Annotated in this window: 32 protein-coding genes (1 of these 32 running past the window's edge); 15 read left to right on the top strand and 17 right to left on the bottom strand. The window is 67.5% G+C overall.

Annotation, left to right across the window (positions count from 1 at the left end):
- The 4 genes in view from NC7_RS03650 to NC7_RS28910 are tightly spaced (at most 56 nt apart) and all read left to right on the top strand, a layout consistent with a single transcriptional unit that may run on beyond the window.
- Positions 1-54, top strand: the 3' end of a protein-coding gene (locus tag NC7_RS03650; RefSeq protein WP_067978727.1) for a hypothetical protein. 204 nt of this gene lie to the left of the window's left edge; 54 of the gene's 258 nt are visible here — the last part of the coding sequence; the start codon falls outside the window, past its left edge; the stop codon is at positions 52-54.
- A gap of 3 nt (positions 55-57) precedes the next feature.
- On the top strand, positions 58-6,243 hold the full coding sequence (locus NC7_RS28915) for a toxin glutamine deamidase domain-containing protein (protein ID WP_157101826.1): 6,186 nt from the start codon (positions 58-60) through the stop codon (positions 6,241-6,243).
- A 9-nt stretch (positions 6,244-6,252) separates the two neighbouring features.
- Complete coding sequence (locus tag NC7_RS03605) at positions 6,253-6,660, top strand: hypothetical protein (protein ID WP_067978702.1); 408 nt, start codon at positions 6,253-6,255, stop codon at positions 6,658-6,660.
- Positions 6,661-6,716: 56 nt separating this feature from the next.
- Positions 6,717-7,343, top strand: coding sequence for an SMI1/KNR4 family protein (locus NC7_RS28910; RefSeq protein ID WP_157101825.1), 627 nt, complete (start codon positions 6,717-6,719; stop codon positions 7,341-7,343).
- Between the two features lie 1,441 nt (positions 7,344-8,784).
- On the opposite strand, the gene NC7_RS03595 is transcribed toward NC7_RS28910, so the two are convergent.
- The 6 genes from NC7_RS03595 to NC7_RS03570 form a co-directional block, all read right to left on the bottom strand.
- Positions 8,785-9,012 carry an excisionase family DNA-binding protein gene (locus tag NC7_RS03595; RefSeq protein ID WP_236573139.1) on the bottom strand — a complete coding sequence of 76 codons (228 nt, stop codon included), beginning with the start codon at positions 9,010-9,012 and terminating at the stop codon, positions 8,785-8,787.
- A gap of 32 nt (positions 9,013-9,044) precedes the next feature.
- Positions 9,045-9,803 carry an ESX secretion-associated protein EspG gene (locus tag NC7_RS03590; RefSeq protein ID WP_067978696.1) on the bottom strand — a complete coding sequence of 253 codons (759 nt, stop codon included), beginning with the start codon at positions 9,801-9,803 and terminating at the stop codon, positions 9,045-9,047.
- A 33-nt stretch (positions 9,804-9,836) separates the two neighbouring features.
- Complete coding sequence (locus tag NC7_RS03585) at positions 9,837-11,153, bottom strand: hypothetical protein (protein WP_067978693.1); 1,317 nt, start codon at positions 11,151-11,153, stop codon at positions 9,837-9,839.
- Positions 11,150-11,530, bottom strand: coding sequence for a hypothetical protein (locus NC7_RS03580; RefSeq protein WP_067978690.1), 381 nt, complete (start codon positions 11,528-11,530; stop codon positions 11,150-11,152). The genes NC7_RS03585 and NC7_RS03580 overlap by 4 nt, the downstream gene beginning before the upstream one ends.
- A gap of 13 nt (positions 11,531-11,543) precedes the next feature.
- Positions 11,544-12,068: a DUF3558 domain-containing protein gene (locus NC7_RS03575; RefSeq protein WP_157101823.1), complete on the bottom strand. Its 525-nt coding sequence runs from the start codon at positions 12,066-12,068 to the stop codon at positions 11,544-11,546.
- Positions 12,069-12,173: 105 nt separating this feature from the next.
- Positions 12,174-12,800, bottom strand: a complete 627-nt coding sequence (locus tag NC7_RS03570; protein WP_067978684.1) for a maleylpyruvate isomerase family mycothiol-dependent enzyme — start codon at positions 12,798-12,800, stop codon at positions 12,174-12,176.
- A 68-nt stretch (positions 12,801-12,868) separates the two neighbouring features.
- Between NC7_RS03570 and NC7_RS03565 the strand changes: the two genes are divergently transcribed.
- The 5 genes from NC7_RS03565 to NC7_RS03545 all read left to right on the top strand — a co-directional run bounded on the left by NC7_RS03565 (position 12,869) and on the right by NC7_RS03545 (position 16,128).
- Positions 12,869-13,306, top strand: a complete 438-nt coding sequence (locus tag NC7_RS03565; RefSeq protein WP_067978681.1) for a MarR family winged helix-turn-helix transcriptional regulator — start codon at positions 12,869-12,871, stop codon at positions 13,304-13,306.
- A 158-nt stretch (positions 13,307-13,464) separates the two neighbouring features.
- Positions 13,465-14,625 (top strand): FAD-binding oxidoreductase, encoded by a 1,161-nt coding sequence (locus NC7_RS03560; protein WP_067978679.1) that lies wholly within the window; start codon positions 13,465-13,467, stop codon positions 14,623-14,625.
- Positions 14,626-14,642: 17 nt separating this feature from the next.
- Complete coding sequence (locus NC7_RS03555; RefSeq protein ID WP_067978676.1) at positions 14,643-15,401, top strand: FAD-binding oxidoreductase; 759 nt, start codon at positions 14,643-14,645, stop codon at positions 15,399-15,401.
- 68 nt (positions 15,402-15,469) lie between these two features.
- Positions 15,470-15,736, top strand: a complete 267-nt coding sequence (locus NC7_RS03550; RefSeq protein WP_067978673.1) for a type II toxin-antitoxin system Phd/YefM family antitoxin — start codon at positions 15,470-15,472, stop codon at positions 15,734-15,736.
- Positions 15,724-16,128: a type II toxin-antitoxin system VapC family toxin gene (locus NC7_RS03545; protein ID WP_067978670.1), complete on the top strand. Its 405-nt coding sequence runs from the start codon at positions 15,724-15,726 to the stop codon at positions 16,126-16,128. The genes NC7_RS03550 and NC7_RS03545 overlap by 13 nt, the downstream gene beginning before the upstream one ends.
- 3 nt (positions 16,129-16,131) lie before the next feature.
- Here the strand turns inward: NC7_RS03545 and NC7_RS03540 are convergent, their stop codons facing one another.
- From NC7_RS03540 to dnaK, 5 genes are all read right to left on the bottom strand, one after another.
- Entirely contained in the window at positions 16,132-17,301 is a 1,170-nt protein-coding gene (locus NC7_RS03540) for a globin domain-containing protein (RefSeq protein WP_067978668.1), read from the bottom strand.
- Between the two features lie 408 nt (positions 17,302-17,709).
- On the bottom strand, positions 17,710-18,057 hold the full coding sequence (locus tag NC7_RS03535; protein ID WP_051719453.1) for a heat shock protein transcriptional repressor HspR: 348 nt from the start codon (positions 18,055-18,057) through the stop codon (positions 17,710-17,712).
- A gap of 125 nt (positions 18,058-18,182) precedes the next feature.
- Positions 18,183-19,358 carry a molecular chaperone DnaJ gene (dnaJ, locus tag NC7_RS03530; protein ID WP_067978664.1) on the bottom strand — a complete coding sequence of 392 codons (1,176 nt, stop codon included), beginning with the start codon at positions 19,356-19,358 and terminating at the stop codon, positions 18,183-18,185.
- A 21-nt stretch (positions 19,359-19,379) separates the two neighbouring features.
- Positions 19,380-19,943: a nucleotide exchange factor GrpE gene (grpE, locus tag NC7_RS03525; RefSeq protein WP_067978660.1), complete on the bottom strand. Its 564-nt coding sequence runs from the start codon at positions 19,941-19,943 to the stop codon at positions 19,380-19,382.
- Positions 19,940-21,787, bottom strand: coding sequence for a molecular chaperone DnaK (gene dnaK / locus NC7_RS03520; RefSeq protein WP_067978658.1), 1,848 nt, complete (start codon positions 21,785-21,787; stop codon positions 19,940-19,942). The genes grpE and dnaK overlap by 4 nt, the downstream gene beginning before the upstream one ends.
- 198 nt (positions 21,788-21,985) lie before the next feature.
- Here dnaK and NC7_RS03515 point away from each other — a divergent pair, with 198 nt between their 5' ends.
- Positions 21,986-22,579, top strand: a complete 594-nt coding sequence (locus NC7_RS03515; protein WP_067978654.1) for a Uma2 family endonuclease — start codon at positions 21,986-21,988, stop codon at positions 22,577-22,579.
- A 2-nt stretch (positions 22,580-22,581) separates the two neighbouring features.
- On the opposite strand, the gene NC7_RS03510 is transcribed toward NC7_RS03515, so the two are convergent.
- From NC7_RS03510 to NC7_RS03485, 6 genes are all read right to left on the bottom strand, one after another.
- On the bottom strand, positions 22,582-24,360 hold the full coding sequence (locus NC7_RS03510; RefSeq protein WP_067978652.1) for a dynamin family protein: 1,779 nt from the start codon (positions 24,358-24,360) through the stop codon (positions 22,582-22,584).
- 9 nt (positions 24,361-24,369) lie between these two features.
- Positions 24,370-26,625, bottom strand: a complete 2,256-nt coding sequence (locus NC7_RS29470) for an IniB N-terminal domain-containing protein (protein ID WP_067978649.1) — start codon at positions 26,623-26,625, stop codon at positions 24,370-24,372.
- Between the two features lie 167 nt (positions 26,626-26,792).
- Complete coding sequence (locus NC7_RS03500; RefSeq protein WP_159372835.1) at positions 26,793-27,110, bottom strand: transposase; 318 nt, start codon at positions 27,108-27,110, stop codon at positions 26,793-26,795.
- 66 nt (positions 27,111-27,176) lie between these two features.
- Complete coding sequence (locus tag NC7_RS03495; RefSeq protein ID WP_067978643.1) at positions 27,177-28,724, bottom strand: dynamin family protein; 1,548 nt, start codon at positions 28,722-28,724, stop codon at positions 27,177-27,179.
- An 86-nt stretch (positions 28,725-28,810) separates the two neighbouring features.
- Positions 28,811-30,724 (bottom strand): dynamin family protein, encoded by a 1,914-nt coding sequence (locus tag NC7_RS03490; protein WP_084457913.1) that lies wholly within the window; start codon positions 30,722-30,724, stop codon positions 28,811-28,813.
- Between the two features lie 7 nt (positions 30,725-30,731).
- The gene (locus NC7_RS03485) at positions 30,732-48,896 is read right to left on the bottom strand and encodes a hypothetical protein (protein ID WP_067978640.1); all 18,165 of its coding nucleotides are present in this window, start codon (positions 48,894-48,896) and stop codon (positions 30,732-30,734) included.
- A 236-nt stretch (positions 48,897-49,132) separates the two neighbouring features.
- Between NC7_RS03485 and NC7_RS03480 the strand changes: the two genes are divergently transcribed.
- The 5 genes from NC7_RS03480 (at position 49,133) to NC7_RS03460 (ending at position 57,453) form a co-directional block, all read left to right on the top strand.
- Positions 49,133-50,941 (top strand): Hsp70 family protein, encoded by a 1,809-nt coding sequence (locus tag NC7_RS03480; RefSeq protein WP_084457897.1) that lies wholly within the window; start codon positions 49,133-49,135, stop codon positions 50,939-50,941.
- A complete protein-coding gene (locus NC7_RS03475; protein ID WP_067978632.1) occupies positions 50,938-53,412 on the top strand; it encodes a LuxR C-terminal-related transcriptional regulator in 2,475 nt (824 codons plus the stop codon). The genes NC7_RS03480 and NC7_RS03475 overlap by 4 nt, the downstream gene beginning before the upstream one ends.
- 51 nt (positions 53,413-53,463) lie before the next feature.
- Positions 53,464-54,582, top strand: a complete 1,119-nt coding sequence (locus NC7_RS03470) for a hypothetical protein (RefSeq protein WP_067978627.1) — start codon at positions 53,464-53,466, stop codon at positions 54,580-54,582.
- 99 nt (positions 54,583-54,681) lie between these two features.
- A complete protein-coding gene (locus NC7_RS03465; protein WP_067978625.1) occupies positions 54,682-56,043 on the top strand; it encodes a S1 family peptidase in 1,362 nt (453 codons plus the stop codon).
- A 90-nt stretch (positions 56,044-56,133) separates the two neighbouring features.
- Positions 56,134-57,453, top strand: coding sequence for a S1 family peptidase (locus NC7_RS03460; RefSeq protein ID WP_236573140.1), 1,320 nt, complete (start codon positions 56,134-56,136; stop codon positions 57,451-57,453).
- Positions 57,454-57,671: the final 218 nt, after the last annotated feature.

The raw sequence follows: 57,671 nt of genomic DNA, 5'->3' as shown, positions 1-57,671 counted from the left end.
GACGCCCAGGACACCGCGAACGCGGCACAGCTGAATCAGGTGGCGGGGAGCTAGTTCGTGGGTATCGAAATCCCCGATTCGCTCCAATGGGTCGCGAAATACATCCTCGGAGCGGGTGATTGGCCCGACGGTGACGAAACGGCGATGCGCCGCCTCGCCGACGCCTGGACCGCGACCGCCGACACCCTCAACACCGTCGACGAGGACGCGGCCAAGGCGCTGAACGCCGCACTGACCGCCCTGTCGGCGGGCGAGACCCACGACGCGATCGCCGCCTACCGCGACAAACTCCTCGCCGGTGACCAGGCCGCGTTCGCCTCGATCGCCAAGTGGTGCCAGAAACAGGCCGAACTGCTCGACGACGGTGCCAACGACATCGAGCACACCAAGCTGGTGATCATCGGCACGATGATCGTCGCGGCCGTGGAAATCGGTCTGGCACTTGCCACCTCGTGGACCGGTGTCGGTGCGGTCGCCGGTGTGGCCGCGCGCGTCGCCGCGCAGGTCGCGGTGAAGATGGCGATGAAAACACTGCTGACCCGGATGATCGCCCGCGGCATCGCCAAAGCGGCATCGCGGGCGGCCCTGCGTGGGGCGGCGTTCGAGGCGCTCGAAGAGGGTGGCATCGATGCCATCGCCCGCTCGATCCAGGTGGCCAAGGGCGACCGGTCGATGGACAAGTTCGGTTGGGCCGATCTGGGTTTGGCGACGTTCGGTGGTGCGGTCGGTGGCGCCGTCGGCGGTGGACTCGGCAACAAGCTCGACGGTGTCGGGGAAGGGTTGTCCAACGGGGTGAGCAAGCTGGCGGCCAAGTCCGTCGCCGGTGCCGGTACCGAGCTGGCCGCCGATGTTTCCGCCCAGGTTGCCGCGGCCGGTGCCGCGTCGACGCTGATGGGGCAGGAGTTCCAGCTCGATATCGGGCTGGATACGTTCACCAGTGCCGGGGCTGGTGGAGTGCAGAGTGGGTTGCAGTCCGGGGCGTTGGGTGGGAATTCGTCTGCGCCGTCGGTGCCTGAGTTGGGGGATGCCGGGGGCGGGGCGCCGTCGACTTCGCCTGCTAGTACAGGGGATTCGCCTGCGGGTGTGGGGGATTCACCTGCCGGTGGGGATTCACCTTCGGCTGGCGGGAATGAGGGCGCTACCAGCCCGGCCTCAGTCGGTGATTCGCCGGGGTCGGCCGGGGATTCGCCTTCGAGTGCGGGGAACGAGGGGGCAACCAGCACGGCCTCGGTTGGTGATTCGGCGTCTGCGGGTGATTCGCCTGGTGCGGGCGGCGATTCGCCCAGCTCGGCGGGAGACTCGCCCAACGCAGGTGGCTCGCCCAGCTCGGCTGGCGACACGTCCGGTGCTGGTGGCGGCTCCCCCAGCGCGCCCGGCGATTCCGCAAGTGGTACGCCGTCGACGGAAAGTCCTGCTGCTCAAGGGAGTTCGCTCAGCGACACCGGCGCAACGCCGCCCACCGAGGTGGCGCAGTCGAACCCCTCCGAATCCCCTTCACCGGGCAACAGCTCTCCGACCAACCAGGACAATGCTGCCCCCGCACCACAGAACGCAAACCCCAGTCAGAACCCAGCGAGCCCATCGACCGACACACCGTCGACGATCACGGATTCGCCTACCTCGAATCCCCCTACGGCCTTCCCCAGTTCGGACTCCCCCGCATCGAATCCGTCGGCGGCAAGCCCGAACGATAACCCGTCCACCGGGCCCAACCCCAACACGAACCCACCGGACACCTCCTCCCTTGCGAACGCCGCCCCCTCATCCCTGGACTTGCCACCGGTGAACACCCCACCGGTTCAATCACCCGATTCACCTCCAGCACAAGCGAACCCATCTCCCCAAACCACCGACACCAACAACCCGTCGGCCGTCGCCCCCTCCACCGCCCAACCCGGCGTCCCGAACCCGAGCACCCCAGGCCCCGCCCCGTCCTCGCCCGCACAAAACACTCCCGAAACCCGCACCCCCCAACAAACCGACCCCGCCACCACCAGCGCCGCAACGATGGCGCCCACAAATCCATCCACAACCACCCCCACAACACCCTCCTCCCAGCTCGGCCCCACGCCAACAGCGAGCACCCCGGCCAACGCCGCCCCTCCGCTCAGCACCCCGATCACCTCGACGCCCCCGCCGAGCGCACCTATCACCTCGGCCCCACCGACCAATGCGCCGAACACCACGGTGCGACCGGCCCACGCACCCAACACTTCTGTACCCCCGGCCGGCACACCAAGTAACCCGGCTCCTCCGGCCAGCACGCCCAACAACTCGATGCCGCCGTCGACAGCACCCACCACCCCGACGGCACCGTCGATCGACCAGGCCACAACCGCGACCGCCCCAGCGTCCGTACAAACGCAGACGACACCACAAACCACATCGCCAACGCCGACGACGAACCAACTCCCCGATCCCGGCTACAGCCCCGACGCCCGTCCGCTACGCGAAGCTCTGCGTAACCAACCGTCGCACGACGGCCGGACCACCGCCGTCGCCACGAACCACAACCCGTCCCAGCCGCGCCCCTCCTACCGAATTCGCCGCTATCAGATCGGCCACCGCTGGGTCTCGGTAGCCACCATCCGCGCCTACATTCCCAACACGCACCTCATGACCCCGGCGCAGTTGAGCCAGGAGATCGAATTCGCCCAGCATGCCGTCGATTCCGCGTTCAACCACGTCCAGGACCTCCTCAGCGACGACCAGTTCCTGGTCGATCTGGAGCTGACCACTGACCCGAATGCCGCTGACCTGCAACTGAACTTGCAACAACACGCGTTCGACGTGTCCAACGACCTCCGCGCACACATGGGCTTGCCGCGCAGTGCACCCGATACCCCGCTCAGCCCTGACGACCTCCGCACGATCAGCAACGACATCGCGCGGGCCAACACGCCGGCCCGGTTCACCAACCCGTCCGACAGCCGAATCATGGCACCGCGTCGTCTCGAGCCCGTCGAGCAGGCGTCGTACCAGCACACGGTCGAGGACCACCTTCGTAACGGCAACCAATTCATGGTCGGCGCAGATCCCCGAACCAATCGATACGGACAATCCATCAACGATGGTGGGCCGACACGAGGCGGGCGGAGCAATAATTGCCTCGACTGTTCGTTGTCCGCGCTCTCGTCGTTTTACGGCGTTCCCCAGGTATCGGCTCCTAGGTGGCCCGACCCACTGCCAAATGGTCTCCGAGACAACCGCAGCGGCGAAGACGAGGGCCCTCGACGGGCCGCAGCTTGGCTCGGACAGGCATTCAGTCATTTCCCCGGTATGTCGATCCCAGATCAGTTCCAAGCACTGCACAACCATATTGCGAGCCTCGGTCCGGGGTCTTCGGCACTGGTCATCAACTGCTGGCATGCACGAGACAAAAACGGAAACCCCGAATATAACGCCGACGGTTCCCCGGTGATTCGCTCCTCGCACGCCACCGTCATCGTCTATCCGCCGGGCGCAGCCGGGCCCGTATGGTGGGATCCGCAGTCGGGTGCGACCTCCGACGTCCCGCCGCCAGGCATGGTCGCCCGCTCTGCCGCCCTGGACTTCATTCCTATCGATGCGCACGGAGGTATCACGAATGCCGGAACCAATTCGAACGGCGGAACAGGCCAACCAGCTGCTGACCAGGATATTCGGACAGAACCAGGAGTTCCAGACGATCGAGACCCGACACGGCTGGGTAGCCCAGGCGATTCTTTCCCCGGAGGAATTGGAGCAGGGAATGGGACTGGGGTTGGGGAACTACGTAGTGAACAAACAAACGGGAGTCGTGACAGCTCACCGGAGCCTACCGCCAGACATGATCGGGGAGGAGTTCGACCAAGCGATCGAAACGGGCCAGACGGTCCAGGGAAGCCAGGTGTACCCCCCACTCCATCGAATCCACCTGCTGAAGACTTTCGAGGACCCACAGACAGTTCAGTATCAAGTCCGAGTGACCGACCTGGGTCAACCGAACAACCCGGAAACAACCGAACTGATCACGATCAACAAGGAAACCCTCTACTTCCATCCGAGCGGGGGTCCGCTCTCGGAAGCGACGGCGTGGGCCGAGATGCTCAGCCGGACAACGGGATCATGGCCGACAGAGGAAACGATCGAACGGTAGCGGGCGATCAGGACACCACTGCGTCAGCCTCCGCCGCGCCATCGACAGTATCGTTCGACCCGACATCGGCTTCTTCGAATCCGACGCTCTCGCCACAGGAGCGCGCGAACGCCGACAATGCCCGCCACGCCCGAGAGTCACTGCGCGCCAGCACCCCCGAAAACAATCAATCGGTCCGAGTGAACCCTTACGGCGGGAGCCCGTACCAGGTCGCTCGCTATCCCGAGGCACTCGGCCAACCAGTCCAGGTACTCCGACTCACCACCCACATCACCAGCGATCCGAACCTGCCGCCGACAGCCGTGGACGCGCTTACCGACAGCGTCCATCACAGCATCGACCACAACCTCAACCAGGGGCACCAATTCGCGAACGGTGACTGGGTGATGGTCGACATCGTCCCCGTAGCCGATCCGAACGACGCCGACCTCCACCTCGACCTCACAACCACCACCACCGAACTCGCCGGCACCGTCCGCCAACACCTCGGGCTCCCACCCCAAAGCACCCCCGGCTTCACCCCCAACGACATCAGGCAACTCGCCGCCGACATCGACCAAGCGACCATGACCGGCGCGCACCAACCTTCATGGGCCGACCCGCACACCACAGCCCCAGAAACTCCCGTCGAAACCGAGCACACCGTCGACCTCGACGCCATCCACAACACCCACGCCGAACAAACCCCCGCAGGCATCTCCCACCACCGCGGCGACCCGACCATGGGCGACCTCCCCCACCGAGTCCCCGCCGACCCCACCCGCTTCACCGCCGACACCCACATCACCCCCGACGGCCACGCCGTCATCGGCAACCAAACCCTCACCCCCGAGCAATACGGCGACCTCCTCCGCCGCACCCACTGGGACGGCACCACTCCCATCCGCCTCATCGGCTGCGACGCCTCGACCAACGGCTTCGCCGACCGCCTCGCCCAACACCTCGGCGTAGAAGTCCTGGCCCCCACTCAAGCCGCCTGGACCGACACCAACGGAAACGTCTTCAGCACCAGCGCAATCACCAACCCCGACGGCACCCGCTCTCCCCGCGTCCCGCCGGATGGGCAATGGCAATCCCACCACCCAACCGGCACCACTGCGTCCCACGGGACCGATGCGACCGCGCCCGGAGCCACACCAAATGCGGTTGATGCTGAAAGTGCGGTGGACCGCTCCCGACCGGCGACGAGCGACACGCCCCCACCAGGCCACGAAACACCCTTCGGCGACCGCCGAGACGATGTCCGAGATCGAATCACCCCACCTCGCCGAGTAATTAACAGCCCGCTGCTCGACCCGAACAACCCAGACCACGTCAACGCCCGCGGAACCCTCCGTCCAGACGAGTACCCCCTACCAGTCCCACCTGGCAACCCGACGAACCAACTTCACGGCCAGACTCCGAACGGGGCCCCGTTCACGGACACCATCTACGGAGACCCACCTGCCCACACCACCGTCCGCGATTACCACCCACGCATTGCCGAGTATCCCCGACGAACCGGCGGCACATTTACCGCTCTACGCCATGAACAACAAGTAATCTTCCCGCCCGATGCCGATGGCAACGTCCAATCGTTCTCACGATCCCAGGTGGGCGATAACGTAGTCCTCACTGAGTCACTCAACGGGCGGCACGTAGCGACCACCGGCGTCGTCCGTCACGATTTCTCTACCGGAGACGCCGTCAACCGTGATCGTGACAGCGCCGAGGCAACTGCGGCGACAAACGTCGGCCATGAAGGCGTGGCGCCTCCAGGCACTAACATCACACATGATGGCGGCCATGCGTCCAGCTACCGCACTACCCTGGACAGAGGACTCGTGAACCTTTTCGCCCAAGAGAGTGAATTCAACCAACGACAGTTTCGGGTACTGGAGAACGCGATTGCAGACTGGCCCCGATCGCGGACGGGCCGCGAAACCCATATCGATTTCCGAACAGACCCTCCCGGCTCGGTAACACCAGAGACGGTGATCGGGACAGTGACGATGGTCGATTCGCGGGGTGAGGTTTATCGCGAGCTAATTTTAAGTTTCAGCAACCGAGGCGGCAACTCTTTCACCCGCAAAGAACACGAGATTCAACTAAGAGATTTCAGAAAATACGACGAACACCAGACGTAGGAGGGTTCCATGACCGACATCGACGAGGCCGAAATAGTCACCGAACTCGTGCAAGCAACGGGGGAATCGGCGACGCTCGCATATCCCGACTGGACGCATGCGGTATCGACCAACGTTCAGACGGCCCGAGGAGTCAGTACGGCCCTCGTGGTCGCATACCGTGGCGAGGAAGGCAAGATTGTGAGCTTTTTCCGCCACGGCGATCTAAGCCACCGCGTGGCGAAGTATTCGGACAGATTGTTCGTGGCGCAGGGGTCGGAGTGGGCTGGAATGAAATGCAGCGTTGCACGATCAGGACTCTTCCGTATCGAGTACTCGTACGACGGCGACGAAGCGATCAAGTGGGCTAATCAAGTCATTTCAGGACTCAGCCCTGACGAACTCGTGGAAATCCTTAGGCCATCAGGCGACCTCTAAGCAGGGTCACGACAAAAGGCTGGCACCAGAGACAGAGGCAGCAGATGGGGAGTGACGTGTCGATCTTGACACAACGCATTTGGGATGTGTTGGTCGAGCGTGGTTTCCAGCCAGTACTGCGGCGCGGGGGTGGCGACGCCAGCACCTATGAAGAGCAGACCGGAGTGGCTGCGCCAGCGGAGGCGGTCGAGTTGTGGTCAGCACTCGGTGGGCGTGAAATTCTGGGGATGAACCTGGAAGGTCCTCAGTCAGCTGGGCGCTGGTGTGCTGTTCGGGCGGATGAGGCCGAGTCCAGCGGGCCTGGCGTCCCTTACGAAGAACTGAACGGATCAGCTGATGGGGCTGTGCGGATGGTGTGGTGGGACCGTGGTTGGTGCCCACTTCACGCCTCCGCCGATTGGGCGGTCGCGGTCGATACACATCCTGGCACGAAGGGGCAAGTAGGACAGGTAATTTTCTGCGATCTGGATGTGGACTGCGTTCGAGAAGCCGTGTGGGGCTCGGTTGCCGAGTTCCTCCGTGATGTGCTCGCGGTTGTCTCCTCCGATGCGCTGATCGTGGAGAACGGCCACGGGCAGTTGGAACACGTCGACAACTGGACCCGCAGTGTTCTGATCGCGGTGTACGAGCTCGGACTGGCTCGCCGAGATGGTCGACCGAGCCCGCTTCCCGGGATCCCTTAGTACCGCAACGGTACTGGGTTGGATCAGCTTTCTTCGCGGCGGTGAATGTGGTTGCAGCGGAGTCGGATCAGCTGAACGAGCTGGTTGGTGGTTCTCTGCACATTTCATCATGTGGTACGACAACCGCCGCAACCTTCGCACGTTCGGAACAGCGGAGCCTCGGTGGGCGAACCCGCCAGCCGATGACATCTACCGCGAAGAAATTCAGCTGGCCGAGCTCAATAATGTCTCGCCGGTACCAACCTGGCTGACACAACGATAGGCTGACGGGGCGGTTTCATATCTAATCCAATTATGAGCCGAGGAATGCGAGTGATTAGTCGCAATGTGATCCCTATCCGCCAAAGGATGATAGTTCTCATTGGGCCGGGATCGCCAGTAATGTGCAACCTTACCTGCACGATGGAAGGGGTGGAGTACACCATAGAAATTGTGACTGAGCAACAAATCTGCGCAGTTACTGCTGAGAGTGCATTCGGTGCGCTAGCCGAACTTCGTACAGCTCTCCAATGCGACGGCTTGACCCCGGCTGTTCAAGGCGCTTGCATCGATGTGTACCCGAGCGGATTGCAACTCAATATGACAGGAGGGGTGCGTGCATACCGACGGTCTGGCAGTGCGCGACCTTCTGTTGTGGAAATATTTGCAGACGTGCCAGAGTGCGAGTATGACCGTTTGGTGACCGTGCGGGAACAGCGCGTGAACTTCGAAAATATGAGGGGTTTGCGGAATGGTGGATAAAGACGATGCCATGACAACAACAGGTCAGGGACAGTAGGCGGTCAGCGATGGAGCACCCAGGGGTGCCGGTGTCGTACCCCCCTTCCCCGGACTCCCGATCACCATGCCCCGATAGACCCTCTCGGCCAACACTTCTGGCCGCGCGTCGCATCGGACGCGTGGCGTGGGTTGGACCGTGGCGAAGGTGTGCACTCCCGGCCGTCACGGTGCGCACGTGCGAGGCGTACGACGGTGGTACTCGCAGACGGCTGTTTAGTGGGTTGGCTCGTTCCCCGGTCGGGCTCGTCGATAACGACCGCAGCGCGGCCCACCTGGGAGAACCCGGGAACGAAACGACTGGTCGCGTCCGAGCGTGAGGAGCATCGATCCGCTCCTGGCATCAGGACGACCGCTCGGCGCTGGAGCATGCCTGAGCGATGAAGGTAGGGTTACCTCCACGGTGCGAACAGCTGAGGTCTGTCTCGTACCCAGGCCCTCGGCGAGCGTTGGCGCGCTCCCGGGGGCCGAACTATTGTGCGCGACGTTACACCCGAAAGCTATTGATCAGCAACAACGTTGCCCGCGGTGGGGTGGGACGCTTCGATCGGCCGGTCCGATCATCTGTCGGATCGACGGTACGCATCGGCTCGTGGTCGTTCACGACATCGAACGTCGCCGCGATCTGTATCAATAGTCTGCGACTACTCAGTGACTGCCATGGTCAGATGCCGAGTTCCTGCCCGAGATCGGCGAGTTCATCGGCGGCCGCGCGGCTTCGGGCCGCAATACGTCGCCGGTAGTCCTCGAGGTCGTCGGGTTCGATGCCGCAATGGGTTCCGACCAGGCGAAAGGGGATCTCCCCGGCGTCCAGCAGACCGACGACATGCGGACGCGAAACATTGAACAGATCCGCGGCCTGCTGGGTGGTCAACTCTCTGTGGGTGGACACGCACTGACTGTATGACGTCCGAGCAAACGAATTCAGTGGGGGAGGTAGGCGCCGGTGCGGGCTCTGGTTGCGGTGGATTGGAGGATGGTGGTGAGGGTTTTGTGGATTCGGGTGGGGGTGGTGGGTTTCACGGTGAAGGTGGTTTCGCCGTAGAAGACGTAGCGGCCGTCGCCGGGGAGGTCGTGGAGTTGGAAGTCGTCGCGGCCTTCGGTGTGGCGGTTGTCGACGCTGGCGTGGGCGTAGACGCCGATGTGGGTGAGGGTGTCGGTGGGTTTGGCGAGGAAGGATTCGAGACGCTCACGGGGGGTGGGGTTCCAGCGGTCGCGGACGTGGGGGCGGGGGGCGCCGAGTTCGGCTGCGGTGACGCGGATTTCGCGGCCACGACCGGGGGCCACCTTGGGGAGGGTGGACAGGACGGCGGCGGCGAGGGCGTCGGGGCTGAGCAGGTGCAGGGTGATGTCGCCGGGGTTGTTGACATCGCCGGGGGCCTGCACGGCCAGGGAGGCGTAGGTGTCGCGGGTGCCGCCGTGAGCGCGGATGGTCCGCACGCCTCGGGACGCGCCCGCCACCTCGATACGGGCGTGCGGCGCGAGCAGGGCGGCCATGGCGCGGTCGAGGTCGGAATCGAATTCGGCCATCAGGTTCTCGGCGGCCTTGCGGCGCAGACGCAGGACCTCGGCGTGGGTCTCGACGTCGGTGTACTGGTGATGTAAGGGGTACGGGAGGACGTCACGGCCCGCGGCCTCCCACAGGGTGCGGAAGTCGAGGGCGGTCAGATGCCAGGTACGCACGGGAAATCTACTCTGTTCCATCGAGATCGGCACTCAGTCGGCGCCGATGACCGGCGGGACCATCTTGGGCAGGCTGTCCAGTCCGGTGAGTTCCTCGCCGTTCTCCTGCGTGACGAGGTAGTCGGGAACACCTTTGGTCGATTCGTCGTCCTTGCCACCGCCACGACCCGCGCCCGGACTCATCATGCCCGGCATGCCCGAGCGAGCCGCGGTGCCCGCCGAACCACCACGATTGGCGCCCGCGGCCGCCGACGCGGCGCCGCCGGGGAGGGCCGCACCCGCCCCTGGCGAACTGGAGCCGGGAGCACCGGCACCCGGCACGCCTGAGCCAGGCGCGCCGCCGCTGGGAACGCCTGTGCCACCCGGAGTTCCAGGTGTCGTGGACTGCGGGGCGGTGGCGGCGGGCGTCGTCGCGGCCGGGGTGGTCGACGATGGGTCGGTGGTCTGCGGGGTGTCGTCGTCGGAGGAGTTCTGGTCGTCGTCGGGAGAGGGTTCCTCGGCGGGAGATTCGCCGGGGTCGGTGGTCGGGGTGACCGCCGACGGCGTGCTCGGCGCGGCGGCGAGCTGACTGCCCGGCGAGCCCCCGACACCGGGGCCGGAACCGCCGCCACCGGGGATCTCGGGTACGCCGCCAGGGTTGTCCACGGTCTTGGGAACAGGGATGACCGGGACATTCGTGTCGGACTCGTAGATCACCGGCGCGTAGACGGTTTGGAGCACACGCACCGCCTCGACCCGCGCATTCTCTTCCGCCACATCGTCATTGCGCCACGAACGACCCGCGAACAGCCCGGCGAAGTTGTCGACGCCGCTGCGATGCTCGGGCTGATGCGGCACGAGACGTTTCGTCGGCTCGAGGCCGGTGCGCAACTCCACCAGCTTGTTGCTGGTGAGTGCGGCGGCGGTGCTGACCCTCTTGCCGGTGGTGTCGTAGGCGGCGACAGTCTGAGCGGCGGCGGTGGCCGCCGAACCCGCCCAGACATCGGGAGACATGCCATGCGCGATCTGCTTGCGGAACTCGTCGAGCGAGGTGGAGTTGCGGGAGGAGATCTCGGTCCACGCCCCGATCAGATCGTTGACGGCATCGAGATCGATCTTGTCGACCTTGGCGCGCAGTTCGGCGACGCTACCGGCGAACAGGTTGTTCTTGGCCACGGTCTGCGGGCGGTACTCACCGTCGAAACCCAACTGGCTCGCCTGCTGGCGGGCGACGGCGCGCTGGTCGTTGTACTGGTCCTGGATGTCGGCGATCTCGGAACTGTCGAGTTCGCCGTCGTCACCGGAGAAGGAGACCAGTTCGCGGAGGTTGCCGAGCAGGTCGAGGCCGTTGATGCTCTGCATGCCGGTCATGGGGCGACCTGCGCGTTGAGGTAGTCCATGGCGTTGGCGTTCTGGATGTCGGTGCCTGCGAGGCGTTTGAAGGAAAGGGCGAAAACTTCGCGGAGTTGCTGGACGGCTTCGATGTCCTTCATGACCACGGCATCGATCGAATTCGGATCACCTGTCGCCTGGAGGAGGAATTTCTTCTCGAGATCCTTACCGATCTGAAAATCACCGAAACCGGTCACGTTCTGCGCGCGGCGGGCGATGCCGAGAATCTCGCGGAGGGCAGCAAGGCGGTCGTCACACGCCTTGTACATATGGAAGGCAGCGGCTTCGTCGTTGAGATATACCTCGCCCGCCTTGGCCTGGCCGAGCAATACGCTGTAGGCCGTGTTCTCACTCACGTGACACTCCCGCTCAGCTCGGAAAGATCGGAACCAGTACTTCGCCCGCGCGAGCGAGGTACTCGCAGGGGTCGTCGAGACCGGACTCGAGGGGCGAGTTGAGAATCTGCAATTGGACGATGCCGCGCTGGGCAGGAAAGACCACATCGCAACCGAGGTCCTTCGACGCCCCGCTGACCTTGAATTCACGACCCGAGCGGCCCGCGATTGTGACGTCCCGGAAGTCGACATTGCCAGGCTTCTGCTCGAACTGCTCAACCGTCTTGTCGGTCGTGTACACAGTGAGCGCGAACTCACGCGCGTCCCACGCGCAGATCTCCCACCCCGATTGCGGAACTCCGCCGACCCCCTTCTCCTCCGACGCAGGATCCACCCCGACCTCCGTCAACAACGCGTCAGGAATCTCCGTGCACGGATTCCACAACACCGGCTTGGCCGTCGTAGTCGTCCCCTTCGACGTCGACTCCCCCGCCTCGCACCCGGCCGACCCGACAACCGCCAGACCAGCGAGCACCATCGCCATTCCCGCCCGTTTCATCCCCACCCCTTCTCGCCGGTCCACTGCTTTGACCTGGGAGATTAGCACGGGCCCCCGGCGTCGGGCCGGGGTCGAGCGGTGAGCAAACCGACAGCAGACGGGCGCTCAGAGGGCGGTCAGCGAGTCGACACCCGGACCCGTCAGGGCAGGCAACACGCCGGGTCTCGCGGTGAGGAGCAGGAGCAGGTCCAGCGTGGTGCCTCGGATTTCGGGGCCGGTACCAACGGTCCAGGCGGAGTCCTCGGCAACCAGGGACAGACCCGGCAGCCGACGGCGGGCCCAGAACGGCCAACCCATCGACCAGACACGCTGGGCGGCAACCGCGCACGCCTGCGGGTCGACCTCGATCGTTCGCCCCAGCGGGCGGGCGATGTCCTGGGCGTGGACGATCACGTCGAAATGGATGTTGCGGTGGTTGGTGACCACGGGCAGTTCGCGGGAATCGGCCAGCGCGGCGAGGGTGGTGGCCAGATCGGGAGTGGTGTCGGCGTAGCGGACGGCCAGGTCGTGATTGAGGCGGTGGAAGCTGCCTCGGGCGCGGGCGGCCTCGCGCAGCATGGCGAGCGGGCCTGGCGGCTGCGGTGCCAGCGCGACGTGGGCGGCGACATCGCGAACGCGCCAGCCCGCGCACAGCGACGGGGTGTCGAGTTCGGCGTCGGTGAGTTCGGCAAGGAGTGCGGCGATGGCGCGGAGCTGATCGGCGATGGTCCGCCAGTATTGATCGAGGTCCATGCTCGGCTCCTTGTAGTCAGCCTTTCTGACTAATATAGTCAGTGTTACTGACCGAATCAAGGAGTGTCATGTCCGCTGACGAGCTCAATCTGGGAGTTCTGCTCTTCATTCCGCACCGGGAGATGGAACGGCGGGTGCTCGACGCGCTGAGCGACGGCGGGTTCGACGACCTCACCCAGGCCCAGGCGCGACTGGTCGCGCGAATCGGGCCCGACGGCTCGCGATTGACCGATCTGGCCGCGCAGGCACAGGTCACCAAGCAGACCGCGAGCGTGCTCGTCGACCAACTGGTGCGCGCCGGGTACCTGCTGCGCGAGCCGGACCCCCGCGACGGCCGCGCGCGGCTGCTGCGACTGTCGGCCACCGGGGAACGCGCCGTCGGGGTCGCGAACGAGGCGGCGCGACAGGTGGAATCGGAATGGGTCGCCCACCTCGGCCCGCGCCGGTCGAGCGCGCTGCGCGGGGCACTCGAGGAACTGCGGAAGATCACCGACCCATATCGATGACGCGAAGTCGCGGACGCGCGGCGGCGCCGGGCATACGATCCGCGAGGCGTGATGAGCATCCCTGCACCGAGCTGGCGTTTTCGGGGGATACTTGAGACGGCGGCCGCCACGGGGGCGGGGCCACAGGGCAGCAATTCTAGGAAAGGGAGCTTGACGACGTGGATGCGCGTTCGCTTGCGCTGGTCCGCGCCGATTTTCGCGGAGTGATGGAGGCACCGGGCGGCCCCGAGCGGCTGACCAGGGCTTTTTACGGGCACCTGTTCGCACAGGACCCCCGATTGCGTGATCTCTTTCCGCCGACCATGGACATGCAGCCCAAACGGCTGACGACGGCGGTGCAGTTCGTCCTCGAACATCTCGACGACTTCGACCGCGCCCAGCGGTTCCTCGAGCAACTGGCGCGCGACCACCGCAAGTACGGGGTCGAGGCCGATCACTACGACATGGCGGGCCTCGCGTTGCTCGGTGCGCTGCGCACCTACCACGGCAACCGCTGGAACAGGGAACTCGACGAGGGCTGGCGCGACGTCACCATCGTGATCTCGGCGGCCATGGCGATCGGCGCCAACCAGGACAAATCGCAGCCGTACTGGGACGCGACGGTGGTCGGTCACCGCCGGGTGCTCGACGACCTGGCCATCGTGCGGTTGCAGGCCGACAGCCCGATCCCGTTCAAGGCGGGTCAGTACGTGCCGATCGCGGTGCCGCAGCGGCCGAACATGTGGCGGTACCTCTCGCCCGCCATTCCCGCCAACCCGTACGGCGAGATCGAATTCCATGTGCGCCGGGTGAGCGGCGGCTGGGTGAGCCCGGCCATCGTGAACGACACCGCGGTGGGCGACCGGTGGAAGATCGCCGGGCCGCTCGGCGGGCTGCAGGTCGATCGTGAATCCGGGCGCGATGTGCTGATGATCGGCTCCGGCACCGGGATCGCGCCGCTGCGGGCACAGCTGATCGAGATGAGTCAGCGCGGCATCAACCCGCGCGTGCACTTCTTCATCGGCGGGCGGTTCCCCGGCGACCTGTACGACGTGAACAACATGTGGCAGCTGTCGCAGTCGAACCCGTGGCTCACCATCGTGCCGGTGTGCGAGGAACCGGAGAACCCGTGGTGGTACCCGCCGACCCCGTCGGAGCCGCCGCCGGGCATGCACCGCAGGCTCACCGGCAACCTGGGCGCGGTGGTCACCAGTTTCGGCGCCTGGGCCGACCGGCAGATCCAGATCGCCGGATCGGCCAAGATGATCGACGACACCCGCCGCGCCCTCATCCGGGCGGGCACCCCGAGCGATATCATCGCGGCCGATCCCGTCGGCTGACCGTGCGAAAGTGACTGATGAGCAACGAGTTTCCCAGCCCGGCCTGGACGGCGACCGTTGTCGGTCACCATCGGCTGCGCAACGATCTGGCCGTGATTCGGCTGATCGGTGACTTCGTCCCGTTCGCCGCGGGCGGGTCGGTTGAGGTGGAGACACCGCAGCATCCGGGGGTGCGGCGGCGGTTGTCGCCCGCGCTGCCGCCCTCGCTGGACGGCAAACTCGAGTTCCACGTGCGGACGGTGCCGGGCGGGTGGTGCTCGGGGTCGATCGTGGCCGACACACAGCCGGGCGACCAGTGGCGAATCAACGCTCCGCACAGCGTGTTCGCCGTCGACCCCGACGCGGCCGAGGTGGTGATGATCGCGGGCGGCACCGGGTTGGCACCGATGCGCGCCCAGATCCTCGACCTGGCCCGCCGCGACAACCCGCCGCGCACCTACCTGTTCTTCGGCGGCCGCAGCCCTCGCGACCTCTACGCCGCCGACATGCTGTTCCTGCTGGCGGGCGAATTGCCATGGCTCACGGTGATTCCCGTGGTCGAAAGCCCCGACGACCCGCCGATCCGCGACGAATGGCACGAACAGACCCGCGTCGACATCGGCTTCGCGCCCTCGGAAATGCTGCACGGCACCCTCGCCGACGTGGCCACCGCCCACGGGCCCTTCGACCGCCACCAGGTCCTGATCTGTGGCTCCCCCGCGATGGTCGCCACCACCACCGACCGCCTCGTCGCCGGTGGCACTCCCCCAGCCAACATCACCACCGAGGGTGCTTGACCTGAGCAGTTCCACCATGGAGCGAGCGAAAACGTCATCAGATTATCCGATTCTGATAACATGATCCCATGAAGGAAATCAGCGCGACCGAGGCTGCGCGGGCATTCGCCCGGGTACTCGACGAGGCCGAGGCGGGTGAGGAGTTCCTGATCACCCGCAAGGGAGTATGCGTGGCAAGGCTCCTGCCCGCACCGCGTGCGAACGGGACCGCGCTCAATCGGCTGTCCAGGCAGTGGGCCGGGAAAATCGGGCTGGACGAGGAATTCGTCGCAGCGGTCGATTCGCTCGACGAGTACGCCCGCGGCGATCAGGACCGTGACCCGTGGCAAAGCTGATCCTTGATACCGGCGTACTGATCGCCGTCGACCGGGGAACCGTCGATCTGCCGCAGATCATTTCCGACGACGACAACGTCGCGGTGGCGTCAATTGTTATCGCGGAGTACCTGACCGGGCTTGCCGGACAGACCAACCCGGCCCGGCAAGCGAGCGCACGGGAATTCCTGACCCAGTTCCGCGCCGTTGTGCCGAGCATTCCCTACGACGACACCATCGCCGAGCAGCACGCGGAGCTGTTGACCTGTGTTCGCGCTGCAGGGACACCACGGGGCGCGCACGATCTGATCATCGCGGCCACCGCGCGGACGACAGGCCGCACCCTCGTGACGACCGATCGGCGCGCGAAGTTCGAGGAGCTACCGGGAGTGGACGTCAGGTTGATCGGATAGGGCTCAGAACAGTGGGTCGTGGCGGATGGATTTGGCTTGGGTGCCTGCGGCCATGAGGCGGAACTTGGTGGTTTGGACCATGGAGGGGGAGCCGACTATCTGGACGTCGCGGTCGGCCCAGGAGCCGAAGGCGGCGACGACCTTGCCGATCTGGCCGGTCATCCGGGGTTCCAGGCCGGGGAATTCGACCTGGGGTTCGCCGGAATCGTAGTACCACCAGGGGTTTTCTTCGTTTTCGGTGACGGGGGTGACGGTGAGCCATTTGTTGGCGAGGGCCAGTTGGCTCAGGACCTGGAGGTCGTAGAGGTCGCAGGGGTGGTGGCCGCCGACGAACAGGTGGACCTTCGGGTTCACCCGGCGTTGGGCCATCGCCATGATCTGGGCGCGCAGGGGGGCGATGCCGGTGCCGCAGCCGATCATCAGCATCTTGCGCTTGGTGTTACGCGGTACGCCGAGACCGCCGAGGGGGGCGCCGAGTAACCACTGGTCACCGACGGCGGTGTGCGACACGATCGCCGGACTCACCCAGCCGCCGAGCACACTGCGGATGTGGAATTCGATCTCGCCGTTGCTGTTCGCGGGATTCGCGGGTGACAGATAACGCCACATGCGCGGACGCGAGGGCACCTGCACACTGATGTACTGGCCCGCCGCGTACTCCATCGGGTTCTCGAGTTGCAACCGGACGATCGACAGATTGCGCAGCACCTCGCGGCACTCCACGACGGTGCCGGTCCACGCGGCGGGGCTGGTCTCCTTGTCGGCGGCGCCGATCATCGCACCGCTGATGTTGGCCAGGCCCTCGTCCCAGGCGGCGGCGACCTCGTCGGTCCACATCTCGTCGCCTACGCAACCTCGGATCGCCGACTTCAGCGAATTGGCCACCGCCACATAGTGGGCCGGTTGCACGCCGTACTTGCGATGGTCGCGACCCAACTGGGCGAGGAACGGCAACAGCTTGTCGGGTTCCTCGAGCCGGTCGAGCGCGTAGGAGATCGCGTGGACGAGGCGGTCGCGCTGGGCATCCATGGCGGCCGGGAAGAAATCGCGGACACCGGGGTAGTCCGTGAACAGGATCGAGTAGAACGACCTCGCCAGTGTCTCGGACCCACCCTCTTCCGCAGCAACCGCCTTGAACGTGGTACGGATCAAAGCGACAGTCCGCGAATCCATATGTGTCACAACCTCGTTTCGCCATCGAACGCTTGCCGCGCCGGCGAGTGACGGGCTGGGAGGACACTCGTCAGCAGCCGATGCGAGAAGTCTAGGCGAGGTTTGCCAGCTTAGGAATCGTACTCTTAAACATCACGCATGTAATTCTGACAAAACTGGATACAGACCAAGCGGCACGCCAAAGAAACAGACTTAGAGCCCGTGAATGCGGCGTGGATGTGACCGATTGGGCCCGTAATTCGGACGTCCTCGCCGCGCGCTACTGCTTCCGAACGGCAAGATCGAAAATAAAGAGGTTGCTGGAAGGTCACCAGCCGATCGCCGGGGATTGACCAGCGCACGAAAGAGCCCCCGGCCCGCAACCGCCGTGGCGGACAAGCGAACCGGGGGCTCGAGGAAACGAGTGCCTCAGCGGCGATGACGTGGCTGCCACACCACCAGCGCGGTACTGCGTTGCGGCGGAGACAGATCGGGCCGGTAACCAGCCCGCAACCGCTCCAGCTCCGCGCTCATCTCCTCGACGCGCTGCTGCAGCGCCTCCACCTGATTGGTGAGCTCGATGATGCGTTTGATGCCCGCGAGGTTGACACCTTCGTCCTGCGACAACCGCTGCACCTCACGCAACAGCTCCACATCGCGCGCCGAGTACCGACGTCCGCCACCCGAAGTGCGTTGCGGGGTGACCAGACCCAGCCGGTCGTAGGTACGCAACGTCTGCGCGTGCATCCCCGCCAACTGAGCCGCCACCGAGATCATGAAGAACTCGGCACGCGCGGACGAACCCGACGCGGACTTCGGATCCTGATTCGCGCCGCTCCCGACGCCCTCCGTGGTCACGCTGCGCTACCTCCTCCGGGCGCTGAACTCGCTACGCGGGAACATCAAGCACCCGCCCATCCCGCACGCGGGTCGAAACCGCCCGCTTTCTCCGCCTCCTGGTACCGCTTCAAGGCCTCGGTGGCCTCCGCGTCGAGAGCCTGCGGAACCGCGACTTTCACCGTCACCAGGAGATCACCCGCACCACCGGCCGGGCCACGCTTGGGCACACCCCGGCCACGTACCCGCAGGATACGCCCGTCGGCGGTACCCGGAGGCACCTTCACACCGACCCGGCCGTCCAGCGTGGGCACCGAAACGGTTGTCCCGAGCACCAATTCGGCATAGCTCACCGGCAGCACCAGGGTGAGGTCGTCGCCCTGACGGCCGAAGACCTTGTCCTGGCTCACGTGCACCGTGACATACAGGTCACCCGACGGCGCGCCGCGCAGGCCCGCCTCACCCTGACCGGCGAGCCGGATCTTCTGCCCGTCGCTGACCCCGGGCGGGATGCGAACGGTGATGGTTCGGGTGCGGTTCTGGATGCCGGTGCCCGCGCAGTCGGTGCACGGGTCGTCGATGATCGAGCCGGTGCCTCGGCAGTCGTCGCACGGTTCGCTGAAACCGAACGCGCCCTGATTGCGGCTCACCACACCCGCGCCATTGCAATGCGGGCACACGCGCGGGCTGGTGCCCGGCTTGGCGCCGCTGCCGTGACACGTGGTGCACGGTGACGGGCTCGTCATCCGCAGCGGAACGGTGACACCCTGCGCCGCCTCGCGGAAGCCCAGCGTGGTCTCGGTTTCCACATCGGCGCCACGGCGCGGACGGCTCGACGCGCGTCCACCCCGGTTGAACAGGCCGCCGAGGATGTCACCGAGGCCACCGTCGCCCGCACCGGCAGTGCCGGGCTGGCCGAAGATGTCACCCAGGTTGAACTCCTGCGAGAAGCCGCCGCCCGCACCGGGAGTGAAGCCGCCGCCGTAGCCGCGACCGCCACCACCGGCGAACAGGCGCCGCGTCTCGTCGTACTCCTTGCGCTTGGCCGGATCCGACAGCACCGCGTTCGCTTCGCTGACGGCCTTGAACCGCTCCTCGGCCTTCGTGTCACCCGGATTGGAGTCCGGGTGCAGGTCACGCGCGAGTTTGCGGTAGGCCTTCTTGATCTCGTCCTGCGACGCGCCGGAGGAGACACCCAGCTCCTTGTAGAAGTCCTTCTCGATCCACTCCCGTTGACTCACCGGGCATCTCCTCCTCTCGCGTTATTCGCTATCGGCGTCGGCATCCGAATCCGATGCCCCCGCGGTCTCGGCATCGGTTACCCCGACCATCGCGTGCCGAAGCACCCGATCGCCGAACCGATAGCCCTTGCGCATGACCACGCCGATCACCGGCTCCGAACCCGAACCCTCGTGCTGCACGGCCTCGTGCAGCGTGGGGTCGAACGGGTCACCGACAGCACCGAATTCGACCAGGCCCTGCTTGGTGAGCGCGGTCTCGAGCTTGTCGGCCACCGACTTCAACGGGCCGGAATCCAGATCGCCGTGCGCCCTGGCGCGGTCCAGATCGTCGAGCACACCGAGCAGTTCGGTGACCACGCTCGCCTTGGCCGCGTCGATATTGGCCTGGCGATCGCGCTCGACCCGGCGGCGGTAGTTCGCGTACTCCGCGGTCAACCGCTGCAGGTCGGCGGTGCGCTCGGCGAGCTCGTCGCTCTCCGGGGCAGCCTCGGGTTCGGCGTCGGGGGCGGGCGCCGCTTCCTCAGCGGCGTCCGCGTCCTCGACGACGTCGGCGATCAATTCCTGTTCGGAGCTGGCCTCGGTCACTTCTTCTCCGTATCAACCGGCTCGTCGACAACCTCGGCGTCGACGACCTGGTCGTCGGCCGCGTTGTTCGGGCCCGCACCATCGGTGGACTGTCCCTCGGCCGCGCTGGCCTCGTACAGCGCCTGGCCCAGCGCCTGCGACTCGGTGGCCAGCTTCTCCACGGCGGCCTTCACGGCCGCGATGTCGGTGCCCTCGAGCGCCTTCTTGGCGTCGGCGATGGCCTCTTCGACCTTCGACTTGGTGTCGGCCGGGACCTTGTCCTCGTTGTCGGAGATGAACTTCTCGGTCTGGTGCACCAGCGACTCGGCCTGGTTGCGGGTCTCGGCCTCCTCGCGGCGGGCCTTGTCCTCGGCGGCGTGCGCCTCGGCGTCCTTGACCATCCGGTCGATCTCTTCCTTGGACAGGCCGGAGCCGTCCTGGATCTTGATCTTGTTCTCCTTGCCGGTGCCCTTGTCCTTCGCGGTGACGTGGACGATGCCGTTCGCGTCGATGTCGAAGGTGACCTCGATCTGCGGCACGCCGCGTGGGGCCGGGGGCAGGCCGGTCAGCTCGAAGGAGCCGAGCAGCTTGTTGTGCGAGGCGATCTCGCGCTCACCCTGGAACACCTGGATCTGCACCGACGGCTGGTTGTCGTCGGCGGTGGTGAAGGTCTCCGAGCGCTTGGTCGGGATGGTGGTGTTGCGCTCGATGAGCTTGGTCATCACGCCGCCCTTGGTCTCGATACCCAGCGACAGCGGGGTGACATCGAGCAGCAGAACGTCCTTGACCTCACCCTTGAGCACACCGGCCTGCAGAGCGGCGCCGACGGCGACGACCTCGTCCGGGTTCACGCCCTTGTTCGGCTCACGGCCGCCGGTCAGTTCCTTGACCAGCTCGGAGACGGCGGGCATACGGGTGGAGCCACCGACGAGCACGACGTGGTCGATGTCGGCCACGTTGATGCCCGCGTCCTTGATGACGGACTGGAACGGGGCGCGGGTGCGGTCAAGCAGATCGGATGTGATCTTCTGGAACTCGGCGCGGGTGAGCTGCTCGTCGAGGAACAGCGGGTTCTTGTCGGCGTCGACGGTGATGTAGGGCAGGTTGATCGAGGTGCTCTGGCTGGAGCTCAGCTCGATCTTCGCCTTCTCGGCGGCCTCACGCAGACGCTGCAGCGCCATCTTGTCCTTGGTCAGGTCGATGCCCGAGCTGGCCTTGAACTTGTCGACCAGCCAGGTGACGACGCGCTCGTCCCAGTCGTCGCCACCGAGGTGGTTGTCACCGGAGGTCGCGCGGACCTCGACGACGCCCTCACCGATTTCCAGCAGCGAGACGTCGAAGGTGCCGCCACCGAGGTCGAAGACCAGGATGGTCTGTTCCTTGTCGCCCTTGTCCAGGCCATACGCCAGCGCGGCCGCGGTGGGCTCGTTGACGATGCGCAGCACGTTCAGACCGGCGATCTGACCGGCTTCCTTGGTGGCCTGACGCTGGGCGTCCTCGAAGTAGGCGGGGACGGTGATGACCGCGTCGGTGATCTCCTCACCGAGGTAGGCCTCGGCGTCGCGCTTCAGCTTCATCAGCGTGCGCGCGGAGATTTCCTGCGGGGTGTACTTCTTGCCGTCGATCTCCACGGTCCAGTCGGTGCCGATGTGGCGCTTGACCGAGCGGATGGTGCGGTCGACGTTGGTGACGGCCTGGTTCTTGGCAGGCTGACCGACGAGAACCTCACCGTTCTTCGCGAACGCGACGATCGACGGAGTGGTGCGCGAGCCTTCCGAGTTCGCGACGACGACCGGCTCGCCGCCTTCCAGCACGGAGACGACAGAGTTCGTGGTCCCGAGGTCGATTCCGACCGCACGAGCCATAGTGGGTTCCTCCTGATAATTGACGACAACTCCCAGCAACGCTGAGCGTGATGCACTCAATCCTGCCTGTCGGCTCCGCCGGGCGTCAACCCGAACTTGAGTGACATGCGCTCAACATCGTTGATCTGCACAACCAGCAGCTGCGACGATTCATTCCCGCCACCCGAAAAATTTTTCCCCACCAGGTAGCCTGAGGCCATGACCGCCGCGCGCCCACTCGAACCCATCCAGGGGCGCATGGTGCTGCTACCGACCCCGCCGCCGGGCGGCTTCAGCGCGGCCGATCTTCCTCGTCTGATAGAAGTTGTCGATGCGCGCTTCGAGCTCCTCGACGGTGAAGTCGTGATGATGGCGCCTGCCACGCAGTGGCACGACGAAGCGATGGACGTTCTCAAGTACGCGCTGCGCGCGGTCGCGCCCGCCGATGTCGTCATCACGACGGAGAAGGGCATCAATCTCGGGCACACAGTGCCCGAACCCGACGTCCTCGCCGTCGCACGGCAAGCCGTCAGCGCGGACTCCCTGTATTTCGACCCGGTCGACGTGCAGCTCGCCGTCGAAATCGTTTCCCCGGGGACCAAGACCAAGGATCGCACCTTGCGACCCGCCCAGTACGCCGAGGCGCACATCAGGCACTTCTGGCGAGTCGAGAACGAGCGGTCGGCAATGGTGATCTACACCTTCGAACTGCTCCCGGAGGGCGGATATGCACCGACCGGCGTCTACCGCAGCCGACTTCGACTGGACCGGCCGTTCGCGATCGACATCGAGATTCCGGCTGTCACCTGGTAGGTCTATCCCGACGGCGGCGCGAGAGCTGGGGCAGCCGAGGTGCGGAGGGCGGCTATGGCGGTGAGTTGGTTTTGGAGGGCGGCCGTGCGTTGGGCTCGGTGGGTTGCCTCGGAGGTTGCGGCCTCCTGGGCGGCGGTGAGGGACTCGTCGATGGAGCGGAGGCTGCGTTCGGCGATGCCCGCGTAGTGGTCGCGTAGGGCGCGGTGGATGCGGTGGACGCGGTCGCGGGAGTCTTTGCCCGCCTGGAAGGCCACGTCGTCGAGGAAGCGGCGGACGGCGTTCTTGGCGTCGGTGCGGCGGCGGGTGAGGCGGGCCTGCTTGTCGTCACGGTACGCCTTGCCGCCCACGAGCATCCCCGCGCCGAGGGAGATCGGGTTCAGGAGGGCGAGTCCGGCGAAAGTGGTCGCGAGACCGACCATCAGGACGCCGCCGTAGGAACCGCGCATACCGACCAGGACCTTCGACACGACACCGATGTCGGGTTCGAGGTCACCCAGGGTGCCGGTGCCGTGGGCGGTACCGGACTGGTCGAGGACGGGCAGGTCGACGGAGCCGAGTTCGTGGAAATGTTCCGCCACCCGTTGTGCCAGGGTGTCCGCTCTGGCGTGCGCCCACAGTAGGTTGTCGCCGAGCGCGGAATCGACTGTGCCGGTGAGCCATTCGGTGATCGCTCCCCAGTGACGGCCGGGGTCGTGGTCGTCGATCCACTCCTCGCCGGTTCGGGCGATCTCACGCAGCCGCTCGCGCAGGTCGTGGTCGACGTCACCGGCCAGATCGGTGATGCCGTCGGCGAGGGTCTGCTGCCACGCGGCGGTACGTCGATGCAGCTGTTGGGCACGGGTTTTGGCCGACCGCAGTTCGGCGACCGCGGCGGCCGCTTGCCTCGGGTCACGCAGGGCGACGAGTTCGCTACCGAGCGCTAGCGCCAGATGCTCTGCGGCCGAGGACATCTCACGAGAGATCGTGGCCCGGGTCGCGGCTTCGTCGCGGGCGACCACCTGTTCACGCAGGAACTGGTAGAGCAGGCCGTAACCGGACTCGGCACCCAGTTGGGCGTCTTGCAGGCGCAGCGCGTGGGCGCGCAGCAGCGCCGAGATCGGGAGCAGGGGTAGGTCGAGGTTCGCGGTGCGCAGGTGCTCCCGGTCGGCCTCGAAGACCTGGCGCCAGTGGGGGTACAGGTCGGTCTTCGACATCAGAACCGCTGTGGCCGAGCAGAGTTCGGACGCCTGACGCAGGAAGGTGAGCTCCGGTGCGGTGAGCTCGGTCGAGGCGTCGGAGATCAGCAGGAGCGCGTCGGCGGCGGGGAGCATTTCCAGGACACCGAGGGTGCCCGCGGTGGTTCGGGCGCCGATGCCGGGGGTGTCGATGAGGACTATGCCGTCGGCGAGCAGGTCGGCGGGCAGGTACACGTCGATGCGCAGGATCTGTTTGCCCGCCGCGCAGCGGTGATCGACCGTCGCGAGATCGGCGATCGGGAACTCGACCCGCTCCTCGCCGGAAGACGCTGTGGCCAGCACCAGTTCGGCGCGCGGCTGCGGCGCGTACGCGAGCACCATCGGGAAACGGGTGGTGCTGTCGTCGCCGACAGGACAGATCTCGACACCGAGCAGCGCGTTGACGAACCGGCTCTTGCCCTGATCGAGCCGGCCCGCGACGACGATCCGCCGCCGCGGGTCACGCACCCGGACCGCCGCCGTTTCCAGGCGGGCGACCAGGTCGTCGCGACCCGCGGCGCGGGCCGCGGCGACGGTGTCGTCGAGAGCCGACAGCAGTGCATCCATTGCCGTGGACTACAGGGCTTCTGGGGTGTCGAACGTGTTTTCCGTGGCGGTGAACGGGTTGTCGAGCAGGCCCGTTCCGCCGGAGAGCGGGGAATCGTCGAGAGCCGGGCCGAAGGCGCCGTCCACGTCGACGGTGGACCATGTGTCGGCGGCCGAGGTGAAATCTATGGTCGAGGTGGGTTCGGACGTGGTGAGGTCCATGGAGGTCTCCGAGGTGAAGGTGGTATCGGTCGCCGCGGTGGTGAAGCCGCTGGTCGCACCGAGGGTTTCCGAACCGGTGGACGAATCGGCGTTCGGCGCGGGTTGGATTGTCGAGCCGAGACCTGCGGCTACGCCGGTTTCGGTGGACCAGTCGGCGGTGGTGCCGAGGCCGAGTTCGAGGCCTGTGGAGGTGGTCACCTCGGTGGTCGCGTGGAGCGAGCCTGCCGCGTCGGCTGTCGCGCCGAGGGCCGCGTCGGCGGTGGCGGTAATGCCTTGGGATGCATGTGCTGCGACATCGGCTGCCGTATTCGTAACGAAACCGGCTGTCGCGCTCGTCGCGAAACCGGCTGCCGCATCGGCGTTCGTGGCGAAACCCGCTGCCGCATCGGCGTTCGCTGCGGCATTGGCGGCGGCGGAGGCATCGAGGCCGGGGGCGATGCTGCCGAGGCCGGTGGTGATGGCGGTCGAGTGCGCGCCTACACCGGTCAGTGTCGACTCGAGGGCGGCGGTGACGTTCGTCGCGCCGACCAGTGCGCCTTCGAAATCGGCATCGCCGACCGACGTGGTGGAGAAGGCGGTGCTGAGGGCGGTTTCGAGGCCGGTGGCCGGGGCGACCGTGAAGGGGGCGCCGAACGAGGCAGCACCGGAGGACAGACCGGCCGCGATCTGAGCACCCAGATCGGCGCCGACCTGGACGGTGCCCGCGTTGTCGAGGCCGAGTCGCGTGGACGAAACCACGGCTCCGGTCAGCGAAGTCGCCGCAGCGGCGTCGGCGGCGGCCTGCAGACCGAGGGCGGTCGCACCCGACAGTCCGGTTTCGAGGCCGGTGGTGATCGAGGTGCCCAGTCCAGCAGCGTTTTCCGTGAGTCCCGCAGCGGTGTCGAGACCCAGCGAGCCCGCAGCGGACAGGCCTGTTTCGATCCCTGATCCAGCCGAACCGGTGAGGCCTGCACCGATTTCCGAGGCCATCGAGGTGGTGGCGACGAGGCTCGACGACAGGTCGGCGGTGGTGCCGAGGGCAGTGGAAGTGTCGAGGGCGGTCAGGGATGTGCCGAGCCCTGCGGCGACACCGGTCACGGTTCCGAGAGCGCTCGTCACGCCCACCCCGATGCCCAGGTCGGCTGCGGCGCCCAGGTCGGCCCCGAGGCCAGCCGTGGTGGCGGCGAGTTCGGTTGTGGTGGCGGTGGCGGCGCCGAGGACGGTGTTCGAGGTCGCGGCCAAGCCGGTGGTCAGGTCGGTGGCGGCGTCCAGACCGGCTCCGACAGCGGCAGATACGTCCGGCGCGGAAGTGAAGCCACCACCGACAGCGGCATCGAGACCGATCGCCGAATTCGCGGCCGCTTCGGCAGCGAGACCGAGGTCGGCGGCTCCGTCGGCGACAGCGCCGAGAGTCGCGTCTACGGCGGTGGATACGCCAGTCGCCGCGTTGAGGCCGGTGCCTACTGTCGCGTCGAGGCCGGACGTCAGGTCTACGGCGAGGCCGCCAGCGACAGCCGCATCGAGGCCAGTCGTCACATCGGCTACCGCGCCGACGACCGTGCCGAGGCCGCCACCGACGGCCGCGGAGACAGTGGTCGCCGCGGTGAGGGCGGTGGCTACCGTCGCATCGAGGCCGGATGTCAGGTCTATGGCGAGGGCGGCGCCGACAGCCGCATCGATGCCTGTCGTCAGGTCGGTTGCGGTGCCGACGGCGGTGGCGAGGCCTGCGCTGACGGCTGCGGAGACATCGCTCGCGGCGGTGAGGTCGGTTGTCAGGGCGGTGGAGATGTCTGGGGTGAGGGTGGTGTCGAGGTGGGTGGTTGCGGCGGCGGTGGTCGCGGCGGCGAGGGATGTGGTGGCGGCCACAGTTGTTGTGGCGGCGGCGGTGTGGAGGGCGGTGAGGGTGGAGGTGCAGTCGGTGGAGAGGGCGGCGGCGATGGCGGGGGCGGCGGCCGCGATCTCGGCGGGGGTGGCGGGGATGTCCGCCTCGCACAGGACGTGAACGGGGTTGGCGCAATAGTTTGCTGCGGCTTCGGGATCGCGCAGCAGGTTCAGGATGAACTCGAGGATCGCGGTGGGTGTCATTCGGGTCAGCTCCTCCAGATCGGGGCTTGCGCCGGATCCGTACTCGTCTGTCGGTGGGTGTTTTTCACGCTTGGCCATGCGAGTGTTCGGAAAGCTAGTCCGATTCCGCAACGAAATCGTTACCGATGAAGAGTGTGACTTTTTCGGAGCCGAAAAACCGGTGTCTCCTAAAGATTTCGCGACACCCAGGTGAGGTTTCCCGCGTCGTCGGCCAGGGCGGCCAAGGCGGTGAGCAGACGGTCCCATGTGCCGTCGGCCTGGTAGCGGCGCTGGCGTTTCCAGACTGTCTGCCAGGGACCGAATTCGGCGGGTAGGTCACGCCAGGCGATGCCGGTACGCAGCCAGAACAGCATTCCCTCGACGACGAGACGGTTGTTCGCGAAATCGCGTCCGGCGCGACCGGCGGAGGTGGGCAGCAGCAATTCGAGCAGCGCCCACTGCGCGTCCGTCAAGACCCGGGACGGGTCGCCGATCGTCGTCGTCACGGCGGAATCATGCCGCATCGACCAGACGAAAGCCCAATCGATCGGCGAAATAATTGGGAGACACGATCAGCCGGGTAGCTGGGAGAGTGCTCCCTCGACACTGCGCACCGCGGTGAGGCATGCCTCGACCGTCGTCTTGTCGATCAGCGGGTGCCGCGATCTGGTGCGCCACTTGCGCGCTGCCTCGAGGGCGTGCGCACGCATCGTCGCCGGGTCGGTGTCGTCGGGCAGGCCGAGGCGCACGTGCGGGGCGACCCCGGCGCCGCCGACCAGGCGAAACAATTCGGCGAGGTCGTCGGGCGGCAGCGGCAACTCGTCGGCGCGCAACCGGCCGAGCAGGCGCAACTCGGCGAAACCGTGCACGTCGGCGAGCAGGGTGCGCACGCGCGGCAGCAGCTCGTCCGCGGCGGAACCGGGGTTGGCGGTGATCACGCGGTCGAGGGTGGTGAGCGCGGAATGGGCCTTGAGCTGTTCGGCGCGCTGACCGAACTGCACGTCAAGGACCCTGCGCAGCTCGTCGATGCCGCTGCGGGCACTGAGCTCTGCCGACAGCGCCGCCGCGTCACGCACGCCGGTGCGCACGAGTTCGGTGGCCATCCGCACACCGAACATGCCGAACCGGTCCAGCAGTTGGGCCCGGACCAGCGGCGACACCGGCAGGTCGACATCGGGGCGGGAGAACCGGTCGGCCGAGAGCATCGCCAGCTCGAGGGTGTCGGCGGGCAGTCCGGCCAGCGCCTGGAACGCCGCGAACTCGGGCTGGGTGAGGGTGGCGGCGGCGAAGGCGAGCAGCCCGGCCACCGGGATCACCGCCTGGCACAACCCGGTGCGTTCCAGCTCGGTGGCGAAACGTGACGCCACCTCGCGCGCCGAATGCAGGGCGTTGATGTGGCCCGCGCTGATCTCGTCGGCGCGCGAGACCACCCCGACCACACCGAGCGGTCCGGCCGGACCACCGGAACCGATCTGCTCGAGGAAGTGCACGTCGGTGGCGTCGAGGCGGCGCAGCAGGTAGACCACCGCGTCGGCGCCTGGCACGCGCAGTGCGTCGGTCTCGACATCGGCGGGGGTGAGCAGACGCATCGTCCGCTCCGACACCTCCCGCGACAACGACGACGTGCCAGGGGTATCGATGATGGTGGTGCGCGACAGCTCGGCCGTCGGCCACCGCACCTCGAGATGGTCGACGGCGTGCGCGCCGGTGGGCTGCCAGCGCAGACCCGACAGTTCGAAGGTGAGACCGTGCGCGCCCGCGCCCCGCCGCACGGCCACGTTCGCCGACGCGCCCCCGGCCGCGAACGCGGTCACCGACGGGGTGGTGCCGTTGCGATACCAGGTGACCACGCGGGTGCACTCGGTCGCGTCGGTGGGCGCGATGCTCTGCCCGACCAGGGCGTTGAGCAGCGTCGACTTGCCCGCCTTGATCGAACCGGCCAGCGCGACCCGCAACGGTTGACGCAACCGCTCGGCGCACTCGTCGAGCAGCTGCCGGGCGCCGGGATCGCGCAGTTCCCGCGCGGCGGCCTCGACGAGCCGATGCGCCTCCCCCGCGCCGATCGGGACCGCGGCGGGGCCGCCACCGGAAATCGGAGATTCGGGCCGATGGTGTCTCATCGGCGCGCGGCCTCCCCTTCGACCCACGCGGCGAGCATCATGGCTTCACTTAAACACACCCTCGCGCGTCGGGGCGAACACAGCGTTCACCTGGGCCGTCGACCGTCCTCGGCGGGCACCGGCCGCACCCCCGGCGACGGTGCCGAATACGAGCGTTGCCGACCCGACGACGAGGTGAGCTCGAGCATGCCGTCGGCATACCGACGCAGCTCCGCGACCCGGACCAACTGGTGTTCGAGTTCGCCGCGCCGCCCGGAGCGGCTGTTCACCGCCGAATTCGCGGCGTCCTGCGCGGCCTTCAGCGAGGCGTCGATCGAGCGGAGGCTGCGTTCGGCGACACCGGTGAAGTGATCGCGCAGGGCGCGGTGGATGCGGTGCATGCGGTCCTTGGCCTCCTTGCCCGCCTGGAACGCGACATCGTCGACGAAGCGTCGCACCGCCGCCTTGGCCTCGGCGCGTTTGCGGGCCAGCCGCAACTGCTTGTCGTCCTTGTAGGCCTTGCCGCCGACCAGCACGCCCGCGCCGATGGAGAGCGGATTCAGCAGGGCCAGCCCCGCGAGGGTCGAGGCGAGACCGACCATCAGCACGCCGCCGTAGGAACCTCGCAGGCCGACGAGCACCTTGCTGGTGACGCTGATGTCGGGTTCGAGACCGGCCAGGGTGCCCGCCGCGGCACCCGTGCCCTCGGCGTCCATGGCGTTGTCCACGTCGGGCAGGTCGACCGCGCTGGCCTTGCCGAAATGCTCGGCGACGCGCTCGGCCAGCGTTTCGGCCCTGGTGTGGGTCCACAGCAGGTTGTCGCCGAGGGCGGTGTCGACGGTGCCGGTGAGCCATTCGGCGATCGCCTGCCAGTGCCTGCCGGGATCGTGGTCGTCGATCCAGTCCTCGGCGGTGTGGGCCACCGCGCGCAGGCGTTCGCGCAGGTCGTGGTCGATATCGCTCATCAGATCGGTGATGCCGTCGGACAGGGTCTGCTGCCAGTAGCCGGAGCTGCGGCGCAGGTCCTCGGCGGCGGTGCGGGCGCGTTGCAGTTCGCGGATGGCGTCGTCGGAACGTTCGGGATCGCGCAGGGCGATCAGTTCGCTGCCGAGGACCAAGGCGAGATGTTCGGCGGCCGAATGCAGCTCCCGCGCCACCGCGGCCCTGGTCGACACCTGGTCGCGGGCGACGACCTGTTCCTTCAGGAACGCGAACAACGCGCCGAAACCGGATTCGCGACCGAGCTGGGCATTGTTGGTGCGCAGCGCGTGCGCACGCAGCAGCGACGACACCGGCAGCATCGGGACCTCGAGCCCCGACCGCGCGATGTGCACCCGGTCGGCCTCGGCGACCTGACGCCAATGCGGATACATGTCCACCTTGGTGAGCAGCACCGCGACCGTCGGACACAGCTCCTTGACCTGCCGCAGGAACGACAGCTCGGGTTCGGTGAGTTCGGTGGAGGCATCGCTCAGCAGCAACACCGCGTCGGCGGCCGGAACCATGCCGAGCACGGCCGCCGAATAGGCACTGCTGTGCCCGCCGACACCCGGGGTGTCGACCAGCACGATGCCCTCGCTGAGCAGCTGATTCGGCACCGCCGCCTCGATCCGGGCGATCTGACGGCCCTGCGCGTACGGGCTGCGGGCATCGAGCGAACCGATCTCGTCGAACGGCACCTCCACCCGCATCTCGCTCGCGCCCGGCGCGGTGAGTACCAACTCCGCGCGCGGGACGGCACCGTACTCGAGTTGCAGCGGAATGGTCGTGGTCTGGTCGTCGCCGACGCGACACACATCCAGTCCGAGCAGCGCGTTGACGAAACGACTCTTGCCCTGTTCCAGCTGACCGGTCACCACGATCCGCCTGCGCGGATCCCGCACCCGTTGCGCGACCGCCTCCAACCGGACGACCAGGTCGTCGCGGTCGGCGGCGCGCGCCGCCTCGATCGTGTCGCCGAGCACCGTCAGCAGCGGGGTCGCTGCTGACGGTGCGGCCGACGTCTTCGCCGGAGTCGTCATGGCGTCCTCAGAGGAGTCCGCCGCCGAGGAGGCCACCGTCGTCGGCCTCCGGGGTGGTCGTGCTCGACGAATCGCCAAGCAGGCCGGTGTCGGTTGCGCCGAGGCCCGGGCCGAAGGCGCCGCCCACATCCACACTGTCGAGGGTTTCGGTGACGCCGCCGGTGGCCGCCTCCGTGGTGTCGAAGACCCCGCCGGTCGCCGCCTCGGTGGTGGCGGACAGGCCGCCCGTCGCCGCCTCGGTGGTGCCGGAGGTGTCCGGCGGTGTGGTCGGCATCGGCGTGTAGTCGTAGCCCGGAACCGGGGCCTCGACCGCGTCGCCGACCGTCGAACCGACGCCGGTGAGGGTGTCGAACGGTTCGCCCGTACCGACCACCTCGGTGGGCACCTCGCCCAGGAGGCCGCCGCCGGTGAGACCTTCCACCGCGCCGAAGCCGGTCTCCAGGCCCGAACCGACGACCTCGCCGACCGGGTTGTCCTCGTAGGGCATGGTGTGCATGGTCGGCAACAGCTCGTCGACCAGGTTGCCGGTCACGTCGCCGCCGGGGAGCACATCGTCGGCGTCGCCGCCGGGGAGGACGCCACCGAGGAGGCCACCGGTCGCGCCGTCGGTCGGGAGGACGCCGTCGAGCAGGCCGCCCGTTGCCTCGCCGCCGGGGAGGACGCCGTCGAGGAGGCCGCCGCCGGTGGAGTCGCCGGTGATCGCGCCGGTCACCGCGTCGAGGGGGCCGAAGCCGGTCTCCAGGCCGGTGCCCGAGGGGTTCGGCTCGCCGGGGGCGATGCCGGTGAGGCCCGCGTTGTCGAAGGTGTTGCCCAGGTCGAAGCCCAGATCGTCGTCGCTGAGGCCAGCCAGGCCCGCGGTCGAGGCCGCCGCGCCGGTGAAGGCGCTCGCGGCGTTCGCCGCCGATGCCGCGCCGTCCGAGGCCGCGGACGTGGCGTTGCTGTACGGCGAGGAGTTCGTCGAACCGGTGTTCTCGTGGGTGCTGCCGGTCAGGCCGCTACTGAACAAGCCCGCCACCGCGGTCGGGTTCAGCACGTCGGTCATGCCGTTCATGACGCCGCCGACACTGTCGACATTGCCGCCGACGCCGGTGATGTCCTCGAAGTTGGAGCCGTTGATCAGGCCGTCGACCAGGTCGTTGCCGATCGGGCTCTGGTCGATCGCCGCGCCGATGCCGTTGGCGGTGATGTCCTGGAAGGCGGCGCCGTTGAGGACGTCGACCACACCGTCGTCGACCACGTCGTTGAGAATCGGGCTCTCGTCGATGGCGGCACCGATGCCGTTCGCGGTGATGTCCTCGAAGTTCGCGGCGCCGAGCAGGCCGCCCTCGCCACCGAGGAGGCCGGAGGCGACGCCGCCGTCGACCACGTCGTTGAGGACGTTCGACTCGTCGATCGCCGCGCCGATGCCATTGGTGGTGATGTCCTCGAAGTCGCCGCTGAGGACGCCACCGGCGAGGCCGGTGATGTCACCGGTGTCGACCACGTCGGACACGTCGTCCACGGCGGCGCCGATGCCGTTGGCGGTCACGTCGTCGACGTCGACCACATCGGTCCAGTCGTCGAAGTTGCCGTTGAGGACGCCGCCCGCGCCTGCCAGGCCGCCGTCGCCGTTCAAGACGCCGCCCGCACCGGCCAGGCCGCCGTCACCGTTGAGGACGCCACCCAGGTCGTCGACGTTGCCGCCGATGCCGGTGATGTCCTCGACGTTCACGTTGTTGAGGATCGCGCTCTCGTCGATCGCCGCGCCGATGCCGTTGATGGTGGTGTCCTCGGCGCCGCCGAAGAGGCCGCCGTCGCCGCCCGCCGCCAGCAGGTCATTGGCTGCGCCTGCCGCGCCGAGCAGGCCACCGTCGCCGTTGAGAACGCCGCCCGCACCGGCCAGGCCACCGTCGCCGTTGAGGGCGCCGCCCGTGCCGAGCAGGCCGCCGTCGCCGTCGCCGGTCACCGCGCCGACGATGCCGCCGACCACGTTGCCGTTGCCGATCCCGTCGCCCGCCGCCAGGTCGTTGAGGACCGAGCTCTCGTCGATCGCCGCGCCGATGCCGCTGGTGGTGATGTCCTCGAAGGTGTTGCCCGACAGGATGCCGCCGTCGACCACATCGGACACGTCGTCCACGGCGGCGCCGACGCCGTTGGCGGTGATGTCCTCGAAGGTGTTGCCGTTGAACACGCCACCCGCACCGGCCAGGCCGCCCTCGCCGTTCAGGACGCCGCCCGCACCCGCCAGGCCGCCGTCACCGGTGAGCAGTCCGCCTGCCACACCGGCGACGCCGCCGTCGACCACATCGTTGAGGACCGAGCTCTCGTCGATCGCCGCGCCGATGCCGTTGGCCGTCACGTCGTTGATGTCGACCAGATCGGTGGGGTCGGTCAGGTTGCCGCTGAGAATGCCGCCGTCGCCGCCGCCGAGGCCGTTGAGGACCGAGCTCTCGTCGATCGCGGCGCCGATGCCGTTGGTCGTGATGTCGGTGAAATCGGCGAAATCGGTGACGTCGTTGCCGCTGAGCACGCCACCCGCACCGGCCAGGCCGCCCTCGCCGTTCAGCACGCCGCCCGCCACACCGGCGATACCGCCGTCGACCACATCGTTCACATCGACCGCGTCGGTGACATCGTGGGCGCCGATCCCGGTCAGGTCACCGCCGACCAGTCCGCCACCGAGCGCACCGGCGAGCGCACCGTTGCCGAGGCCGCCGAAGTTGTTCAACGACTCGTCGACCTGGCCGCCGATGCCCTGGATCTGCACGTCTTCCCAGGCGCTGGCGATCCCGTTGCCGATGCCGCCGACGTCTTCGCCGATGCCGTTGATGTCGTTGAATCCGGCGCCGAAAATGTTGTTGTTGCCGCCGATATTGATGTCACCCATGTCACTCACATCCCCAATTCCAGAAAGGTCAAGGTCGCCTACCACCCCGGTCACGTCGCCGACAGCGCCGACGACTCCGGTCACATCTCCCGCGATGTCACCGAAGACGCCGGTCACATCACCACCGATATCGCCGATGTCGACCGAGCCGGTCACATCGCCGATCGTGTTCGCCAGATCCAGGTCACCGATCAGTCCGGTCGCGCCGGTGAGGTCACCGAACGAGCCGGTCACGTCGCCGACCACCTCGCCGACGGCGCCGGTCACGCCGACGCCGGTGAGGTCACCGACCGAGCCGATCAGGTCGCCACCGACACCGGTGAAGGTGCCGGTCAGGTCGCCCGTGAAGGCGGCCACGTCACCGGCGATACCGGTGAAGTCTCCGAAGAAGGCGGTGAGGTCGCCGACCGAGCCGGTCAGGTCACCGCCGATGCCGGTCAGGTCGGCGACGAAACCGGTGACGTCGCCACCGAAGCCGGTGAGGTCGCCGAAGGAGCCGGTCACGTCGCCGAACACATCGGACAGGTTGCCGCCGATGCCGGTGAGGGAACCGGTGATGTCACCGACCGAACCGCCGACGCCGGTCAGGGAACCGGTGATGTCACCGACCGAACCGCCGATGCCGGTGAGGGAACCGGTGATGTCACCGAACGAGCCGGTGATATCGCCGATCGAACCGCCCACTCCTGCCACCGAACCCACCAGGTCGCCGCCGACACCGATCACGTCGCCGACGTTCGCGGTGAGGCCCTCGACCGTGTTGTTCCAGTCGCCGGTCACATTCACCAGTTCGCTGAGCGCGCCGCTGCCGAAGCCGGTGATCTCGAGTGCGTTGTCGCTGAGGCCCGCGATCATGGCCGACCAGTCGCCCGATACTCCGGTCACGTCACCGAAGACGTCGCTCACGTTCAGGTCCTCGAACGCACCGGACAGGTCGCCGAAGGAGCCGCTGATATCGCCGATCATGTTCGACCAGTCGCCGAACACATTCGTGACGTCGCTGAACGAGTCGGTGATGCTCACCAGGTCGCCGACCCAGGTGACGTCGCCGGTCCCGCCGCCTCCGCCCCCGCCTCCGCCACCGTTGCCGCTGAGGATGTCGCCGATCGTGCCCGAGATGTCGTTGCCGCTCAAAGGTCCGGTCATGTCGCCCACCGTGCTGGTCAGGTCACCGGCGAGGCCGGTCACGTCGATGTCGGTCAGGTTGGTGATGAGGTCGTTGTCGGTGATGTCGCCGGTGTCGATGAGGTCGCCGGTGATGTCGCCGATGGAGCCGATGTCGGTCAGGTCGCCGTCGATCAGGTCGCCCGTCACGTTGCCGACGAGGCCGCCGTCGATGAGATCACCGGTCACGTCGCCGATGGAGCCGACGTCGGTCACGTCGCCGACGAGGTTGCCGACGTTGGTGAAGTCGTTGTCGATGAGATCGCCGATTCCGTTGAGGTCACCTGCGACACCGGTGAGGTCACCGACCAGGTCGCCGTCCACCAGGTCGCCGGTGATGTCGCCGACGCCGGTGAGATCGCCTGCGACGCCGGTCAGGTCACCTGCCACGCCGGTGAGGTCGCCGCCGACCAGATCGCCGGTGATGTCACCGATGGAGCCGACGTCGGTCACGTCGCCGACGATTCCGGCAAGGTTGCCGACGTTGGTGAAGTCGTTGTCGATCAGTCCGGCGGTGAGGTCACCCGCGACGCCCGTGAGGTCACCGGTTACGCCGCCGTCGATCAAATCGCCGGTGATGTCACCGATTCCGGTCAGATCGCCCGCGACCCCGGTCAGGTCGCCGTCTACCAGATCACCAGTGATGTCACCGATTCCGTTGAGATCGCCCGCGACGCCCGTCAGGTCACCGATCAGGTCACCGTCCACGAGGTCGCTGATTCCGTTGACGTCACCGGCGACGCCGGTCAGATCGCCGACCAGATCGCCATCGATGAGGTCCCCGGTGACGTCACCGTTGATGAGGCCGCCGGTCACGTCACCGACGGTGCCCACGTCGGTGAGGTCACCCACGATGCCTGCGATATTGCCGACGTTCGTGAAGTCGTTGTCGATCAGATCGCCGGTGATGTCACCGACCGAGCCGACGTCGGTCACGTCGCCGACGAGGCCGCCATCGACCAGGTCACCAGTGATGTCACCGATGGCACCGACGCCGGTCAGATCGCCCGCGACGCCGGTCAGGTCGCCGACGACGTTTCCGTCGATCAGATCGCCGGTGACGTCGCCGATATTGCCCACGTCGGTCAGATCGCCGACAAGGCCACCGGTGATGTTGCCGACGTTCGTCAGGTCGCCGACCAGGCCGCCGTCCACCAGGTCACCCGTGATGTCGCCGACCGAACCGTCGATCAGATCGCCTGTCACATCTCCGATGGCGCCCACTCCGGTCAGGTCACCCGCGACACCGGTCAGATCACCCGCCACTCCGGTCAGGTCACCCGCGACACCGGTCAGATCACCCGCCACTCCGGTGAGGTCCCCGCCGATACCGCCGTCGACCAGGTCACCGGTGATGTCACCGACGCCCGTGAGATCGCCCGCGACTCCGGTCAGGTCACCGACCAAGCCGCCATCCACCAGGTCGCCGGTGATGTCACCGATCGAACCGTCGATCAGATCGCCCGTCACGGCGCCGACACCGGTGAGGTCGCCCGCAACACCAGTCAGGTCACCTGCCACGCCGGTGAGGTCGCCGTCGAGCAGGTCACCGGTGATGTCACCGATTCCATTGAGGTCGCCCGCGACTCCGGTCAGGTCACCGACCAGGCCGCCGTCGACCAGGTCGCCGGTGACGTTGCCGACGTTCGTCAGGTCACCCGTGATGTCAACGATGCCGCCCACCCCGGTCAGGTCGCCGACAATGCCTCCGTCGACGAGATCGCCGGTGATGTCACCGATTCCGTTGAGGTCGCCCGCGATTCCGGTCAGGTCGCCGTCCACGAGGTCGTTGGTGATGTCGCCGATGGACCCGACGTTCGTCAGATCGCCGACCAGACCGCCATCCACCAGGTCACCGGTGATGTTGCCGACGTCCGTCAGGTCACCGACCAGGCCGCCGTCCACCAGGTCACCCGTGATGTCGCCGACCGAACCGTCGATCAAGTCGCCCGTCACGTCACCGATACCGATTCCGGTGAGATCGCCCGCCACGCCGGTCAGGTCGCCGACCAGACCGCCATCCACCAGATCACCCGTGATGTCGCCGACGGAACCGTCGATCAGGTCGCCTGTCACATCGCCCAGCGAGCCGTCCACCAGGTCGCCTGTCACGTCGCCGATTCCGGTGATGTCGCCGTCGAGGAGGTCGCCGGTGATGTTCCCGACGTCGGTCAGATCGCCGCCGGTGATGTCGCCGACGAGGCCGCCGGTGTTCGTGATATCGCCGATCACGCCACCGATATCGCCCGAGTTGGTGATGTCGCCGACCAGATTGCCCAGGTCGCCGGTGTTGGTGATGTCACCGTTGAGGATGCCGCCGACCAGGTCGTTGTCGGTGATGTCGCCGTTCACGAGGCCGCCCGCGATGCCGGTGATGTCGCCGGAATTGTCGAAGAGGTCGCTCGCCAGGCCGGAGAGGTCGAAGTTGCCGATGAGGTCGCCGGTGCCGACATCGCCTGCGATGCCGGTGACCGCGGCGGCCAGGCCGGTGAGGCCGATCAGGTTGGCCACGTCGCCGGTGTTGGTCACGTTGCCGACGTTGTCGACCAGGTCGCCGGTGATCTCGTTGTCGGTGATGCCGCTGAGCACGTCGCCGTTCACCACGCCGTCGACGATGTCGTTGTCGGTGATGTCGCCGTTCAGCACGCCGCCCGCGGCGCCGGTGATGTCGCTGAGCACATCCCCGTCGACCACGCCGCCGGTGACCGCCGACAGGTCGTTGAGGAAATCGCCGGTGAGGACGCCGCTGTCGGTGATGTCGCCGACGATGTCCCCGTTGACGATTCCGCCCGCGACGCCGGTCAGGTCGCCGTCGACGAGGTCACCGGTGATGTCGCCGACGAGGTCGCCGACCACGTCACCGTTCACCAGACCACCTGCGACACCGGTGATGTCGCTGAGGTTGTTGACGATGTCGCCGTTCACCAGCCCACCGGTGACATCGCCGTCGACCAGGTCACCCGTCACATCTCCGACGATGTCGCCGTTGAGAATTCCGCCGAGGCTGCCGGTCAGATCGCCGTCGACGAGATCTCCGGTGATGTCGCCGACGAGATCGCCGTTCACCAGGCCTGCGGTGAGATCTCCCGCCACCCCGGTCACGTCACCGTTCGTGATGTCACCGACCAGATCGCCGTTCACCAGACCGCCGGTGATACCGCCGTCGACCAGGTCGCCGACGACGTCGCCACCCACGAGCCCGCCGGTGATGTCGTTGTCGGTGACCGAACCGACCAGGCCACCGATATCGCCGGAGTTGTCGATGAGATCACCGACGATGTCGCCGTTCACCAGTCCGGCAGTGAGATCACCTGCGACACCAGTCAGATCGCCGTTCACCAAGCCACCTGTGATGTCGCCTGTGTTGGAGACCAGGCCTCCTGCGACGCCGGTGATGTCGCCGTTGATCAGGTCACCCGCCACCCCGACGAGACCGCCGTCGATGAGGTCGCCGGTCACGTTGCCGTTCACGAGGCCGCCGGTCACGTTGCCGACTACGTCGCCGTTCACCAGACCACCGGTGACATCGCCGACGAGATCGTTGTTCACCAGGCCTGCGGTGAGATCCCCTGCGACTCCGGTCAGGTCGCCATCGACCAAGTCACCGGTGATGTCACCGTTGACGAGTCCGCTGGTGATGTCGCCGGTGTTGGAGACCAGGCCACCGGCCACGCCGGTGAGGCCGCCGTCGATCAGGTCGCCTGTCACGTCGCCGTTCACCAGGCCGCCCGTGATGTCGTTGTCGGTGATCGATCCGACCAGTCCACCGAGATCACCGGAGTTGTCGACGAGGTCGCCGGTGATATCGCCGATCGCGTCGCCGCCGACCAGGCCACCGGTGATGTCACCTGTGTTCGAGATCAGGTCGCCCGTGTTGGAGACCAAGCCTCCCGCGATGCCGGTGATGTCGCCGTTGTTGGTGATATCGCTGAGCACGTCCCCGTTCACCAATCCCCCTGCCACACCGGTCAAGTCGCCATCGACCAGGTATCCGGCGATGTCACCGTTCACCAATCCGGTCGTCAGATCGCCTGCCACGCCGGTCAGATCGCCGTTCACGAGGCCGCCGGTGATATCACCGTCGACGAGATCGCCGACCACATCGCCGTTGACCAGGCCAGCGGTGAGATCGCCTGCCACGCCGGACAAGTCGCCGGAGTTGTCGAGTAGATCGCCGGTGAGATCGCCGTTCAGGAGTCCGCCCGCGATGCCGGTCAGGTCGCCGTCTACCAGGTCGCCGGTGAGATCGCCGTTCACCAAGCCGCCGGTGAGATCGCCTGCGATGCCTGTGAGGTCGCCCGTGTTGCCGGTGATGTCACCGACAGACCCGATGAGGCCGCCGATGTCACCGGCGTTGTCGATGAGATCGCTTGCGACACCGGTGAAGTCGCCGTCGACCAGGTCGCCGGTGAGGTCTCCGTTGACGAGGCCTCCGGTGAGGTCGCCTGTGTTGATGATGTCGCCGACCACGCCGCCGATCGTGCCCGAGTTGTCCAGGAGATCACCGGTGATGTCGCCGGTGTTGTTCACCAGGCCGCCCGCTGCGGCGGTCAGATCGCCCGCTACGCCGGTCACGTCGCCCGCGCCGGTGATGTCACCGACCGATCCGATGAGACCACCGATATCGCCGCTGTTGTCGATCACAGCGCCGGTGAGATCGCCTGCGATGCCGGTGATGTCGCCGTTCACCAGGCCACCGGTCACGTCACCCGCCACACCGGTGAGATCACCGTTCACCAAGCCACCGGCCAGGCCTGTGATGTCGCCGTTCACCAAGCCGCCGGTGAGATCACCCGCCACACCGGTGAGGTCGCCGTTCACCAAGCCCGAGGTCAGGTCGCCTGCCACTCCCGTCAGGTCGCCGTTCACCAAACCTGCGGTCAGGTCACCCGCCACACCGGTGAGGTCGCCGTTCACCAATCCCCCTGCGACACCGGCGATATCGCCATTGTTGGTGATGTCGCTCAGGATTCCGCCGGAATTGTCGACCAGGTCCCCGGCGACACCGGTCAGGTCACCGCTGTTGCCGGTGATGTCACCCACCAGCTCGCCGGAGTTGTCGATCAGGTCACCCGCGACACCGGTCAGGTCGCCACTGTTGCCGGTGATGTCACCCAACAGCTCGCCGGTGTTGGTGATATCGCCGACCACGCCGCCGATGGCGCCCGAGTTGTCGACCAGATCGCCGACCACGGTGCCCGAGTTGTCGACCAGATCGCCGGTGATATCGCCGTTCACCAAGCCGCCCGCGATGCCTGTCAGATCTCCGCTGTTGCCGGTGATGTCACCGACCACGTCTCCGGTATTGCTCACGAGTCCTCCTGCCACACCGGCGATATCGCCGTTGTTGGTGATGTCGCCTACCGAGCCGATGAGGCCTCCGATGTCACCTGTATTGGTGATGTCACCGACCACGCCTCCGATGTCGCCCGTGTTGTCCAGCAGGTCGCCCGTGAGGTCGCCGCTGTTGCCGGTGATGTCACCGACCGAACCGATCACGCCGCCGATGTCGCCGGTGTTGCCGGTGATGTCGCTGAGTACGTCGCCGTCGACGAGGCCACCCGCCACGCCGGTCAGGTCGCCCGCGACGCCGGTCACGTCGATGAGGTCGCCGGTGATCTCGCTGATGTTGCCGACGTTCGTGAGGTCACCGACGGTGCCGTCGATCAGGTCACCGGTCACGTCGCCGTTGACCAGACCACCGGTGATGGTGCCTGTGTTGTCGATCAGATCGCCCGTCACGTCGCCGTTGAGCAGGCCGCCCGCCACCCCGGTGAGGTCTCCGGCGATACCGGAGATGTCACCGGTGTTGCCGGTCAGGTCGCCTGCCACGCCGGTGAGATCCCCTGCCATACCGGTGATGTCGCCTGTGACGCCGGTGAGGTCGCCGGTGTTGCCAGTGAGATCTCCCGCGATGCCGGAGATGTCGCCGACGATGTCGCCGGAGTTGTCGAGTAGGTCGCCGGTGATGGTGCCGCTGTTGTCGACGACATCGCCCGCGACACCGGTCAGATCGCCGCTGTTGCCGATGTCACCGACCGACCCGACGAGATCGCCCGCCACGCCGCTGACATTGCCGACGTTCGTCAGGTCGCCGACGGTGCCGTCGATCAAGTCGCCGGTCACGTCCCCGTTGACCAGGCCGCCCGCCACTCCGGTGATGCTGCCCGCGTTGTCGATCAGATCGCCGGTCACGTCACCGTTGACCAGGCCGCCCGCCACTCCGGTGATGCTGCCCGCGTTGTCGATCAGATCGCCGGTCACGTCACCGTTGACCAGGCCACCCGTGATGTCACCGTTGACGAGGCCACCGGCCACTCCGGTCAGGTCGCCCGCGATGCCGGTGACGCCACCGTCGATCAGGTCACCGGTGATGTCACCGCTGTTGCCGATCGTGCCGATCACATCGCCCGCTACGCCGGTGATGGTGCCGGTGTTGTCGATGAGGTCGCCCGTCACGTCGCCGTTGATCAGCCCGCCGGTGAGGTCTCCGGTGTTGTCGATGAGGTCGCCCGTCACGTCGCCGTTGACGAGGCCCCCGGCCACACCGGTCAGATCTCCGGCGATGCCGGTGACATCCCCGTTGACGAGGCCAGCGGTCAGATCGCTCGTGTTGTCGACGAGATCGCCCGTCACATCTCCGTTCACCAGCCCGCCGGTGATATCTCCGACAGTCCCGTCGATGAGGTCGCCTGTCACGTCGCCGTTCACGAGGCCCCCGGCCAAGCCGGTGACGTCGCCGATGTTGCCGGTCAGGCCGCTGACGTTGCTCAGTACGTCTCCGCCGATGCCGGTGACATCTCCGACGATGCTCGGATCGCCGACGATGCCGGTGAGATCGCCCGCCACACCGGTCACATCGCCCGCGATGCCGGTGACGTCGCCGGAGTTGCTCAGCAGGTCACCCGCCACCCCGCTGATGTCACCGACCGTGCTGGTCAGATCCCCGGTGTTCCCGGTGAGGTCACCGGCCACGCCCGTCACATTGCCGACAAGGTCGCCGCCGACGCCGGTCACCTCGCCGATTCCGCTGAGGTCACCGGCCACGCCCGTCAGGTCACCGACGACGCCGGTGACGTCGCCGGAGTTGCTGAGCAGATCGCCCGCCACCGCGGTCACATCGCTCACAGTGTTGGTCAGGTCTCCGCTGTTGCCGGTGATGTCGCCGACCGAGCCGACCAGGTCGCCCGCGACACCGGTGATGTCACCGGTGTTGTTGACCAGGCCACCCGCAACACCGCTCACGTCACCGATGGAGTTGGCCAAATCGCCCGCGACACCGGTGATATCGCCGGAGTTGCTGAGCACGTCGCCCGCCACGCCGCTCACATCGCCCACTGTGTTGGTCAGATCGCCCGAGTTGCTGAGCAGATCACCGGCGACCCCGGTCACGTCGCCGACGGTGTTGGTCAGATCGCCCGAATTGCCGGTGAGGTCGCCGAGCAGGTCGCCACCGACGCCCGTCACGTCACCGATCGAGCCGACAGTGCCGGTCAGATCCCCTGCCACCCCGGTGAGATCGCCCGCGATACCGGTGACGTCGCCGACGAGATCGCCACCGACGCCGGTGACGTCGCCGATCGAACCGACCGTCTGCGTCAGGTCGCCAGCCACACCGGTGAGATCACCTGTGTTGCCGGTGATGTCGTCGAGCACGTCACCATCGATGGCGGTCAGGTCGCCTGCCACGTCACCGACGGAGCCGACTGTCTGGGTGAGATCACCTGCCACACCGGTCACGTCGCCGACGTTCCCGACGGACTGGATGAGATCACCCGCGACACCGGTCAGGTCACCGACCGTATTGGTCACGTCGCCCACGGAGCCGACCGTGTTGGTGAGGTCACCGGCCACGCCGGTCAGGTCTCCCGCGATACCCGAGATATCGCCGACGGACTGGGTGAGGTCGCCCACTGAGTTGGTCCAATCACCCACGGAACCAACCGTTCCGGATACGTCGCCCACGGTCTGGGTGAGATCACCTGCGACCCCTGTCACGTCGCCCACCGAGCCGACGGTGTTGGTGAGGTCGCCAGCCACCCCGGTGACGTCGCTGATCGAACCGACCGTCTGCGTCAGGTCGCCCGCCACGCCAGTCAGGTCGCCCGCCACGCCAGTCAGGTCGCCCGCAACGCCGGTGACGTCGCTGATCGAACCGACCGTCTGCGTCACGTCGCCCGCAACGCCGGACACATCTCCCACCGAGCCGATCACGTCGCCCGCGATGCCCGTGACCTCACCGACCGAGCCGACAGTGTTCGTGAGATCGCCTGCGACACCGGTCAGACCGCCCGCAACGCCGCTGATGTCCCCGACGGACTGGGTGAGGTCGCCGGCGACACCGGTCACGTCGCCGACGGACTGTGTGAGGTTGCCGACCGTATTGGTCCAATCCCCGACGGAACCGACCGTGTTGGTGAGGTCGCCCGCGACGCCGCTCACGTCGCTGATGTTGCCGACAGTGTTGGTGAGGTCCCCGGCCACACCGCTCACGCCCCCGACAGTGTTGGACAGGTCGCCCGCGACACCGCTCACGTCACCGACGGTGCTGGTCAGGTCGCCCGCGACACCGGTGACATCGCCGATCGAACCGACCGTCTGCGTCACGTCGCCCGCTACGCCGGTCAGGTCACCTACGACGCCGGAGACATCGCCCGCGATGCCAGTCAGGTCACCTGCGACGCCGGATACGTCGCCCGCGATGCCGGTCAGGTCGCCGACCGTATTCGTGAGATCACCGATCGAACCGACGGTGTTGGTGAGATCCCCGGCCACGCCGCTCACGTCGCCCACGGTCTGGGTCAGGTCTCCGGCGACACCGGACACATCGCCTGCCACGCCCGTGAGATCACCGGCTACGCCGGTCAGATCGCCCACGGTCTGGGTGAGATCACCTGCGACCCCTGTCACGTCGCCGACCGAACCGACGGTGTTCGTGAGATCACCGGCTACGCCCGTGATGTCACCCGCGACGCCCGTCAGGTCACCGACCGAGCCAACGGTATTGGTGAGATCCCCTGCTACGCCCGTGATGTCACCCACCGAGCCGACGAGGTCACCTGCCACGCCCGTGACCTCGCCTATCGTGTTCGTCCAATCACCCACGGAGCCAACTGTGTTGGTGATATCGCCCGCGATGCCGGTGAGGTCACCGATCGAGTTCGTCAAGTCGCCAGCCACGCCGGACACGTCGGTGATCGAGTTGGTGAGGTCGCCCGCCACGCCGGACACATCGCCGACTGTGTTCGTCACTTCGCCGACCGAACCGGCGATGCCGGTGAGATCGCCTGCTACGCCGGTGAGGTTGTTCGTCACGTCGCCGATCGAGCCGACGATGTTGGTGAGATCCCCGGCTACACCGGTGATGTCACCGGCGACACCGGACAGGTCACCCGCGAGCCCTGTCACATCGCCGACTGTCTGCGTGAGGTCGCCTGCCACACCGGAGACATCGCCGATCGAGTTCGTCAGGTCGCCAGCCACGCCTGACACATCGCCGACGGTTTGGGTCAGATCTCCTGCCACGCCGGTGACATCGCCCACGGAGCCGACCGAGCCGGTCGCATCACTCAGGAGGTTGCCGCCGACTCCGGTGATGTCACCGATCGTGTTGGTCCAATCACCCACTGAAGCAATGGTGCTCGTGAGGTCACCGGCAACGCCCGTGACATCTCCGGTCGTGCCGGTGACATCGCCGACGGTGTTCGTCAGGTCGCCCGCGACACCGCTGACATCGCCCGCGATGCCGGTCAGGTCTCCTGCCACGCCGGTGAGGTTTTCGGCCACGTCACCCACCGAACCGACGGTGCTGGTCAGATCTCCAGCCACACCGGTGATATCGCTCGCTACATCGCCTACCGATCCGACGGTGTTCGTGATGTCGCCCGCTACGCCGGTCACGTCGTCGACGGTTTGGGTGAGGTCGCCTGCCACACCAGAGATGTCACCCGTCATGCCGGTGACGTCGCCGACAGTCTGGGTGAGATCACCTGCCACGCCCGAGATGTCGCCCGTCATGCCGGTGACGTCGCCGACAGTCTGGGTGAGATCACCTGCTACCCCGGAGATATCGCCGACCGTGTTGGTGACCTCGCTGATGGAGCCGACGGTCCCGAGGAGGTCGCCGCCGACACCGGTCACATCGCCGATGGCACCCGCGATGCCCGAGACGTCGCCGACGGTTTGCGTCACGTCACCCACGGAGCCGACGACATCGCCCGCCACGCCGGTGAAGTCGCCTGAGTTGCTGAGCAGGTCGCCCGCGACGCCGGTGATGTCACCTGCCACGCCGGTCAGGTCACCGATCGAGCCGACGGTGTTGGTGAGGTCCCCGGCCACACCGGTCACGTCGCCGATCGACTGGGTGAGATCGCCTGCTACGCCGGTGAAGCCGTTCGCAACGTCACCCACCGAACCGACGGTGTTCGTCAGGTCTCCCGCCACACCGGTCAGGTTGTTGGCAACGTCGCCGACGGAGCCAACTGTGTTCGTCAGGTCACCGGCGACACCGGTCAGATCGCCCGCCACACCAGTGACATCGCTGATCGAGCCGATCGTGTTGGTGACATCCCCGCCGACGGAACCAATGTCACCGACCACGTTCGTCAGATCACCGACAGAACCGATCGTGTTGGTCAGATCACCTGCTACACCGGTCAGGTCACCGGCTACACCGGTGACATCACTGATCGAGCCGACGTCGCCGACAGAGCCGATCGTGGTGGTGAGGTCACCGCCGACGGAGCCGACATCGCCGACCACGTTCGTCAGATCACCGACGGAACCGACCGTGTTGGTCAGATCACCTGCCACGCCGGTGATATCGCTGATCGAGCCGATGTCGGTGATGTCGCCCGCGACGCCGGTCAGGTCGCCGACCGAGCCGACATCGGTGAGGTCACCGGCGATGCCGGTCAAGTCACCGCCTACGGTTTGGGTCAGATCGCCTGCTACACCAGTGAAGTCGCCTGCCACACCGGTCAGGTCGCCTACCGAACCGACAGTGTTGGTCAGATCGCCGCCGACGGAACCGATGTCGCCGACGACGTTCGTCAGGTCGCCGACGGAACCGATCGTGTTGGTCAGATCGCCACCGACACTGCCGACATCCCCGACGCTCTGGGTCAGGTCGCCTGCCACGCCGCTCACGTTGCCCGCGATGCCGGAGACATCCCCGATCGAGCCGATCACGTCCCCACCGACTACGTCGCCGACAACGTTGCTGACCGATCCGATGTCACCCGCCGTGCCGATGACGTCGCCCGCGACGCCGGTCACATCCCCTGCGACTCCGGTCACGTCGCTGACGGAGCCGACGAGATCGCCTGCTACACCGGTGATATCGCCAACCGAGCCGACCGTGTTGGTCAGGTCGCCGAATGTGTTGGTGAGATCGCCTGCGACGCCGGAAACATCGCCGCCGATGACATCGCCGACGACATTGCTGACCGAACCGATGTCGCCCGCGGTGCCGATGACATCGCCCGCGACACCGGATACGTCGCCCGCGATGCCGCTCACGTCACCTGCGACGCCGGAGATGTCACCGACCGAGCCGATGAAGTCGCCCGCGACGCCGGACACGTCGCCACCGACGAGATCGCCTGCGACACCAGTGATGTCGCCGATGGAACCGACCGTGTTGGTCACATCGCCGAACGTGTTGGTCAGATCGCCCGCAACGCCGGTGACTTCGCCGACCGAACCGGCGACGCCGGTGATGTCGCCGACGGAGCCGAGGACGTCACCACCGACGGACCCCACATCGCCGACCACAGCGCTCACCGAGCCGATATCGCCCGCCGTACCGATGACGTCTCCCGCCACGCCGGAAATATCGCCGGTGGAACCGATGTCGCCGACGACGTTCGTCACGTCACCTGCCACGCCGGTGATGTCGCTGATCGAACCGAGATCGCCGCCGACCGCAGTGAGGTCGCCGAGCGAGTTGGTCACCTCGCTGATCGAACCGAGATCGCCGACGGTGTTTGTGAGGTCACCCGCGACACCAGAGATATCGCCGATGGAGGCGAGATCGCCTGCCACACCGGTGAAATCGCCCGCGATGCCGGTTACCTCGCCGACCGAACCGGCGATTCCGGTGAGGTCACCGACCGACTGGGTCACGTCGCCGACGGTGCCGATTCCACCTTCGAGAACGTCACCGACAGAACCGATGTCGCCGACCGAACCGAGTACATCGCCGCCGATCACCGTGCCGACCACATCGGTCACGTCCCCCACGGACACAACCGAACCGAGCACATCGCCGCCGACCGCATCGACGCCATCGCCACCGACGATGTCGCCGACCACACTGCTCACATCCCCACCGACAACGTCGCCGACCACACTGCTCACATCACCGATGGAGCCCACATCCCCACCCACATCACCGATGTCGGACAACACATCACCCACCGACCCGACATTCCCCACGTCGGTCAGATCACCGACGACAGACCCCACGGTGTTCGTCACGTCGCCGACCGAGCCGATCTCGTTCAGCACCTCCGACACCGACCCCACATTCGTGACATCACCGATCACGTCACCCACAGACCCGGCCCCGTTGAGCACCTCGCTCACGTTCCCGATCCCACCGACCACATCACCCACGTTCGACCCGTTCAGCACATCGCTGACCCCGCCGATGGTCGCGTCGTTCAGCACCTGGTTCACCACATCGCTCACGTCACCGACGGAGCCGATAGTGGTGACGCCGCCGAGAACATCACCCACGGAACCGATTCCGCTGATGTCGCCAGCGGACCCGATCACGTCGCCGACAGTTCCCACGTTGTTGAGCGCGGACAGGAAGTTGCCGATGGCCAGTTCCTCGAGCACGTGCCCGACGTCGCCGATGTCGCTGAAATCGTTGAAGACATTGCTGATCGGGCTGATGCCGTTGAGGACACCGCTCACACCGCCGAGCGATCCGGATACCACCGACACGGGTGCGCTGAGGTTGCCGAGGAAGGCGTCGCCGAGTTGGACGGCGTTGAAGGCGTCGGTGAGTTCGGCGGCGATGTTCGCCGCTTCGTTGAGTGCGTTGATACCGGTGATGTCGCCGAGCGTGCTGCCGTTGGCGAGGCTCGCGATATCGCCGATGTTCGCCCCGCTGATCAGGTTGGTGATGTCGCCGAGTGTGTTGCCGCCGCCGATCACGTCGCCGAGTGTGTTGGTGAGCCCACCGACATTCACCACATCACCGATCCCGGTGACATCACCGAGGTTGCCGAGGATATTGGTGACGTCGCCGAGGCCGTTGATGTCGCCGAGCGAGTTGGTCAGGTTGCCGACGTCGTTGAGTGTGTCGCCGAGATTGCCCACATTGTTGAGCACGTCGCCCAAATTGCCGATATCGCCCAGATTCGCGATATCGCCGAGATTCACCCCGCCCAGATTCGTCCCGTTGAGCACATTGCTGAGCGGATTTCCGTTGAGCAGATTGCTCACCGGATTGTTGAGCACGTCCCCGGTGAGAATGTCGGGGCTGAAGATTTCGTTGTCCCCGTTGCCCTGATTGTTGGTCGTGTTACCGCTGTTGGTGTTGGTGGTATTGCCGCTGTTGTTGTTGGTGGTGTTTCCACCGGTGCCACCGCCGGGTCCGCCAGGTCCGCCGGGCCCGCCGGGTCCGCCGGGTCCCCCTGGCCCACCGCCGGGTCCTCCGGGTCCGCCCGGCCCGCCGGGGCCACCGGGCCGAACGCCCCCACCACCCCCGCCGGGCCCACCGGGCCCACCATGACCTCCGCCGCCATGCCCTCCACGGCCCCCACCGCCACCGGGCCCCAACCCACCCTGCCCCGGCCCGAACCACCGTCCCGGCCCGTAGAACATCGACGGCCCGGCCCCGGCACCGGAGAACGCCGCACCCTGCCCACCACCGGATCCGAACCCGCCGCGACCTCCCCCGAAGCCACCACCGCCGCACCCGACGATGCCTCGCAGCGGCGCACTCCCGGCGTCGCACACGCCACGCGCCACCATGGGCGCGCACGCGGCGATGTATTCGGGGGTGGCGCACAGCTGCGCCTCCTCGATGACCTTGTCCGGCGCGTTGCAGTACGCCGCCGCGGCCTTAGGATCGCGCAGCAAATCGAGAATGAACTGCAGGATCGCGTTCTCCAAGGGTGTGGTCATCGGAATCAGCTCCTCCGGGATCGGCAAGATGTTTCGAAGCTATGACCGATGGGCACCCCCTCGTAACGGGGCAAATCCCTATCCCTCGGATGGGGTGCCCGTTAGGGGATCGAGGGCCGTTAGGGGATCGGCCCCGTTGTTGCCGTGTGCGGCGGTAACAGCAGACCGTCAGCAACCGACAATCGAGATAGCTCTCTCGATGGTCTCCGTGCTCACGCGTCTGCAGAGGTTCCCTGATGACATTCGGTCTCGCGCTCGGCATCACCGTCGGTGCATCCCGTTCAGTTGCCGTCGCGACGGCGGCCGATGGTGGTGAACCCGTCGCGGTTGTCCAGCGACCCAGTGCGGTAGAAGTAGCCACGGCCGGTCCGGCGGTGGTGATCGAAGGTTTCCTGGCGCGGGTCGGTGACCCGGTGCGAATGCTGGCCGAGGACGGCTCGTCGCATGCGGCGGCCGACCTGGTCGCCACTGCCACCACCCGGCTGATCGACGAGGTCGCCGCCCAGGTTGACGGCGAGCCGACGGCGGTGGCGTGCCACCCCGGCTGGTGGACGGATGACCAAGTGCAGGCGGTGCGTTCGTCGCTCGACGACGCGGGCGCCGACGCGGTGGTCCTCGTCCCCGAACCGGTCGCCGTGATCCGCCGCTACGAGGCCGAGCGCGGCCTGCTCGACGAGGGCGCGATGATCGTCTACGACCTCGGCGCGAGCGGCCTGACCGTCTCCGTCGTCCGCACCGGCGAGAAGTCGGGACTGCTGGCCACCCCGCCGCACGACACGGAGATCGCGGGCTCGGAATTCGATTTGCTGACAATGCGCTATGTGCTCTCGCACGCGTTGGGCGAGCGGGAGTTCGACCCGTTCGATCCGGCCGTGGAGAGCGAGCTGGCCGCCCTGCGCGAGCGCGCGCGCCTGGCCAAGGAAGAACTGTCGCTCGATACCGCCACCGTGGTCGAGGTCGGCGAGCTCGGCGACGCCGCGACCGTGCGTATCGTCCGCCACGAACTGGAGGACCTGTTGCGCGGCCGCGTACAGGATTCCCTCGACCTGGTGCGCGAGGCCGTCGACCGGGCGGGCATCCAGTTCGCCGACGTCACCGCGGTCCTGTTGAGCGGTGGCGGCGCGCAGATGCCGCTGGTCGCGGAGCTGGTGTCCGCGGAATTCGCGTTGCCGGTCGTCGCGTGTGCCGACCCGGCCACGGCGAGCGCGGCGGGCGCTGCCGAACTGGCCGCCGATCTGCGCGCGGCCGAGTCCACCCCGCTGGTGCTGCCCATCGAGGCGCCGACCGCGACCGAGGAGCTCGCCCCGGTCTCCCTCGACAAGACCCTGCCCGTCGTCGACGACGAAACCCCGCCGAAGAAGGTGGTCACCGGCAAGCGGTTGGCGGTCGTCGGCGCGGCGGTCGCCGTGTTCGGCGCGCTCACCGCGGGCACCTTGGCGATGTCCCCGCAGTTCGCGACGCCGAGCACCCCGGATTCGTCGACGGTGAACCCCACCGAGGCCGCGCCGAAGAACAGCGGGCCGAGGCAGGCGGTCGCACCGATCGCCACCTTCGACGCGAACGGCAAGCCGGTGGTCGGTACGCCGACCGTCGACGCGAACGGTCAGCCGGTTCCTGGCGCTCCCCTGCTGGATGCGACGGGTCAGCCGATTCCTGGCACCGTCACCCCGGCCGCTCCGGTGAACGCGGCGGGCACGCCGCAGCCCGGGGCCGCGGGTCCGGCGACCCAGCAGCAGTCCGGCGGCGGCGCGCCCGTCCAGCAGCAACCGGCCCAACAGCAGCAGCCCGCGCAGCAAGCCCCCGCACCGCAGGCACCGGCACCACCGTCACCCGCCCCCCAGCAGCCCGCACCTCAACAACCGGCCCCGCAACAACCCGCCCCGCAACAACCGGCGCCCTATACCCCGCCGGTTCCGCAGGCGCCGAGCGTGCCGAATGTCGGCGCGGTCCCGGGCCAGGTGCTCGACGGCGCGGGCGAGGTGGTGGAGGGCACCGTCGGCGGCGTCACGAAACTGCCCGGTGAGCTACTCGGAGGCGGCAATTGAGCTCCATCGCGCTCGACACAGTGCCCTATGCCCGTGAGATCCTGCGAGCCGTCGACACCGCCACCGACCAGCCGGTCGTGCTGTTGCTGTCGGGTCGCTCCGGTACCGGCAAGTCGGTGTTGCTCGACGCTGTGCGTCGTCGGCTGCGCGGTCGCGGCGCCGCCGTGATCGGCCGGACTCCCGAACCGGCCGACAACGGCGCCGTCGTCATCGCCGACGACCTGCACGACCTCGCGCCCGCCGAACTCGACGCGCTACGCGCGGAGGTGGAATCCGGTGCCCGTTCGCTCATCTGCGCCACCCAGCCGCGTCCACACCACCCTCAGCTGCGCGCCCTGAGCGACGCGATCGCCAGGCAGGGACGGCTGATCGAGATCCGCGGCCTCGGCTGCGGTGAGATCGGTTCCTTCGCCCGCGAACTCGGGGTCACAGTGCCGCGTCCGCTGGTCAACCACATCCACACCCAGACCGCGGGCATCCACGGCGGTGTGGTCGCGGCCCTGCGGGCAGCGGGTCAGGCCAAGCTCGACGCCGGTCTGCCCGCCGTCGACGCGGCGCTGTCGGGTTGGGCCCGTTCGCAATTGGCGGGTTCGGACCCCGCGCTGCTCGACACCCTCGTCGTCGCGGCGACCGGAACCGGTCTGGACGCGGGTGAGCTCGCCGAGGTGCTCGGCGTGGACCTGCCGGTGGCCGACGACCTGCTGGCACGGGCCAGGGCGAGCGCGCTCGTCACCGATGCCGACCTGTTGCTGAGCGCGGCCGTTCCCCAACTGCGACTGTTGCTGGGCGATCGCCGGTTCGTCGCCGTGCAGCGCAGGCTCCTCGACACTCGACTCGACGCGGGTCTGCTGCGCGACCACACCGGGCTGCTGCTGGCCGAGTCCGGTGTCCGCGACGAACGCCTCGCCGAATTCCTCTGCGCGGCCGCGCGACAGCAGCGACCCGATGCCGCCCGCTACTACGCGGCGGCCGTCGCGGCAGGCACCGATCCGCGTCGGGTCACCCTCGCCTGGGCCGAAGCCGCCGCGAAAGCTGGCGACGACGCCACCGCCCTCCGACTGGCCGAACCGCTGCTCGACGGCGCCGATGTCGACACCGCCGAACTCGCGGCCGCCGTCCGCATCTGCGCGAGCGTGCTCACCCGACGCGGCCTGGTGAGCCGGGCCGCCGCCCTCTACCGCTGGCTCGGGGCGCACCGGGTCGGCGCCGACTGGGCGGTCGCGGCGACGGTGCTCGCCCTCTCCGGCGACAGCGCCGCCGCCGAGGAAGCCGCGGCCGACGCCGAACACTGGCCGCCCACCCAGGCCGGTGCCGGGGCGAGGCTCATCGCGAACGCCCTGCTCACCTCCCTCGACCCGCACGGCGCGACCACCGCCGCCGCGATCTCGGCACTGGTCCAGGCCGCGCGCACCGACGGCACCGGCACCACGCCGTGCAGCGCGGTGACCGTCGGCGCCCTGCTCAGCCTGAGCGCGGGCGAACCACGCCGCGCCGACGACGCGATCCGCGCCGCCGACGGCGAGGGCAACCAGCTCGGCGTGCTCGCGGCCTGGACCGCGTTGCGCATCGGCGACGAATGCAAGGCCGCCGAGACCGTTGCCGGGATCGACCTCGCGTCTCTCGCTCCGCGCGACCGCCTGCTCGCGCACGCCCTCGCGGTCGGCCTGGCCCGCCGCAGCGGTGACGCCCAGGCACTGCACACCGCCTGGACCGCCGCCTTCCCGCTGTTCGACGAGGTCGACGTCGACCTCCTGAGCCTGCTTCCCATCGGCGAACTGTGGTTGGCCGGAATCCAACTGCGCGACGAGGGCCGCATCCAGCCGCTCGTCGAGTCCGCCACCGCGCTGCTGCGCCGCCTCGGTCGCGCACCCGCCTGGACCAACGCCTTCCACTGGTACGGGGTGCAGGCCGCGATCGCCAAGTCCTCGCCCCAGCAGTTGCTGCCGCACGCGCACGCACTGAAGAACGCCGCCGCCGACGGCGACCCGCATGCCGCCGTCCTGGCCGACGCGGGCCGCACCTGGCTGCTGGTGCTGCGCGGTCAGGTCGACCTGACCGCCGTGCACAACGCGGTCCTGGCCCTGGCCCACCAGGGCCACACCTTCGACGGCGCCCGGCTCGCCGGTGACACCGCCCGCGTGATCGACGACCCCGCCGCCGCCAGCGCCCTGCTGAAACTGGCCCGTTCGGTGCGTATCCCCGCCCGCCCCGAACCGGCCAAGACCGGCGACGAAGCGGCATCGGGTCAGCCGCCCGCGATCGAGCAGCGCGCGCTCAGCGATCGCGAACGCGAGGTCGCCGAGCTGGTGCTGCTCGGTCTCACCTACCGGGAGATCGGCGCGCGGCTGTACATTTCCGCCAAGACCGTGGAGCATCACGTGGCGCGTATCCGACGCCGGATAGGCGCACGCTCACGATCGGAATTATTGTCGATGCTGCGCGCGATGGGACACGGTTCACTCCTGGTGTGACCGCCGGACTCGCCGCCGCCCACCACGGACGTCGAAGCGAGAGGTAACCGGATGGCCACTGGAGTCGGCTTGCGCATCGCCGACGACGAGTGTGTCGCCGCGGTGGTCATCGACGACGGGTCGAAGCATTTCGTCGAGCGGTCGTCGGTGCTGCACATGTCCGACGACGGCGACGCCGCCCTCGGCGACGCGCCACTGTCCGGGCACGCGCACGCGATCTCCGGCTTCGTCCGCGCGATCGGCGACCCCGCCGGTGTCGACGTCGACGGCGGCGAGGCCTATCGCGCCGAGGATCTGCTGGCCACGGCCATGTTCTGCCTCATCGATCTCACCACCGAGCACCTGAGCGGCCCGGCCGAGTTCTACGCGACGCATCCGGCGCAGTGGTCGCCGGAGGTGGTGCGCGGCGTCCGTGAGGCGCTGGACTACCTTGGTCTGAAATCGGTGGCGTTGCTGGGTGAGGACGAGCTGCCCCAGCCCGCCGAAGGCGTCGAGCCGGGGAAGGCGTTCGCGTCGTCGGCGGCCGAGGCCGCGCTGGTCGCGGTGCTGGCCACCCCGGCCGGTGCGACACCGCCCGACCCGATCGTCACCGAGAACTCCCTGGTGAAGACCGATGTGATGCCCGCCGTCGAGCCACCCGTGGTGGTCGCGCAGGCCTATTCGGCGGCGCTGCCGGTGCAGCATCCCACCAAGGCGATGGCCGTCACCGCGCCGCCACCGGCCCCGGTTGCCGCACCCGCTCCGGCCAGGACGAAGACACCGCTGCTGATCGCGGGCGCCGCGCTGATCGGGCTGGTGCTCGGTGGTATCGCGGTGTCGGTGGTGCTGCGCGGCACCGAACCGACCGAGCCGCCGACCATCTCGGACGCGCATTCGGAAACGACACAGCACCCGGCGCCGACCCCTGTGCTCGCTCCGCCGCCACCGGCGACGACCAGTGCGGAACCGGTCGTCACGACCACCCCGGATCCGACGACGACCACCGAAGAGCCGACCACCACCGAGGCGCCCACGTCGACGACGCCGCCCCCGGCGACGACCACCACCCCGTCCGCGCCGAGCCGAACCACGACCACCCGGCCGTTCCCGTTCCAGCCCAGGCAGCCCGGCGAGCTCCCGCCGCCGCTCGAGATCCCCGGCTGGCGCAAAACCGAAGCTGGTAGCGGGTAACCGCACCCCATCGCCGGGCGTGCCTTAGAGTGATGCGCTGACCGACATACCCGCCGCCGGCGGTGGTCTCGGTCACTCGTTCGGTGACGAAGGGATTTCATGCGCAAGTTGGTGGCGCGTCGCGCCGCGGTCAAGGCAGCCTCCGCCGGGTTCGCCGCGACCGTTCTTCTCGCCCCTCTGCTCGGCTCCGGTTTCGCTACCGCGCAACCCGCTGCGCCGCAGCAGCTTTCGGCTGACGCCCTACCCGCCGAACTGGTGACAGCCATCTCGCGCGACCTCGGCATGAGCCCGACCGAATACCTCGACCGCGCCGCGCGCGCCCAGGAGCTGCGCGCCTACGCCGCCGACTTCCGCGCCGAGAACCCCGACACCTTCGCCGGTGCCTGGCTCACGCCCGAGGGCAAAGCCGTTGTCGCGGTGACCGATGCCGAGACCGGCCGCCTCGCCGCCGCCGACGGCTACCAGACGCACCTGGCCCCGATCTCGGCCAGCGGTCTGGAAGGCGCTCTGCTGCAACTGAGTCAGTGGATCTCGACCCTGCCGAGGGAGATCTCCGCGCCGATCAGCTCGATCGCGATCGACGTGCTCAACAGCCAGATCGTGCTCAACGTCGCCAATTCCAGCACCGGCCATCTGCTGAACCTGCCGACGCTGATCGCCACCATCAAGGTGGTCATCACCCCGGGCGGCGGCGGCGAGGTCGTCAACCGTCCGATGGGTGGCGACACCTACATCACCGCCGCCAAGGACCTGCACGACGCCGATCTGCGCGGTGTCGATGTGTGCTCGTTCGGTTTCGCCAGCACCGACGCGGCGGGCAACGCGCTGAACATCTCCGCGGGACACTGCAATCCGAATGTCGACCACGGCACTCCGGCCGCGGTGTACGTGCCGAACGTGCGCGATATCCCCAACAGCCCCGAGGTCGGCCAGTTCGCCATGTCCGTGCTCGGCGGGCCGGGCGCGCTGGACTACTCCGTCATCAAGCTCAACGAGCGCGCGGTGAACGCGGGCATGGACCAGGCCCGCGTGCGCGGCGCCAACGGCACCACCCTCGCCATCACCGGCACCGCCGATCCGGTGACCGGTGCGCCGGTCTGCAAGACCGGTCAGTCGTCCACCTTCACCTGTGGTTTCGTGTCGGCCGACCACGTGGAGACCCAGCTGTTCACCGCCGAAGGTGTCAGCAAGACGATCCGAGGTTTCGCCACCAGCGCCTGCACCCTCGGCGGTGACAGCGGCGGCGCGATCGTGTCGGGCACCCTCGCGCTCGGCATCACCAGCGGCTCCAACGCCGCCGAGGCACCCAACTGCACCGAGGCCAACACCCAGCTCGCGCCCTTCGGTGGCACCGCGACCCTCGGCGTCCCGATCCGGCCGATCCTGGCCGACATCGAGGCCAACTCCGGTGGCGGTCTCGGCAGCGGAATCATGGTGCGTACCAACCCCAACGCGCGCTAGTACCCGACGAATCACCGAACGGACCGGGTGAGTGAAATCTCTTGCCCGGTCCGAGTAGGCATAACCGGTCCGAGCCCATATAGTTCGATCATGCTCCTGCCACGTATGGGTCGCGCCCCCCTCGCACGAAGCTCGAGACGAGCTCGCAAGTCCGTGATCGCCGCCTCGGCGGCGATTCTGCTGTTCGGACCGACGATGGCAGTAGCCGACGCCGAACCCGCCGTCGACCTGCCCGCCCAGCTGATCGAGGCCGTGAGCCGCGACCTGAAGCTGTCCCCGCAGGAATACCTGCGTCGCGCCGACGAGGCCCAGCAGGTCGCCGCGTTCGCCACCACCGCGCAGCGTCAGTTCCCGCAGGTGTTCGCCGGTTCCTGGCTCAACGACCAGGGCAACGCCGTCGTCGCGCTGGCCCACGGTCCCGGCGCCGACGAAGCCAGGGCCGCCGCCGAGTCGGCCGGTTTCGAGGTGCGCAACGTCGCCAAGAGCGAATCCATGCTGCGCGGTGAGAAGACCGCGTTCGAGAACTGGCTGGCCGCCGCGCCGCCGGAGATCGCCAACCTCGTGCGTGGCGTCGTCATCGACACCGTGAACAACGCCATCGCCGTGCGCGTCGACCAGGCCGGGCTGCCGCTGCCCAGCTTCATCGACCCGGCGCGCGTCGTCGTCACCGCGCCGCCGGTGGCCGGTGAGAAGGTGGCCCTCGACGCCACCCCCGTCGCGGGCAACGGCACCGGCCCGATCGCCGGTGGCCAGGGCTACGCCTCCATCGCGGGCAACAGCTCGCTGCGCTGCTCGTTCGGTTTCAACGGCACCGACCGTTCCGGCAACGTCATCAACATCTCCGCGGGCCACTGCAACCCCGACCTCGAGTCGGCGGGCACCGGTTCCGCCGCCGCCGTGTACGAGCTGAACGGTGACCGCGCGGGCGCCCAGCTCGGCACCTTCCAGAAGTCCATCCTCGGCGAGCAGGACTACTCGATCATCCGGGTGAACGACAACGCCCGCGCCCGCTTCGAGAACAACCTCGTCACCGTGCCCGGCGCGGCCCCCATCGCCGTCGACGGCGTCGGCATCCCCGTGGTCGGCGCGCCCGTGTGCAAGTCGGGTTCGCGGACCGGGTTCAGCTGCGGCATCGTCAACGGTGTCGACCAGACCGTGCAGGTCGGCGACCGTCAGCTCACGCAGAGCTTCTCCGCCAACATCTGCGCGCTGCCCGGCGACTCCGGCGGTGCGATCGTCACCGGCCGCCTGGCCCTCGGCATCTCCAGCGCGTCGTCGGTCGCCGACTACCCGATCTGCGAGATCCCCAACATCATCGGCGCCATCACAGGCGACACCCCCCAGCTCTTCGCCCAGCCGCTGAGCGTGGTGCTGTCGGACAACCCCGGCGTGGCGGTTCGTACGAACTGATGCCCGGGCGGGCAGTGAGCATGCCCTGAACACGACGTAAGGCCGGTAGCTATCTCGCTACCGGCCTTACGTCGTGTTGGGGGGTGGAGTCGAGAGTGCCTCGCCGCACTACCTCGGGTTTGTGCACCACAGCCGCACTACCTCGGGTTTTGTGAATACCACAGCGCGGAACTACCTGGGTGTTTTGTGCACCACAAAGGTATTGGGCTGTGTTTGTT

The organism is Nocardia caishijiensis NBRC 108228, assembly GCF_001612825.1.
Lineage (GTDB): Bacteria > Actinomycetota > Actinomycetes > Mycobacteriales > Mycobacteriaceae > Nocardia > Nocardia caishijiensis.
This window is presented reverse-complemented; position numbering and strand designations above follow the sequence as displayed.

Bases quoted from the DNA above. Each gene is read 5' to 3' on its own strand.
- NC7_RS03605 (WP_067978702.1), top strand. From the start codon at position 6,253: ATGACCGACATCGACGAGGCCGAAATAGTCACCGAACTCGTGCAAGCA.
- NC7_RS03585 (WP_067978693.1), bottom strand. From the start codon at position 11,153: ATGACCGGCATGCAGAGCATCAACGGCCTCGACCTGCTCGGCAACCTC.
- NC7_RS03575 (WP_157101823.1), bottom strand. From the start codon at position 12,068: ATGAAACGGGCGGGAATGGCGATGGTGCTCGCTGGTCTGGCGGTTGTC.
- NC7_RS03570 (WP_067978684.1), bottom strand. From the start codon at position 12,800: ATGGACCTCGATCAATACTGGCGGACCATCGCCGATCAGCTCCGCGCC.
- NC7_RS03565 (WP_067978681.1), top strand. From the start codon at position 12,869: ATGTCCGCTGACGAGCTCAATCTGGGAGTTCTGCTCTTCATTCCGCAC.
- NC7_RS03555 (WP_067978676.1), top strand. From the start codon at position 14,643: ATGAGCAACGAGTTTCCCAGCCCGGCCTGGACGGCGACCGTTGTCGGT.
- NC7_RS03550 (WP_067978673.1), top strand. From the start codon at position 15,470: ATGAAGGAAATCAGCGCGACCGAGGCTGCGCGGGCATTCGCCCGGGTA.
- NC7_RS03540 (WP_067978668.1), bottom strand. From the start codon at position 17,301: ATGGATTCGCGGACTGTCGCTTTGATCCGTACCACGTTCAAGGCGGTT.
- NC7_RS03535 (WP_051719453.1), bottom strand. From the start codon at position 18,057: ATGATCTCGGTGGCGGCTCAGTTGGCGGGGATGCACGCGCAGACGTTG.
- dnaK (WP_067978658.1), bottom strand. From the start codon at position 21,787: ATGGCTCGTGCGGTCGGAATCGACCTCGGGACCACGAACTCTGTCGTC.
- NC7_RS03515 (WP_067978654.1), top strand. From the start codon at position 21,986: ATGACCGCCGCGCGCCCACTCGAACCCATCCAGGGGCGCATGGTGCTG.
- NC7_RS03510 (WP_067978652.1), bottom strand. From the start codon at position 24,360: ATGGATGCACTGCTGTCGGCTCTCGACGACACCGTCGCCGCGGCCCGC.
- NC7_RS29470 (WP_067978649.1), bottom strand. From the start codon at position 26,625: ATGACACCCACCGCGATCCTCGAGTTCATCCTGAACCTGCTGCGCGAT.
- NC7_RS03495 (WP_067978643.1), bottom strand. From the start codon at position 28,724: ATGAGACACCATCGGCCCGAATCTCCGATTTCCGGTGGCGGCCCCGCC.
- NC7_RS03490 (WP_084457913.1), bottom strand. From the start codon at position 30,724: ATGACGACTCCGGCGAAGACGTCGGCCGCACCGTCAGCAGCGACCCCG.
- NC7_RS03485 (WP_067978640.1), bottom strand. From the start codon at position 48,896: ATGACCACACCCTTGGAGAACGCGATCCTGCAGTTCATTCTCGATTTG.
- NC7_RS03480 (WP_084457897.1), top strand. From the start codon at position 49,133: ATGACATTCGGTCTCGCGCTCGGCATCACCGTCGGTGCATCCCGTTCA.
- NC7_RS03470 (WP_067978627.1), top strand. From the start codon at position 53,464: ATGGCCACTGGAGTCGGCTTGCGCATCGCCGACGACGAGTGTGTCGCC.
- NC7_RS03465 (WP_067978625.1), top strand. From the start codon at position 54,682: ATGCGCAAGTTGGTGGCGCGTCGCGCCGCGGTCAAGGCAGCCTCCGCC.
- NC7_RS03460 (WP_236573140.1), top strand. From the start codon at position 56,134: ATGCTCCTGCCACGTATGGGTCGCGCCCCCCTCGCACGAAGCTCGAGA.